57 protein-coding genes (1 of these 57 cut by a window edge) are annotated in these 57,671 nt (G+C 41.9%); 16 read left to right on the top strand and 41 right to left on the bottom strand.

Translation table 11 applies throughout. The features are described from left to right. Nucleotides 1–62: 62 nt before the first annotated feature. The 7 genes from FCN25_RS08135 to FCN25_RS08105 all read left to right on the top strand — a co-directional run bounded on the left by FCN25_RS08135 (nucleotide 63) and on the right by FCN25_RS08105 (nucleotide 6,787). Nucleotides 63–674 carry a tRNA-uridine aminocarboxypropyltransferase gene (locus tag FCN25_RS08135; RefSeq protein WP_137223654.1) on the top strand — a complete coding sequence of 204 codons (612 nt, stop codon included), beginning with the start codon at nucleotides 63–65 and terminating at the stop codon, nucleotides 672–674. A 5-nt stretch (nucleotides 675–679) separates the two neighbouring features. Further along, nucleotides 680–1,066 carry a hypothetical protein gene (locus FCN25_RS08130; protein ID WP_137223652.1) on the top strand — a complete coding sequence of 129 codons (387 nt, stop codon included), beginning with the start codon at nucleotides 680–682 and terminating at the stop codon, nucleotides 1,064–1,066. 47 nt (nucleotides 1,067–1,113) lie between these two features. After that, complete coding sequence (locus FCN25_RS08125) at nucleotides 1,114–1,782, top strand: class I SAM-dependent methyltransferase (protein ID WP_137223650.1); 669 nt, start codon at nucleotides 1,114–1,116, stop codon at nucleotides 1,780–1,782. A 193-nt stretch (nucleotides 1,783–1,975) separates the two neighbouring features. Further along, nucleotides 1,976–3,283, top strand: coding sequence for an amidohydrolase (locus tag FCN25_RS08120; RefSeq protein WP_137223648.1), 1,308 nt, complete (start codon nucleotides 1,976–1,978; stop codon nucleotides 3,281–3,283). A 72-nt stretch (nucleotides 3,284–3,355) separates the two neighbouring features. Further along, nucleotides 3,356–4,684: a pitrilysin family protein gene (locus FCN25_RS08115; RefSeq protein ID WP_137223646.1), complete on the top strand. Its 1,329-nt coding sequence runs from the start codon at nucleotides 3,356–3,358 to the stop codon at nucleotides 4,682–4,684. Continuing rightward, on the top strand, nucleotides 4,681–6,129 hold the full coding sequence (locus tag FCN25_RS08110; RefSeq protein ID WP_137223644.1) for a pitrilysin family protein: 1,449 nt from the start codon (nucleotides 4,681–4,683) through the stop codon (nucleotides 6,127–6,129). The genes FCN25_RS08115 and FCN25_RS08110 overlap by 4 nt, the downstream gene beginning before the upstream one ends. A 91-nt stretch (nucleotides 6,130–6,220) precedes the next feature. After that, nucleotides 6,221–6,787 carry a hypothetical protein gene (locus tag FCN25_RS08105; RefSeq protein WP_240778424.1) on the top strand — a complete coding sequence of 189 codons (567 nt, stop codon included), beginning with the start codon at nucleotides 6,221–6,223 and terminating at the stop codon, nucleotides 6,785–6,787. A 43-nt stretch (nucleotides 6,788–6,830) separates the two neighbouring features. On the opposite strand, the gene FCN25_RS08100 is transcribed toward FCN25_RS08105, so the two are convergent. The 3 genes from FCN25_RS08100 to FCN25_RS08090 all read right to left on the bottom strand — a co-directional run bounded on the left by FCN25_RS08100 (nucleotide 6,831) and on the right by FCN25_RS08090 (nucleotide 9,263). Then, a complete protein-coding gene (locus FCN25_RS08100) occupies nucleotides 6,831–7,169 on the bottom strand; it encodes a DUF2956 domain-containing protein (protein WP_137223642.1) in 339 nt (112 codons plus the stop codon). Further along, on the bottom strand, nucleotides 7,169–7,633 hold the full coding sequence (trmL, locus tag FCN25_RS08095) for a tRNA (uridine(34)/cytosine(34)/5-carboxymethylaminomethyluridine(34)-2'-O)-methyltransferase TrmL (RefSeq protein WP_137223640.1): 465 nt from the start codon (nucleotides 7,631–7,633) through the stop codon (nucleotides 7,169–7,171). The genes FCN25_RS08100 and trmL overlap by 1 nt, the downstream gene beginning before the upstream one ends. Before the next feature lie 250 nt (nucleotides 7,634–7,883). Continuing rightward, nucleotides 7,884–9,263: a mechanosensitive ion channel family protein gene (locus FCN25_RS08090; RefSeq protein ID WP_137223638.1), complete on the bottom strand. Its 1,380-nt coding sequence runs from the start codon at nucleotides 9,261–9,263 to the stop codon at nucleotides 7,884–7,886. Nucleotides 9,264–9,578: 315 nt separating this feature from the next. On the opposite strand from FCN25_RS08090, the gene FCN25_RS08085 reads away from it, so the two are divergent. Beyond that, nucleotides 9,579–9,737: a YqaE/Pmp3 family membrane protein gene (locus FCN25_RS08085; RefSeq protein ID WP_011635799.1), complete on the top strand. Its 159-nt coding sequence runs from the start codon at nucleotides 9,579–9,581 to the stop codon at nucleotides 9,735–9,737. Between the two features lie 275 nt (nucleotides 9,738–10,012). Here the strand turns inward: FCN25_RS08085 and FCN25_RS08080 are convergent, their stop codons facing one another. The 3 genes from FCN25_RS08080 to FCN25_RS08070 all read right to left on the bottom strand — a co-directional run bounded on the left by FCN25_RS08080 (nucleotide 10,013) and on the right by FCN25_RS08070 (nucleotide 13,646). Further along, a complete protein-coding gene (locus FCN25_RS08080; RefSeq protein ID WP_137223636.1) occupies nucleotides 10,013–11,416 on the bottom strand; it encodes an ATP-binding protein in 1,404 nt (467 codons plus the stop codon). Next, complete coding sequence (locus FCN25_RS08075) at nucleotides 11,416–12,102, bottom strand: response regulator (RefSeq protein ID WP_137223634.1); 687 nt, start codon at nucleotides 12,100–12,102, stop codon at nucleotides 11,416–11,418. Before FCN25_RS08075 ends, FCN25_RS08080 begins: the two co-directional genes overlap by 1 nt. 116 nt (nucleotides 12,103–12,218) lie before the next feature. After that, nucleotides 12,219–13,646, bottom strand: a complete 1,428-nt coding sequence (locus FCN25_RS08070; protein WP_137223632.1) for a cytochrome C biosynthesis protein — start codon at nucleotides 13,644–13,646, stop codon at nucleotides 12,219–12,221. A 276-nt stretch (nucleotides 13,647–13,922) separates the two neighbouring features. Between FCN25_RS08070 and FCN25_RS08065 the strand changes: the two genes are divergently transcribed. Next, nucleotides 13,923–14,423, top strand: coding sequence for a Spy/CpxP family protein refolding chaperone (locus FCN25_RS08065; protein ID WP_137223630.1), 501 nt, complete (start codon nucleotides 13,923–13,925; stop codon nucleotides 14,421–14,423). A 199-nt stretch (nucleotides 14,424–14,622) separates the two neighbouring features. Continuing rightward, on the top strand, nucleotides 14,623–15,492 hold the full coding sequence (locus FCN25_RS08060) for a cation diffusion facilitator family transporter (RefSeq protein WP_137223628.1): 870 nt from the start codon (nucleotides 14,623–14,625) through the stop codon (nucleotides 15,490–15,492). Nucleotides 15,493–15,747: 255 nt separating this feature from the next. Here FCN25_RS08060 and glnG read toward each other — a convergent pair whose 3' ends face one another. From glnG to typA, 5 genes are all read right to left on the bottom strand, one after another. After that, nucleotides 15,748–17,160: a nitrogen regulation protein NR(I) gene (gene glnG, locus FCN25_RS08055; protein WP_137223626.1), complete on the bottom strand. Its 1,413-nt coding sequence runs from the start codon at nucleotides 17,158–17,160 to the stop codon at nucleotides 15,748–15,750. A 36-nt stretch (nucleotides 17,161–17,196) separates the two neighbouring features. After that, nucleotides 17,197–18,234, bottom strand: coding sequence for a nitrogen regulation protein NR(II) (gene glnL, locus FCN25_RS08050; protein ID WP_137223624.1), 1,038 nt, complete (start codon nucleotides 18,232–18,234; stop codon nucleotides 17,197–17,199). A 139-nt stretch (nucleotides 18,235–18,373) separates the two neighbouring features. Further along, entirely contained in the window at nucleotides 18,374–18,898 is a 525-nt protein-coding gene (locus tag FCN25_RS08045) for a DUF4124 domain-containing protein (protein ID WP_137223622.1), read from the bottom strand. Nucleotides 18,899–19,005: 107 nt separating this feature from the next. Further along, nucleotides 19,006–19,317, bottom strand: coding sequence for a pyrimidine/purine nucleoside phosphorylase (locus FCN25_RS08040; RefSeq protein WP_137223620.1), 312 nt, complete (start codon nucleotides 19,315–19,317; stop codon nucleotides 19,006–19,008). 217 nt (nucleotides 19,318–19,534) lie between these two features. Next, nucleotides 19,535–21,346, bottom strand: a complete 1,812-nt coding sequence (typA, locus tag FCN25_RS08035) for a translational GTPase TypA (protein WP_137223618.1) — start codon at nucleotides 21,344–21,346, stop codon at nucleotides 19,535–19,537. 477 nt (nucleotides 21,347–21,823) lie between these two features. On the opposite strand from typA, the gene glnA reads away from it, so the two are divergent. Continuing rightward, nucleotides 21,824–23,233: a glutamate--ammonia ligase gene (glnA, locus tag FCN25_RS08030; RefSeq protein WP_137223616.1), complete on the top strand. Its 1,410-nt coding sequence runs from the start codon at nucleotides 21,824–21,826 to the stop codon at nucleotides 23,231–23,233. 375 nt (nucleotides 23,234–23,608) lie between these two features. After that, on the top strand, nucleotides 23,609–24,079 hold the full coding sequence (locus FCN25_RS08025; protein WP_137223614.1) for an Lrp/AsnC family transcriptional regulator: 471 nt from the start codon (nucleotides 23,609–23,611) through the stop codon (nucleotides 24,077–24,079). A 151-nt stretch (nucleotides 24,080–24,230) separates the two neighbouring features. On the opposite strand, the gene FCN25_RS08020 is transcribed toward FCN25_RS08025, so the two are convergent. Together FCN25_RS08020 and FCN25_RS08015 are read right to left on the bottom strand one after the other, a co-directional pair. Then, the gene (locus FCN25_RS08020; RefSeq protein ID WP_137223612.1) at nucleotides 24,231–24,878 is read right to left on the bottom strand and encodes a DUF2959 domain-containing protein; all 648 of its coding nucleotides are present in this window, start codon (nucleotides 24,876–24,878) and stop codon (nucleotides 24,231–24,233) included. A 48-nt stretch (nucleotides 24,879–24,926) separates the two neighbouring features. Then, entirely contained in the window at nucleotides 24,927–25,151 is a 225-nt protein-coding gene (locus tag FCN25_RS08015) for a hypothetical protein (RefSeq protein ID WP_137223610.1), read from the bottom strand. A gap of 105 nt (nucleotides 25,152–25,256) precedes the next feature. On the opposite strand from FCN25_RS08015, the gene FCN25_RS08010 reads away from it, so the two are divergent. From FCN25_RS08010 to FCN25_RS07995, 4 genes are all read left to right on the top strand, one after another. Continuing rightward, on the top strand, nucleotides 25,257–26,228 hold the full coding sequence (locus tag FCN25_RS08010) for a virulence factor BrkB family protein (RefSeq protein WP_137223608.1): 972 nt from the start codon (nucleotides 25,257–25,259) through the stop codon (nucleotides 26,226–26,228). 139 nt (nucleotides 26,229–26,367) lie between these two features. Then, a complete protein-coding gene (gene dtd, locus FCN25_RS08005; RefSeq protein ID WP_137223606.1) occupies nucleotides 26,368–26,805 on the top strand; it encodes a D-aminoacyl-tRNA deacylase in 438 nt (145 codons plus the stop codon). Nucleotides 26,806–26,874: 69 nt separating this feature from the next. Then, a complete protein-coding gene (locus FCN25_RS08000) occupies nucleotides 26,875–27,369 on the top strand; it encodes a thioesterase domain-containing protein (RefSeq protein ID WP_137223604.1) in 495 nt (164 codons plus the stop codon). 136 nt (nucleotides 27,370–27,505) lie between these two features. Then, nucleotides 27,506–28,099 carry an FMN-dependent NADH-azoreductase gene (locus tag FCN25_RS07995; protein ID WP_137223602.1) on the top strand — a complete coding sequence of 198 codons (594 nt, stop codon included), beginning with the start codon at nucleotides 27,506–27,508 and terminating at the stop codon, nucleotides 28,097–28,099. A 140-nt stretch (nucleotides 28,100–28,239) separates the two neighbouring features. Here FCN25_RS07995 and FCN25_RS07990 read toward each other — a convergent pair whose 3' ends face one another. The 28 genes from FCN25_RS07990 to spoT form a co-directional block, all read right to left on the bottom strand. After that, nucleotides 28,240–29,466, bottom strand: a complete 1,227-nt coding sequence (locus FCN25_RS07990) for a beta-ketoacyl-ACP synthase (RefSeq protein ID WP_137223600.1) — start codon at nucleotides 29,464–29,466, stop codon at nucleotides 28,240–28,242. Beyond that, nucleotides 29,463–30,188, bottom strand: coding sequence for a 3-ketoacyl-ACP reductase FabG2 (locus FCN25_RS07985; protein ID WP_137223598.1), 726 nt, complete (start codon nucleotides 30,186–30,188; stop codon nucleotides 29,463–29,465). Before FCN25_RS07985 ends, FCN25_RS07990 begins: the two co-directional genes overlap by 4 nt. 64 nt (nucleotides 30,189–30,252) lie before the next feature. Continuing rightward, nucleotides 30,253–30,744 carry a hotdog family protein gene (locus FCN25_RS07980; RefSeq protein ID WP_137223596.1) on the bottom strand — a complete coding sequence of 164 codons (492 nt, stop codon included), beginning with the start codon at nucleotides 30,742–30,744 and terminating at the stop codon, nucleotides 30,253–30,255. A 4-nt stretch (nucleotides 30,745–30,748) separates the two neighbouring features. After that, nucleotides 30,749–31,951 (bottom strand): beta-ketoacyl-[acyl-carrier-protein] synthase family protein, encoded by a 1,203-nt coding sequence (locus tag FCN25_RS07975; RefSeq protein WP_137223594.1) that lies wholly within the window; start codon nucleotides 31,949–31,951, stop codon nucleotides 30,749–30,751. A gap of 78 nt (nucleotides 31,952–32,029) precedes the next feature. Next, complete coding sequence (locus tag FCN25_RS07970) at nucleotides 32,030–32,650, bottom strand: DUF3261 domain-containing protein (RefSeq protein WP_137223592.1); 621 nt, start codon at nucleotides 32,648–32,650, stop codon at nucleotides 32,030–32,032. Continuing rightward, nucleotides 32,640–33,908, bottom strand: a complete 1,269-nt coding sequence (locus FCN25_RS07965) for an NAD(P)/FAD-dependent oxidoreductase (RefSeq protein WP_137223590.1) — start codon at nucleotides 33,906–33,908, stop codon at nucleotides 32,640–32,642. Before FCN25_RS07965 ends, FCN25_RS07970 begins: the two co-directional genes overlap by 11 nt. After that, complete coding sequence (locus FCN25_RS07960) at nucleotides 33,909–36,308, bottom strand: MMPL family transporter (protein ID WP_137223588.1); 2,400 nt, start codon at nucleotides 36,306–36,308, stop codon at nucleotides 33,909–33,911. It abuts the gene before it with no gap. Continuing rightward, the gene (locus FCN25_RS07955; protein WP_137223587.1) at nucleotides 36,308–37,099 is read right to left on the bottom strand and encodes an outer membrane lipoprotein carrier protein LolA; all 792 of its coding nucleotides are present in this window, start codon (nucleotides 37,097–37,099) and stop codon (nucleotides 36,308–36,310) included. The genes FCN25_RS07960 and FCN25_RS07955 overlap by 1 nt, the downstream gene beginning before the upstream one ends. A gap of 23 nt (nucleotides 37,100–37,122) precedes the next feature. Next, a complete protein-coding gene (locus tag FCN25_RS07950; protein ID WP_137223585.1) occupies nucleotides 37,123–37,554 on the bottom strand; it encodes a thioesterase family protein in 432 nt (143 codons plus the stop codon). Further along, a complete protein-coding gene (gene hutH, locus FCN25_RS07945) occupies nucleotides 37,555–39,117 on the bottom strand; it encodes a histidine ammonia-lyase (RefSeq protein ID WP_137223583.1) in 1,563 nt (520 codons plus the stop codon). A 4-nt stretch (nucleotides 39,118–39,121) separates the two neighbouring features. Next, nucleotides 39,122–40,942 (bottom strand): glycosyltransferase, encoded by a 1,821-nt coding sequence (locus FCN25_RS07940; RefSeq protein WP_137223581.1) that lies wholly within the window; start codon nucleotides 40,940–40,942, stop codon nucleotides 39,122–39,124. Further along, complete coding sequence (locus FCN25_RS07935) at nucleotides 40,939–41,331, bottom strand: thioester dehydrase (RefSeq protein ID WP_137223579.1); 393 nt, start codon at nucleotides 41,329–41,331, stop codon at nucleotides 40,939–40,941. Before FCN25_RS07935 ends, FCN25_RS07940 begins: the two co-directional genes overlap by 4 nt. After that, nucleotides 41,324–42,691 (bottom strand): AMP-binding protein, encoded by a 1,368-nt coding sequence (locus tag FCN25_RS07930; RefSeq protein ID WP_137223577.1) that lies wholly within the window; start codon nucleotides 42,689–42,691, stop codon nucleotides 41,324–41,326. The genes FCN25_RS07935 and FCN25_RS07930 overlap by 8 nt, the downstream gene beginning before the upstream one ends. Continuing rightward, complete coding sequence (locus FCN25_RS07925; protein WP_137223575.1) at nucleotides 42,684–43,235, bottom strand: hypothetical protein; 552 nt, start codon at nucleotides 43,233–43,235, stop codon at nucleotides 42,684–42,686. The genes FCN25_RS07930 and FCN25_RS07925 overlap by 8 nt, the downstream gene beginning before the upstream one ends. Then, nucleotides 43,235–43,483, bottom strand: coding sequence for an acyl carrier protein (locus FCN25_RS07920; RefSeq protein ID WP_137223573.1), 249 nt, complete (start codon nucleotides 43,481–43,483; stop codon nucleotides 43,235–43,237). Before FCN25_RS07920 ends, FCN25_RS07925 begins: the two co-directional genes overlap by 1 nt. Nucleotides 43,484–43,491: 8 nt before the next feature. Beyond that, a complete protein-coding gene (locus FCN25_RS07915) occupies nucleotides 43,492–43,746 on the bottom strand; it encodes a phosphopantetheine-binding protein (protein WP_011635842.1) in 255 nt (84 codons plus the stop codon). 27 nt (nucleotides 43,747–43,773) lie between these two features. Further along, nucleotides 43,774–44,628: a 1-acyl-sn-glycerol-3-phosphate acyltransferase gene (locus tag FCN25_RS07910; protein ID WP_254693737.1), complete on the bottom strand. Its 855-nt coding sequence runs from the start codon at nucleotides 44,626–44,628 to the stop codon at nucleotides 43,774–43,776. Continuing rightward, entirely contained in the window at nucleotides 44,621–45,436 is an 816-nt protein-coding gene (locus tag FCN25_RS07905; RefSeq protein WP_137223571.1) for a beta-ketoacyl synthase chain length factor, read from the bottom strand. The genes FCN25_RS07910 and FCN25_RS07905 overlap by 8 nt, the downstream gene beginning before the upstream one ends. A gap of 256 nt (nucleotides 45,437–45,692) precedes the next feature. Next, nucleotides 45,693–46,574, bottom strand: coding sequence for a DUF3014 domain-containing protein (locus FCN25_RS07900; protein ID WP_137223569.1), 882 nt, complete (start codon nucleotides 46,572–46,574; stop codon nucleotides 45,693–45,695). Between the two features lie 400 nt (nucleotides 46,575–46,974). Next, nucleotides 46,975–49,050 (bottom strand): ATP-dependent DNA helicase RecG, encoded by a 2,076-nt coding sequence (recG, locus tag FCN25_RS07895; RefSeq protein WP_137223567.1) that lies wholly within the window; start codon nucleotides 49,048–49,050, stop codon nucleotides 46,975–46,977. A 126-nt stretch (nucleotides 49,051–49,176) separates the two neighbouring features. Further along, the gene (locus tag FCN25_RS07890; RefSeq protein ID WP_137222035.1) at nucleotides 49,177–50,133 is read right to left on the bottom strand and encodes an IS1595 family transposase; all 957 of its coding nucleotides are present in this window, start codon (nucleotides 50,131–50,133) and stop codon (nucleotides 49,177–49,179) included. A 106-nt stretch (nucleotides 50,134–50,239) separates the two neighbouring features. Further along, nucleotides 50,240–50,848 (bottom strand): DNA-binding response regulator, encoded by a 609-nt coding sequence (locus FCN25_RS07885; protein ID WP_137223565.1) that lies wholly within the window; start codon nucleotides 50,846–50,848, stop codon nucleotides 50,240–50,242. After that, nucleotides 50,845–51,936, bottom strand: coding sequence for a histidine kinase (locus tag FCN25_RS07880; RefSeq protein ID WP_137223563.1), 1,092 nt, complete (start codon nucleotides 51,934–51,936; stop codon nucleotides 50,845–50,847). The genes FCN25_RS07885 and FCN25_RS07880 overlap by 4 nt, the downstream gene beginning before the upstream one ends. Before the next feature lie 65 nt (nucleotides 51,937–52,001). Beyond that, complete coding sequence (locus FCN25_RS07875; protein WP_137223561.1) at nucleotides 52,002–52,682, bottom strand: tetratricopeptide repeat protein; 681 nt, start codon at nucleotides 52,680–52,682, stop codon at nucleotides 52,002–52,004. A 181-nt stretch (nucleotides 52,683–52,863) separates the two neighbouring features. Next, nucleotides 52,864–53,793 (bottom strand): calcium/sodium antiporter, encoded by a 930-nt coding sequence (locus tag FCN25_RS07870; RefSeq protein WP_137223559.1) that lies wholly within the window; start codon nucleotides 53,791–53,793, stop codon nucleotides 52,864–52,866. A 139-nt stretch (nucleotides 53,794–53,932) separates the two neighbouring features. Continuing rightward, nucleotides 53,933–55,588 carry an AMP-binding protein gene (locus FCN25_RS07865; RefSeq protein WP_137223557.1) on the bottom strand — a complete coding sequence of 552 codons (1,656 nt, stop codon included), beginning with the start codon at nucleotides 55,586–55,588 and terminating at the stop codon, nucleotides 53,933–53,935. Between the two features lie 229 nt (nucleotides 55,589–55,817). Next, nucleotides 55,818–56,201, bottom strand: coding sequence for a RidA family protein (locus tag FCN25_RS07860; protein ID WP_137223555.1), 384 nt, complete (start codon nucleotides 56,199–56,201; stop codon nucleotides 55,818–55,820). A gap of 28 nt (nucleotides 56,202–56,229) precedes the next feature. Beyond that, a protein-coding gene (spoT, locus tag FCN25_RS07855; RefSeq protein WP_137223553.1) for a bifunctional GTP diphosphokinase/guanosine-3',5'-bis pyrophosphate 3'-pyrophosphohydrolase crosses the window boundary here: on the bottom strand, nucleotides 56,230–57,671 show its 3' portion. Its footprint extends 667 nt past the window's final position; only the last 1,442 of its 2,109 coding nucleotides appear in the window; its start codon lies off the right edge, out of view — the gene reads right to left on this strand; it ends in the stop codon at nucleotides 56,230–56,232.

The raw sequence follows: 57,671 nt of genomic DNA, 5'->3' as shown, positions 1-57,671 counted from the left end.
TATAATGAACTCAACTTTACATATTTGCAACAACAGATTTGCAACAAAATTTAAGACAAAAAATGAGCAGAAGTTATTGTATCCATTGCCAATACCCAGAGTCAGCCTGTGTTTGCTATGCGCTAAAACGCGTATCATCTCAAACTGAAGTGATGATAATGCAACACCCGTCAGAAGTGGGTCATGCTAAGAATACTGTTAGGTTATTGAAACTGGCGATGCCGCAAACCCGGATTTATGTGGGTGAGGTGGCGGAGGACTTTGTTGAGCTGCAACATTATTTAGCGGCGCAAACCAAGCCAATTTATGTGGTTTATCCAAATGAGCACAGCCAAACAGTGGCCGAGGCGGGCGCGAGTGAGGCTGCCATTATTATTTTAGTCGATGGTACTTGGCGTAAGGCGTACCGAATGTTACAGCTTAATCCGTGGTTAGGTGATTATCCGTCGCTTCACCTTGAGGTCGAGGATGAGTCGCAATATATCATTCGTAAAGCGAAACGCAGTGACAGTTTATCAACTTTGGAAGCGGCTGCTCACACGCTGATTGCATTAAATCCAAATGTGGATGTTACACCAATATTTGCAGTGTTTAACGCAATGGTGCAACATAAGTTAACAGCTATGCCTGCTCAGGTGCGTGCGCGGTATAACGTCGATAACATCAAAGGATAGATAGCATGAAAAATCGGCTGATAAGCTTATTAGTTATACTGGTAACCGCAAGTTCATTCGCATTTGTTACCACTGCGGCTGACAAACCACATAAAAAAATGACCTTGGCTGAAAAAGGTGAGCAAGCGCGAATTGAGTCGATTGAACTTGAACAAACACAGTTACAAAAAGCCCGTGATGCCGCCAAAGCGACCAAGTTGCGTGAGCAAGAAGTGTTAGCAAAGCATCAAGGTAATGACTGGGAAGCGAAGCAACTCGAAAAAGCCCGAGCCCAATCTGATGAGCGCTTAACTCGTCAGCAAAAGTATTTACAACAGGCGCAAGATGCGGCTAAGCAAACCCACAAAATCCCCAAAGATCCCAAAACGGTAGAACCCGTTTTATCAGAATAGACTCAGTATTTATATCACTTTTTAACTCGCCTATGTCGGAGTCTCATTTGTCATCTTGTCCTTTATGTCATTATGAAACAGTTGCTTTTCATCAAGATAAAAAACGTCCTTATGTTCGCTGTCCGCAGTGTTTGCTAGTGTCAGTCCCATCAGCATTTTATTTAGATAAAATAGCTGAAAAAGCCCATTATGATTGCCACAATAATGATGTTGCCGATGCTGGTTATCAACATTTTTTATCTCGCACGTTAACCCCGTTATTAGCTCAGCTTACCCCTAACGCAAAAGGATTAGATTTTGGTTGTGGCGAAGGTGCAGTGCTAAGCCAAATGGCGGCTAAGCAAGGGATTAGCGTAGCCAATTATGATTTGTTTTATCACTTAACTCCTCAGGTACTCACCCAACAATATGATTTTGTCTGTTTAACCGAGGTGATAGAGCATATTGCCGATGCGCAGTCGTTAGTGGAGCAATTAAGCCAATTATTGTTACCTGGTGGCATATTGGCGGTGATGACCAAAAGAGTACCTTGCGTAGATACATTTACAAATTGGTCTTATAAAATTGACCCCACTCACATCAATTTTTATGCGATAGAAACCTTTGAATGGATTGCATTACAACAAGGTTGGCAGCTTGAGGTTATCGGCAGTGACGTGGTGTTTTTTCATGTCCCACTCTTGAGTGAAGAACTGAGTGAATCGCCGAGTAAATAACTGAGTAAATAACGGTGTAAATAGCCAAGTGAAAAGTTGAGTTAATGCTTGATCAATTAGCTGCTAGTTCAATCTACATGTCGTGTGTTAATAAATAGATACAATTGACTTGTTATCAAATCATTAAAATATTTAACAATCGCATCATTTCAAGGTAGTTTTGTTGTACTGATAACAATAAACCGGATTCATCATGCGTCTAACCTCTCTTGCTTTGCTGCTTACAAGCGTCTTTGCATCTAGCGTTTACAGCACATCCACCGTGGCTAGCGTGCCCAATGCTGCAGAGCTAACCGCTCAAGTCGAAAATAAAGTGATTGCATGGCGTCGAGATTTGCATCAGCATCCCGAGTTATCTAATCGAGAGTTTCGCACCAGTAAAGTGATTGAAAAGCACCTCAAATCACTAGGGCTCGAAGTGCAAACAGGTATTGCCCATACAGGTGTTGTGGCAATACTTAAAGGTGGTAAGCCTGGGCCATTAATTGGTTTACGTGCCGACATGGATGCACTACCAGTCACGGAAGTGGTTGATTTACCTTTTGCCTCTAAAGCCACTGATACTTATCGAAATCAAACTGTAGGAGTCATGCATGCCTGCGGTCATGACACTCATGTGGCCATGTTGATGGGGGTTGCCGAAAACTTAGTAAAAGTAAAAGACAGCTTGGCAGGTGACGTGATGTTTATTTTCCAACCTGCCGAAGAAGGAGCTCCAGCAGGCGAAGAAGGCGGCGCAGAGTTAATGCTTAAGCAGGGCTTGTTTGCTAAGCGTAAGCCTGATCAAGTGTTTGGTATGCATGTCACATCAAGCATGCCATCGGGTATGATTGGTTTACGTTCAGGCCCCGCTATGGCGAGTGAAGATTCATTTACCATTAAAGTGCTAGGCAGACAAACCCATGGCTCACGTCCTTGGGGCGGAGTTGATCCTATTGTGGCATCAGCGCAAATTATCAACAGTGTACAAACTATTATTAGCCGCCAAGTAGATATTACCAAAGCGCCTGCAGTGGTCAGTTTTGGGGCTATTAATGGCGGTATTCGTTCGAACATTATTCCTGACGAAGTGGAGTTAATCGGTACTATCCGTACATTTGATCAAGATATGCGCGCAGAAATCAAAGTCAAATTGGCTGAAATTGCCACCAATGCGGCTAAAACGCTTGGTGCCACAGCGACAACAGAGATCCAACCTGGTTATCCTGTCACGGTTAATAATCCTCAGTTAGTCAGTAAAATGCGTCCTGTTATTGCTTCTGTGGTGGGTGATAACATGTTAATTGAACCTGGACTTATCACTGGCGCAGAAGACTTCTCTTACTATGCACTTGAAACGCCAGGGATGTTCTTTTTCTTAGGCGTGACGCCAGCAGACCAAGATCCAAGTCAGGTTGCCAGTAATCATTCACCGGCATTTTATGTAGACGAAAGTGCGCTAAAAGTGGGTGTGCAAACCATGACACAAGTTGCCTTAACCGCATTAAGTGCAGCACAATAACCCTATTTTAATAACCCATTTTTTATAAACCATTTTTATAAACCATAGTACAAGAGCTCAAAGGAGCTAGATATGACACGCAAGATAATAGCGTTGTTGATGACCATAGGCCTATTAAATGCGCCTACGGTATCAGCGACACAAGCTGAAGACATTAATAGTTTTACCTTGGATAATGGCATGAAGATTATGGTATTGGAGGATAGCTCTATTCCTAATGCCAATATGTATATTTTTTGGAAAGTCGGTTCGCGAAATGAAGTGCCTGGAATTACGGGGATTTCACACTTTTTTGAACACATGATGTTCAATGGTTCTAAAAAGTTTGGTCCGAAAATGTTTGACCGGACGATGGAGGCCGCTGGTGGCGCCAACAATGCTTATACTACTGAAGATATGACAGTGTATACCGATTGGTTTCCAGCAAATGGCTTAGAAACGATTTTCGATTTAGAAGCCGATCGTATCGCCAATTTAGACATCAATCCTGTGATGGTTGAAAGCGAACGTGGCGTGGTGCAGTCAGAACGTACCACAGGGCTTGAAAACTCTAACTGGCGCACTATTCAAGAAGCGCTTAAAAGTGTTGCCTTTGCAGCACATCCATACAGCTGGTCTGTGATTGGCTATGAGTCGGATATTGCGGCTTGGACCTTAGAAGATTTACAGCAATATCATAAAACCTATTATGCCCCTAACAATGCGCTAGTGGTGATTACCGGTGATGTGAAGTTAGCAGAAGTGAAAGCGCTAGCTAACCAGTATTTTGCACCTATTCCTGCTCAAGCTCCTCCAAAAGCGGTACGTACGATAGAACCAGAGCAAAAAGGTGAACGCCGGGTATTTGTTAAAAAAGAGTCGGTGAGCACACCTAATATTATGCTGGCTTACCATGTGCCTGCAACGAGTCACGCTGACTACTATGCATTGGATTTATTGGCGTCGATGTTAAGTGAAGGCAATAGCTCGCGTTTTTATCAGGCGTTAGTCGACAAGCAATTAGCTGTTGCGGCTGAAACCTATATGCCGATGTCGTTCGACCCTAATTTGTTTTATATTTTAGGTGTGGCGAATGCTGGTGTGAATGCAGAAACCTTAGAACAAGCCTTAATTGAACAAATCAATCTTATTGCTACTCAAGGTGTCACTCAGCAAGAACTTGAAAAAGTGAAAAATATTAAGCTAATGGATTTTTATAGAACCATGGAAACCATTAACGGTAAAGCCAATACCTTAGGGACTTATGAGCTGTATTTTGGCGACTATACAAAACTCTTCAATGCCCCTGAAGCCTATAACCAAGTCACACCGTCTGATATTCAACGTGTGGCACAAACCTACTTAATAAAAGCGAATCGGACTGTCGGTGTGCTCGCTGCTACTGAGGAGTCTGACAAATGAAAACCATAACTCACAGACGTATTAAAATATCATTATCGGCTATCGCATTGGCATGTAGTTTAAGCTTAAGTGGTTGTGCGAATACGCAGAAAACTTCAGTTGATGATGTTGTTGCTAGCCCTAGCTTTGCGATGCCGAGTTATCAATCGGTTACGTTAGACAATGGTCTAAACGTTAAGTTGATGGTGCAAAAAGAAGTGCCATTAGTGACCATTGATGCAGTGGTTAGAGCCGGAGCCGTGAATGATGTAACTTCGGGTATGGCTTATATCACCTCACAAAGTTTAATGTTAGGTGCAGCGGGTCAAGCTAAAGCCGACATTGAGCAACAGTTAGACTTTATCGGTGCCAGCATAGATACTAATGCCGATTTAGAAGGCAGTTATATTCGTGCCAATATGATGAGCAAAGATGTTGATATTGTGCTCGATATCTTTAGTCATGTATTGCGTCAACCTGACTTTGATAGCGCTGAGTTTGATAAGTTAAAGCAGCGTGAAATTGTCGGTTTGTCACAACAAAAAGAAAGCCCTCGAGCTGTAATTGGCCGCTACTTTAATAAGTTAGTGTTTGGTGAGCATCCTTATGCTAATCCGGTATCGGGTAATAGCGATACCATCGCTAAGCTTACAGTGGCCGAGTTACGTGCTTTTCATAAAGGCTATTATCAACCAAGCAATATGACCATTAACGTAGTGGGTGATTTTGATGTTGCCGACATGACCGTTAAGCTTAATAAAGCCTTTGGTGATTGGCAGGCAACAGAAACAGTGATTCAGCCAGATCTAAGCCAAAACTTACCAACATTAACCAAGCCGCGTGTATTGTTGGTCGACAAGCCTGATGCGATTGAAACCACCTTCTTAATTGGTGGTTTAGGTATTCGTTATGACAACCCTGATTATGTTGGTTTAACCGTTGTTAACACTATTTTAGGTGGTCGTTTTACCTCATGGTTAAATGATGAATTGCGCGTTAATGCCGGCTTAACTTACGGTGCCCGTTCTGGTTTTGACCCTTATGCACAATCTGGGGTATTTAAAATCAGTACATTTACTAAGTTATCGACAACCAAAGAAGCGATTGATTTAGCCTTAAAAACTTATGCGCGTTTATGGGAAAAAGGTATTGATCAGGCCACTTTAGATTCTGCAAAAGCCTATGTTAAAGGACAATTTCCACCTAAGTACGAGACAAGTGGTCAGTTAGCTGGTTTGTTGTCAGACATGTATTTGTATGGCTTTAATGATGATTTTATTAATCAATTTCAAGCCAAGGTTGACGGATTGACGCTAGCAGAGACTCAACGTTTGATTAAGCAATATTTCCCACAACAAAATTTACAGTTTGTATTAATTGGTAATGCGGACAAAATTGCTGAAGTTGCGGCGCAATATGGTGAAGTCACTAAAGTTGATATTACGGCAACAGGATTCGGTCAGTAAGTGTTAACTGATTAGTAGCTTGGTGGTATCGTATAATGGCTCACATTAGTGGGCCATTTTTATAGATAAGGATTTTTGCAGGAGGAGACGCTTGGTTAGCCAAAAAAGTTATTCAATATTATTGGTCACGACCAGCTTGTTACTTATGTACTCAGCATCTGCTTATGCAGGGAAAGTGACTTTAGATAGGTTTTGTAGCCAATTAGATGGTGAATGGCAAGGCAGCGCCGCCAATCCGAATGCGATGCCGAAAAAGGTCAGTACTTCGGTCATGTGCTCGGCAGATAAACAAAATTTATTCATTAGTGTTAGTCGTGGTAGCCGTTTTTCAAATAGCGAAACATGGTGGTTTAGACAACAACACGATCATATTTTATTACTGTATGCCAATGGCGTTAGTGATGACGTATCCCAAGCGTTGACACTCTATGAGCAAGCGGGCAGTTATTCATTTTTAGGTAAAGGTGAAATAAATCAGCGCCCAGCATTAGTGCAGTTGCAGTTTGATCCCATTACCGAAGGTGCCGATGCGTTAACTCAAGGGTGGCAATGGCAACAAAGCGCTCATTATTTAGATGACGACAGTGAAAATTATCAAGTCATTAGAGCCATTAGCTTACTTAAACAGTCAGTAGAGGCCAGTCAACCGACTGAATAAACTCTTTATCGCGAGTGATAAAGCTGATTCGCTGTAAGACAGATTAGCGGTAAAAAAAGTAAGCGATAAATAAGGCCCAGCTTAACAGTAATAATCCCATTAGTGACCACGTTAGCGAGTTGAATCTACTTTCTGATTCTGTATAAGACGTATCGGAATCGTCATCATTGCTGACTGACATATTTTTGTTTTTTTGCTGTTGTTTGCGTGCTTTGTCTCGATCGCGAGCTTTGGCTTTTTCACGTTTTTTGTATTCCGCAATACCTTTTTCAATCCCCGCCGCAATCAGCTTGGTTTGTTCTTTTGCTTGCCCAGGTTTTTGAGTTGCTTTGGCAATGGCTAAAGCATCTTGCTGGGTTTCGGGTGATAACGTTTTTTTCATTACTCAGCGCCTACAAAACCTAGTTGACGCCATGCTTCATAACTAATAATGGCGACTGAATTTGATAAATTTAAACTGCGACTATTGGCGGTCATTGGAATACGTAATCGCTGTGCAAGTGGCGTCGCATCAATAATATCCATGGGTAGTCCACGGGTTTCGGGGCCAAATAACAACACATCATTTTCTTGAAAAGCTATCTGAGTGTGAGGACGGCTGCCTTTAGTGGTACAGACTATAATCCGTTTACCTGCCATGGCCTCTAAAAACTCTGCATAGTTTTTATGGCGAGTCACTGTGGTTAGATCGGAATAGTCTAGGCCCGCGCGGCGAAGTTTCTTTTCTTCGAGATCAAAACCTAACGGTTCAATCAAATGTAACTGTGAGCCATTGTTGGCGCATAGACGAATGATGTTTCCGGTATTTGGAGCGATTTCGGGTTCATAAAGGGCAATATGAAACATAGCAACCTTATAGTGCGAAGCAAAAAAAGAGTGACAAATTATACCTTAAGCAAGGTATAACTGCGAGACGTTATCAATGCTGACGTTATCAAAATGAACGATACAGTGCGGATGATAATTGCTAATAGAGACTTGCATATAGGCTGTAACAGTTGCATAAAACACTGGTGATTTTATAGACGCCTTAGCGGTATAGCTAGCATATGGAGAAGTAAAAGTTCCATGACTATTCCTCTACCAACATCAGAGCTTAGATAATATTGGCACCACTTTCAGGGTCTCGTGATTGTGCAGCTTGTTGACGTATATCATCGGTATCGCTGCTTATGTCATCGCTAACCTCATTATGGGTATCTTCTAATGACTCTTGAGTTTTCTCAGTGTTGTGTTCAGTACTTTGTGTAGTATTCAGAGGTGTTTCATCTTGTTGATGTCCGTTGGTTACCAATTGCATCCCTTGAGGGAAAATGCGTTCGCGAGCATCGTCAGGCAGGCTGATCTGATTCACTTCATAAGCGCGCACCAGTAAGCGCATTAGAATTGAAGCCACTTTTGGAACACTGTGAGTTTCAGCATTGACCCAAAAATACACTTGCAGATTAATCGTTGATGAACCAAGGTTTTTTATCAGCACCTGTGGCTCTGGATCTGCGAGTACGCCGTGATGATCGCTCATAATCTCCATAGCGATATCCTGAGCCTTGCGGATACTTGCATCATAGCCAATGCCAATCACAAAATGGCCACGCATTCTCGGGTTGGCGGTAAGATTTTTAATTACGTTTTTATAGATAGTGGAATTGGGAATTTGGATATGATTTCCGTCGTAGTCGACTAACGTGGTAGCCCTTGCTGTGACTTGCTTTACTACCCCCAAATTCCCCTCAACGGATATTACATCACCTAATTTGAATGGACGCTGTACACTGAGTAGTAAGCTGGAAATAAAGTTTTCGGCGATGTCTTTAAAGGCAAAACCTAAAATCAGGCCAATGACACCAGTGCTGCTAATAATCGCAACTGCAAACTGAGTTAAGCCCGCAAGACGCAAGAATATATATAGCCCCAACAATATAATCAATACACTGATGCTGCGCTGCATCACTAAACGAATCAACTCACTTTTTGTTACCCAAGCTAAGGGGCTAATGAATAAGCGAGCTAAAGGGTGTGAAAGCCAAAATAGGAATAAGAATATCGACAGCCCTAAAGCCAAGCGCGGTAAATATAGTAAGGCTTTGTCCCAAAATTGCTCAGCATCATGTTGCAGGGGAGTCAAAGATAAGGGCTTGATAGGTTGCAAGTGAATGTTATCGACAACCTGAGTCACATCAGGTAAAGCGGCTATGGTTTGCAGTATACGCTCTTTACTCGCTTGCTCCGTGGCAGAGCCGCTTAGATTGACCACAGAGCCTTGTATTTCAATGTCTATTGCGCTGTTTGGATCAGTAATCTGTATGAGTTGTTTAACGGTGTCAGGCGAGGGCGTTGCCTGAGCATCTGTAGATACAAAGCAGGTAAGGCAAACAACAGTAGTGACTAAACCCCATAGTAGAATCCATCGACTTAATCTTGAGAATGCACTTTGATAACAGTGAGAAAAACTGTGTGAAAAAAAATTACAAATCATAAGATTATCCGAAAGGTATAGGCCTGTCATAATTTATACTAGCAAATAACCTTCAAAGGCACCAAAGGTTGTGAGAGTTATCTCCTAATGTTTTTGGATTATATTAAAAAGGCTTTTTCTCTGCTAAAAGCATACTAATAAGCCAATATATGAGATTTTGTTGTTGCTTAAAATCCTATCCTCATTAAGAGAAATAACAACAATACTTGAAATAGTGGTCTGGTAATTGCTACTTACTTTATGCCAATAAATACAAGTCAGCTAATCTACGTTGGGGTAACCGTTAACCTCGGCACATTAAAAATGGAGGAGATTATGGATTTATTACGTATTTTAATCGCAATTTTACTGCCACCACTTGGGGTTTTTCTGCAAGTTGGGCTAAGCAAGACCTTATTATTAAACATAATTCTAACTTTGTTAGGCTACATTCCAGGAATTGTGCACGCGGTATGGGTTATTGCCAAACGATAGTGGCAGCCAAAATAATTAGGCCTGATGGTGAAGCGGCTCAGGCCGCTTGCCTTAATCGGAAAATATTGCCAGTTAGGAGTAACTTTTACCTAGCAATGACATGCTTAATACTTAAATGTTTATCGTGTCAATGCTTTCAATGTTGATACAGCCGTGTGGTCTTATGAAGGTGAGCTTGCTGTTACCGATTCCCTGCGTGTTCAGAGGGAGTTGAATAACACCTTTACAGAGACTATTAGAATTACATTGCTTAAGTTTCGTCTTTTTGGGTTCGGCTAGCTTACTGGTAAACTGATATTGAGCTTAAGGCCTTGGCGCTGACCTGTTGGGCTGATAAGGTTTTCTGCCACTATACTGCCTTGGTGTAATGTAATGGCGGCTTGAGTGATTGCCAGCCCTAAACCCCAACCGCCGCTTTGCCTGTCTCTGGCAGTGTCGGGGCGATAGAAAGGTTTAAAAATAGCTTCAAGCTCTTTTGGGTCTATACCTGGACCGTCATCTTTTACTGTAATCAATATGTACTTGCCCACTAGGGCTGCGTTTATGGTTATCTGGCTATTGGCATAGTAAATAGCATTACGTAGCAAATTTTCTATGGCGCGGGAGAGAGTCTTCGGGTGTTGAGGAAGTTTCAGCGCCTCTGGTATATCAATCTGTAAATTTTTTCCTTGCTGCTCGGCTTCAAATTCGGCGTCATCTAATACTTGGCTTAAAGATTCCGCTAATTCCAACATCAATTTGTTTTCATGGCTGGCTAAGCTTACTCGAGAGAGGGTTAGCAATTCGCTTATTAGCGCTTCAAGTTGTAAGGCTTCATAGCCGATACGATCTAGCTCTTTACTTTGCTGCCCTTTTTTACGGCCTAAGGCCAAGGCTAATTGCAGCCTAGTAAGTGGAGTGCGCAGTTCATGGGATATATCGCCCATTAATCTTTGTTGATTGTTAATCATGGTTTGTACGGCATCAGCCATGCCGTTAAAAGCCTGTGCTAATTGGCCCATTTCATCACCACGATTTACGGTAGCTACATCGACTCGGCTAGATAAATCTCCTTTGGCAAGGGCATTGGCACTCTGTCTTAAAGACCGTAATGGCTTACTTAAATACCATGCGAGCAGACCGCATAATAGGCCCGATAATAAAGTGGCTAGAGCTGCTGTGAGTAGCTTATTGTCGGAAAAGAAGAAAAACCACGGTTGTGGATGGTTATCGGGAAAACGGCCAAATAATTGATAAGCTTTGCCGTTGACCTCAAATGAATAGGGGCCAAAAATAAGTTCGTCTCTAAATTGGTGACTAATTGGTTGCTCTGCTTCCTCTGCCATGAGTTGAAAACGTCTAAATCCTCGTGAGATCCGTTTAGTATTTAATACTTGGCCTTCGGCATCGGCTAAATATAAACGTAAAGGACCGCCTTCATGCTTATTACGGGGCTCATCTTGATTTCGTCGAGGAAACAGGCGTTGTAAGTTTCTATTTTCAAGTAATTGAGGCTCCTCTTGTATCTGCTCGGCGACATTTTTCAGGATGCGCTCAAGACTAGGAGGTAAAGGCGAACGGTCATGACTTTGCTGTAATAGCGGCAATAATGACACTAAGGCAATAATCAAGGAGCTGCATAGCCAAAATCCCAATAATAATTTAAAAAACAGTCTGTTAAATGGGTTGTTTTTTAGCATTATGGTATCCAAATATAACCTTTTCCGCGTAGGGTTTTAACTCGTGGGCGGCCATCTTGACGCTCTGGTAGTTTTTTGCGTAGGTTAGATAAATGCATATCTAAGCTGCGGTCAAATGGCATTAACTTTTTGCCTAATACGTTTTCGCTTAATGATTCTTTGGTGACCAGTTCGCCGGTTTTCTCGATTAAATTAAATAATAGAGAAAATTCGGTGCCAGTTAGAATGATCAGTTGCTCATTACAATAGGTTTCTTGGCGGGTAGGATCGAGGCGTAAATCACCAAACAGTAGCATTTCATTAGCTTGGCTGTCTTGTTGGGTGGTGTTTGCTCTGCGTAAGATGGCTCTAATTCGAGCCACTAATTCGCGGTCATTAAAGGGTTTTGGCAAGTAATCATCAGCACCGATTTCAAGACCCACAACACGGTCAATTTCATCGCCGCGAGCGGTTAGCATTAATACCGGCGTTTGTTTTCTCTGGCGCAAAGCTCGCAATACTTCAAAACCATTAAGTTTAGGCAACATAACGTCAAGTAAGATTAAATCAAAGTCTTGCTGTTGCGCCATCATAAGCCCTTGCTCACCATCATAAGCTTGGGTCAAGGCAAAACCTTCCAGCTCGAGTAATTGGCTAAGTAGGTCTGATAGACCAATATCATCGTCGATAAGTAGAATGCGATTCATAACTGTCCTCTGGCACAAAGAAAATCTGTATGTTGACGTTAACATACAGATTTTTTGATCAATTAAGCTTATAGCATGCCAAGATTAAATCATATCAACATTGCATTGTTTTACATTTAGCCAGCTTTATTTCTCAATAGATAACGTTTGATTCTGGCGATGATAAAGGTAAGAACAATAGATCCGAGGATCAGGCCTACCGAAAAGACTGCATTTTGCAATGAGCTAGGGTTAAAGACGAGCATACTGCCTAACCCTAACATCATAATGCCTGACATCAGTTTAAGCACTTCACCTTCTTTTTCGGTAAGTTTACGTTTACCTAGCGTCATAGAGAATACAATCACAATGGCAGCAAGTGGGATAACGTAAACCACGTTATAAGCAATGAGGTATAAGTAACGTTGCATAGTGTCGATATCTGATAATGATAACACTGAGGTGTAAATCATCGGGAAACCAGCAGTACACAGCAGCTCATAGGTGTTAGCTAAAATAGCCAAAATGGTTGAGCCTAAAAGCATCGCAGGTAGCGAGCTGGCTTTTGACAATTTACCCATTCGCTTGATAAGCGAGCCACGATTTTCAACGGACATTGATAGGCTAACGTCGCCACGACCATAAAAGTAATCTTTTATATTCACCAGCGCTGCGATTAATGCCAATACACCGGCACAAGTAATAATTATTCCACCGTCACCACCGCCAAGTACTTGGAATAAGTTAAGCCAAGCGCTCATAAATATAAAATAGATAAAGCCTGAGAAAAATACAAAAATCCCGCCCACTAATAGCATACGTTTGCGGCTGCCAGCATTAACCATAATGCTCAGTAAAAACAGTAGTACGAAAAAGGCGCAAGGATTAAAGGCATCGACACCCGCTAATACTACGGTGAGTACAGGTAATGACATTTCTTCAGGGTGTACGGCACCAATTAATGGAATGTCGACAGGTTGAACGCTTGGTTCAGGGACAATATCACTGGCCTGTTCAAACGACATGCCGCATGAACCTTCGGCTTGTGGGTTGTCACTATTGTCGCTACAGGTTTCAAATAAAGGGGGGGTTACGGTTTGAGTTGCGCCGAGAAAATCATCGAGTTTATCACCAACGTCTGCTTTACCACCTTGGCGTTGGTAGCAGTTAACTAAGCGCTCTAATATGTAGCGCCCAGTGACATCATGACTGTTATAGCCAACCACCGCCTCACCACAAATGGCGAAGTAGGGCACTGATTTAGGTTCAACACCCGTTTTTTTACCCATTTCCATGAGTTTATCGACGTTGCCGGGTTCGTTAATGGCATAATCGTGTAACTCTATCCAATCAAAACGTTCGTCTAAAGCATCAATAAAAGGGTGCGCTTCACGACAATGTGGACAAGTTTTAGACCAAAAGAAATGCAGTTTAACTATTGGCTGTTGGTTTTGCTGGCTATACCAAAGTGAGTCATCTGTTGATGCTGTGGTACTGGCTATTGAGCTTGGAGCCACGACAAGAACACAAAGAAGTAACAGTAATTGGCCAATCAATCTATTCATAACTTATTCCATAAAAGCGCTAATAAAGTGATTTTATGCCCTAATATGATTGCTGTAAGGATCAAGTATGAATAACGTTAACTAGCTCTCATTACAAGGATTCTTATCGTACAATATGCAAGATCGATCATGTCATAATAGTGCTAAAGTGTTAAGAAAAATACTCTTTACATAGGTTTACTCTGTCTTAACCCTCATTGACATTGCATTCGGTAAACTGAGTATCAAATCTGCTAAGGCAGAAATCGAATCCCATTTAAACCGAGGAACTTAACAATGAAAACATCATCAATCATCAAAACGAGTTTAGTTGCCTTAGTGGCAAGTTCGGCATTATTAGCTGGTCAGTTATATGCCGCAGATACTTCAGACAACACTGTAAAAACTGAACGCTGTGCTAATAAAGGTGACAGACATCATGGTCCTAAAGACGGTATGCATAAAATGCTCCGCAAGCTGGATTTAACGGATGAACAAAAAGCGAAAGTTGAAGCGATATTCGACAAATATCAGGCCAAACGTCCAGAGCGCCCAACTAAAGAGCAGCGTTCTGAACACCGTGCAGAAATGCTAGCCTTAATTACTAGCACTAGTATTGACGAAGCTAAAGCAACTAAGATGGCCGAAGCGCAGCAGCAACAACGTCTACAGGGCATGCTAACGCATTTGAAAATGCAAAACGAAATTTACCAATTATTAACGCCTGAACAGCAACAAACGTTTAAAGATAAGTTTCAGTTTGGTAAAGGTGACAAAGGCCATAAGTCTCGTGATTAATCGCTAGCGCATGGTTATAAAGTATAATCGTTTAAAGCCGTTACCTTGTGGTAACGGCTTTTTTGTTTATGCAAGTTTGCTAATGGTCACATATTGCATATAACTAACGCTTACTTTAGTAAACTTTATCCTCATGAAGCAATGAACTTGCTATAGTAAAGGCTGTTTATTACCAAGCTAAAGAGTTGATAACTTCACTATGTCTACAACCTCTGAATATGACTTTTGGGTCAAGTTAGCCAGTCGAGCATCAATCGCTACGGCACTGTGCCTTATTGTCATTAAGTTAATCGCTTGGCTTTATTCAGGTTCGGCCAGTATGCTGGGGTCGTTAACAGATTCATTTGCTGATGCGTTGGCGTCGATTGTGAATTTTATCGCGATTCGTTATGCCATTGTGCCAGCAGATAAAGATCATCGCTATGGCCATGGTAAAGCTGAGCCGTTAGCATCGTTGGCCCAAGCTGCATTCATTTTAGGCTCTGCGTCATTACTTTTGCTTTATGGCGGTGAAAAGTTAATTAACCCTGTTCCGGTAACCAATCCAATGAGTGGCATAGTGGTGTCTATTATTGCGATAGTACTGACATTTGCCTTAGTGTTACTGCAACGTCACGCTTTGGTGAAAACCAACAGTTCTGTGGTTGAAGCTGATTCATTACATTATAAATCTGATTTGTTACTAAATGCGGCGGTTTTATTAGCTTTGGTATTAGCGCAATATGGTTGGTGGTGGGCTGATGGTCTATTTGCTGTATTTATCGCGTTGTTTATTGGCAATCAAGCCATTGGTTTGAGTTATCGTTCCATTCAAAGCTTACTTGATCGGGAACTCGATGATGATACTCGCAATAAGATTAAAGCATTAGCTAAACAAGATCCTCGGGTTCAAGGTGTCCATGATTTGCGTACTCGTCAAGCGGGTAAAACAACGTTTATTCAATTACACATGGAATTAGCGGGTGACCTATCACTTCATGATGCTCATGAAATAGCAGAAAAAGCAGAGTTTACGATTAAAGCGGCATTTGATGATGCTGAAGTGATTATTCACCAAGATCCGGTTTAATCAATGATGAATAGAGATCGATGCTTTTTATTAACCTTTATCGCGGGGTTAATTGATTATTTGGCGGTTGTTTGGATACAGATTTGTGGGATGACAACTAACTGATTGGATGATCATCCAACATAGTCTCGTGAAAATGGCTGTTTGAGATACAAGGTTTATTCTGCACTGGATTAAGGTTTGTTAAGTGAGTCAAACTTAACAAACCTTAAAGCAACACAGGCATTACTGCGATTATGATGGCAATACTTGTGCTTAATCCATCGACAGTTCTTTCAATTTACGCGTTAGGGTATTGCGACCCCACCCCAGGCGTTTAGCGGCTTCTTGCTTATGGCCTTGAGTATGTCTAAGTGCAGTTTCAAGTAAAATACGTTCAAATTCAGGTTGAACTTCAGTGAGTAAATCACTTTCACCTGCAGCCAGCTTTTCATCAATCCAATCAGTTAATGCGGTTTGCCAATCACTTGATCCAGTTTGTTTTTGCTGGTTTGCTACTGGGTCTTTGAGCAATTCTGGTGGTAAATCTTGCGGTAAAATTTCTTGTCCGGACGCCATCACCGTTAACCAACGACAAGTATTTTCAAGTTGGCGAACATTGCCCGGCCAAGGTAAGTTAGCCAGTTTTACGGCCGTTTCTTTGGTGAGTATTTTAGGTTCAACACCGATCTCTTTAGCTGCCGTGCTTAAAAAATGATTGGCGAGTTGGGCAATGTCTTCACGGCGTTGTGATAATGGTGGTAAATGCACTCTGATCACATTAAGGCGATGAAACAAATCTTCGCGGAAGGTGCCTTTTTGCACCTGCACTTCGAGGTTTTGATGTGTTGCGGCAATAATTCGTACATCAACTTGCACCGCTTGATGACCACCAACACGATAAAACTGACCATCAGCAAGCACACGTAATAATCGAGTTTGGACATCGATTGGCATATCACCAATTTCATCTAAAAACAGGGTGCCACCATTAGCTTGTTCAAAACGTCCTTGGCGCACGTTGGCTGCACCAGTAAAGGCGCCTTTTTCATGACCGAAAAGTTCTGACTCAATCAAATCTTTTGGAATCGCTGCCATATTTAATGCAATAAACGGTTTGTCTTTGCGAGGACTATGTTTGTGTAATGCGCCTGCAACTAACTCTTTACCCGTACCTGATTGGCCATTAATGAGGACACTAATCGATGAACGAGATAAGCGACCAATGGCACGAAATACTTCCTGCATTGCAGGGGCTTCACCAATAATTTCTGGTGTTTTTATCGTCGTATCAATAACAGGTTGTGGTATTTGCTCTGTTGCATGAGTGAGTGCGCGCTCGACCAAATTAATGGCTTCATCGATATCGAATGGTTTTGGCAAGTATTCAAATGCACCGGCTTGATATGCACTCACGGCACTGTCTAAGTCTGAGTGCGCTGTCATGATGATGACTGGAATATGTGGATAATGTAGTTGTAAGCGATCAAGCAAGGTTAACCCATCAGTGCCAGGCATACGGATATCAGAAACAATGACTTGTGGTTGCGATGCTTCTAGAGCTTGCCATAAGGATTCAGCAGCTGCAAAACTGGCTGTTGACAGTGATGCACCTTGAAGTGCTTTTTCGAGTACCCAACGGATTGAGCTATCATCATCGAGGATCCAAACTTGTTCACTAATGTTCATGTTACTACCTCATTCTGCCTACAAAGGGCATGCTAGTTATTGTAATGGCAGGTTAATAATAAATTCGGTATGACCTGGTGCCGAGACACAATCGATGCGACCGCCATGTAATCGAGCAATGTTATGTGCAATGGATAAACCTAATCCTGAACCTTCGTCACGACCCGTGACCATCGGATAAAAAAGTGTGTCGATTAATTCTGCAGGAATACCGGGGCCGTTATCGATAATGGATAAGGCGAGTACTACTTTATAGTGCTTTGTTCCAATAGTGACTTGATGTTGGGTACGCGTTCGAATGACGATATCACCGCCACAATGCTCCAAAGCCTGAATGGCATTTTGCACAATATTCAATATTGCTTGCTGCATTTGCTCTGGGTCCATTTGAATATCGGGTATCGACGGATCATAATCGCGCGTTAAGTTAATATTACTAGGCAGTGCCATCTGAACGAGTTTCAATACTTTTTGTATTACTTGATGGATGTTGTGCTCAGCATGCTGGGTTGGACGTTGTGGCCCAAGCAAGCGATCGACTAAATTACGCAATCTATCAGCCTGTTCGATAATTAAACTGGTAAATTCTTTTAGATCGGGTGAAGTTAATTCGCGTGATAATAACTGCGCTGCGCCACGAAGCCCCCCGAGTGGGTTTTTTATTTCATGGGCGAGATTACGCACTAAAAATTGTGCCGCTTGTTGTTGAGCGTCCATATTAAGTTGCTGATGGATACGACGCTGCTGATCAACTTGGCGTAACTCCAAAATGCTTAAATTGGTGTCATTTTCAATGGGCATTAAGGTGATATCAATAGTGTGGTGTTGACCCTCTAGGGTAATTAACGCTGCAGTATTAACGGTAAGACTTTGGCCTGCATTAATGGCATTACGCAGTAATTGTGGTTCAACCCCCATTAATTGATATAACTCAGGTAAAGTTTGTTCAAGTATTTTGTGGTTACCGACTCCCAATAATTGTGCAGCTGCCGCATTGGCATAGCACGGCTTGAGCTCGGTATTGATTACCAGCACTGCTGTGACTAAATGATTTAGTAGATTATTTGTGTCCATTAGTCGTCCTAGTATAGGGTTGCACTATTATAATGCACCGATTTGGTGCGACGCACAACCCGGAACACACAAGCTCTTCCTAAGATAAATAGTCACGCATAAATTTATAAATCAATGAATAAGCTAGATTTTATCTTAATCACTTAGGCTTTTTTGCCGGCCCAAATACAGATGCTTGGTGAAGGAATATCTTTCTAGGAGAGCTTGATGCAAGGACTTTGCCGCTTTGTGTTACAGCGTTAACAACAATAGAATGTTGACCACGATTGATGCCCGTTAATTGAAACTCATTGGATACCTGAGGTGATGCCGTAGTCACTCCATCAACAAGTAAAGTAAATAATACTCCGCGAGGTAACTGAGGTGAGGCGCTAACTGACACCGTAAACGCACCGTTATTATCACGAATTGTGGTATCTTCTCGAGGTGAGACAATCGATATTTTGTAGTTAATTTTGGTTTCTGTTGTTGGTGTTGTATTGATTTTTGTAGGCGTGTTAATTGTCATGTTATTTTGGGTGTTTTCATTTAGATCAACAACTTCAGCATTATTTTTCGGTTCATCTGAGTAATGAACTTTACCAGTGTCATCTACCCAACGGTAAACAGTAGCAAGGCTTTGGCTACTCAATAATAGCAAACCAATAAGTATGATAAGGCGCATGATCCACTCCATAAAACAATCGTTTCAATAGAGTAGACGTTTTTATAGAAAAAATCAGCTTAAACTGCTTAAGCTGAAGTGGGTAATGAGATGAGCACTCAATATGATTAGATATATTGACAGCAGTATTCTGAAATTTGCTCTGTTCGGATACTAAAGCTCACATTTGGTGCAAGTTGAAACTGGCTACCAGTAGCGTAAGCTACCCATTCTGTTTGGCCTGGTAATAATACGTCAAATTCACCTGAAATGACTTGCATTATTTCACCTTGAGCTGTTGAAAACTCATATTCACCAGGCATTACTACGCCAAAAGTTTGTTTACTGCCATCGGCTAACACTACACTTCTACTGACGACTTTACCGTTAAAATAAACATTGGCCAGTTTCGCGACACTCACTTGATGCAACATACTTATATAATCCCCTTCAATTGATATGATTCTATTCTCGTTAATTATATAACCAGATAATGAGTAAATTTGATATTACGTGAATTTATCTAGGTTTGGGTAAAATATCTAGTTAAATGTTTTCATGTTGATTCCAAATCACCGCTAACAAAAAGCCCAGATGCAACAGGCATCTGGGCTTTTTAGGTTTCAAGTGTGACAAATATAATTTGCCACTCATTGATTAACCGCGGTTATTACGCTTACGCTCATTTTCAGTTAAGAATCTCTTACGAACACGAATGTTCTTAGGAGTTACTTCAACTAATTCATCATCATCGATGAACTCAAGCGCTTGTTCAAGTGTCAATGTGATAGGAGTCGTCAATACTTGTGCTTCATCAGTACCTGATGCGCGCATGTTAGTTAGCTGCTTACCTTTAAGACAGTTTACTGTCAAATCGTTAGAGCGAGCGTGTATACCCACAACTTGACCTTCATACACTTCGGCAGCGTGACCAATAAACATACGACCACGGTCTTGTAATGCAAAAAGAGCGAAAGTTAGCGCTTTACCTGTTGCGTTTGAAATCAATACGCCGTTAGCGCGTTGACCAATATCGCCACCTTTGTGTGGACCGTAGTGATCAAATGAATGATAAATTAGACCCGTACCAGATGTTGCAGTTAAGAACTCGGTTTGGAAACCAATTAAGCCACGGCTAGGAATGATGAAGTCGATACGTACACGACCTTTACCATCAAGCTGCATGTCTTTCATTTCACCTTTACGAACACCTAATTTTTCAATTACGGTACCTTGATGTTCTTCTTCAACGTCAACGGTTACTGTTTCGTATGGTTCACATAACTCATCATCAATTGTTTTAAGAATAACTTCAGGACGCGATACTGCTAATTCATAGCCTTCACGACGCATGTTTTCAATTAAAATCGATAAGTGTAATTCACCACGTCCTGAAACGCGGAAACGGTCTGGACTTTCTGTTTCTTCAACGCGAAGTGCAACGTTGTGAACTAATTCAGTTTGTAAACGCTCAAGTATGTTACGTGAAGTCACATACTTACCTTCTTTACCCGCGAACGGAGAAGTGTTTACTTGGAATGTCATTGTTAATGTTGGTTCATCAACAGTTAACGGTGGCATTGCTTCTACTGCATTCACTGCACAGATAGTGTCAGAGATTTTAAGTTCACCTAAACCTGTAATTGCAACGATGTCGCCTGCATTTGCAATTGGCACTTCAGTACGGTCAAGACCCATGTAACCTAATACTTGGCCCATTTTACCGTTACGAGTCTTACCATCAGCGCCAATAATAGTCACTTGTTGGTTAGTCTTAACGCTACCACGGGTAATACGGCCAATACCGATAACACCCACGTATGAGTTATAATCGATTTGAGAAATTTGCATTTGGAATGGCGCTTCCGCATCAGCGTCAGGGAAAGATACTTTCTCAACGATAGTTTGGAATAGAGGCGTCATATCATCGCTTGCTACATCAGGATCTAATGTTGCAAAACCATTTAATGCCGAAGCATAAACGATTGGGAAGTCTAATTGTTCGTCAGTGGCACCTAAGTTAACGAATAAATCGAATACTTGGTCAATAACCCAATCTGGACGAGCACTTGGACGGTCAATTTTGTTGATAACAACAATCGGCTTAAGGCCTTGAGCGAATGCTTTCTTGGTTACAAAGCGAGTTTGTGGCATTGGGCCATCAACTGCGTCAACCAATAGTAATACTGAATCGACCATAGATAAAACACGTTCTACTTCACCACCGAAATCGGCATGGCCAGGAGTATCAACGATATTAATACGGTAGTCGTTCCACTGGATGGCAGTATTCTTTGCCAGAATGGTGATCCCACGTTCTTTTTCAAGATCGTTAGAATCCATAACCCGCTCAGTAGCTTCTCCACGAGATGCAAGGGTTCCTGACTGCGCCAACATTTTGTCAACCAGGGTTGTTTTGCCATGGTCAACGTGGGCAATAATGGCGATGTTACGTAAATTCTCTAACACAGATAAACCTCTAAACCAGCAAATAAAAAAAAGGATCTAACAAAAGCTATCTATTATAGCCAATGTAAAAAAGCGTGCCATTCTACTTCACAGCGGCTTTTGTAGATAGGATTATTTTTGAACACCTGTAAATATATTGCTTTCTAAGCCTAAAAAAAACAATATGAAACGTTTATATATTAAACATAACAAAGGTGTGATACTAAAATGTGACAGAGCTAAAACACCAAGATAATTACGACGCACTATTATGGACTATTGCACCATAAGTAAACTCGCTGCGCACTGTATTGGTGCAATTGGTATGTTCGGAGTGTGAAGTGTATTTCTCATTTGCGTAAAATCAATTACTTAGCGATGTGGCATGAATATCGCTTTACTGCAGATAATTATGCAAAATTCGTTTTCCAGATGCATTATCTGGCGAATAACAAAATTATATTAAGGGACAACCCTTTACCCTAACGGAGGCTTAGAATGTCAGTTGAATCAGTTTTAAAGCAACTTGAAGAGTTAGAAGTTAAGTTTGTAGACTTACGCTTTACCGACACTAAAGGTAAGGAACAGCATGTTTCTATTCCGTCTCATCAAGTAGATGAAGATTTCTTTGAAGATGGCAAAATGTTTGACGGTTCTTCAATTACAGGCTGGAAAGGCATTAATGAATCTGACATGGTGCTAATGCCAGACGCAACAACTTTTCTATTAGACCCTTTCACAGAAGAAACCACAGCACTTATCCGTTGTGATATTTTAGAGCCAGGTACGATGACGGGTTATGATCGTGACCCTCGCTCTATTGCAAAAAAAGCCGAACAGTATCTAATTTCTACTGGCATCGCTGATACCGTATTAATTGGTCCAGAGCCTGAATTCTTTATATTTGACGATGTCCGTTTTGGTACGGATATGTCAGGTTGTTTCGTTAAGATTGATGCTAAAGAAGCATCATGGAACTCTGCTAAGAGCTATGAAGAAGGCAATACTGGTCACCGTCCAATGGTGAAAGGTGGTTATTTCCCTGTAGCACCAGTTGATTCTTCACAAGACCTACGTTCTGCAATGTGTTTAGTACTTGAAGAAATGGGTCAAGTTGTTGAAGCGCATCACCACGAAGTGGCAACTGCGGGTCAAAACGAAATTGCAACACGTTTCAATACATTGACTAAGAAAGCTGATGAAATCCAAATTCTAAAATACGTTGTTCATAACATGGCTCATGCTTATGGTAAAACAGCGACATTTATGCCAAAACCAATTGTAGGTGACAACGGTAGTGGTATGCATGTGCATCAGTCTTTAGCTAAAGACGGCGTTAACTTATTTGCTGGTGATAAATATGCTGGCCTAAGTGACATCGCGCTTTACTATATTGGCGGTATCATTAAGCATGCTCGTGCATTGAATGCATTTACTAACCCAAGTACAAACTCTTACAAGCGTTTAGTACCGCATTTTGAAGCGCCAGTTATGCTTGCATATTCTGCACGTAACCGTTCAGCCTCAATCCGTATTCCAGTGGTACCAAGCCCTAAAGGCCGTCGTATCGAAGCGCGTTTCCCTGATCCACATGCAAATCCATATTTAGGTTTTTCTGCATTGCTAATGGCTGGTCTTGACGGTATTCAAAACAAGATCCACCCAGGTGAAGCAATGGACAAAGATTTGTATGACTTACCTGCTGAAGAAGCGGCTGAGATCCCACAGGTTGCTACGTCATTAGAAAACGCACTGGAAAATCTACAGGCGGATCATGAGTTTTTGACTAAAGGCGGCGTGTTCAGCGAAGACTTTATTCAGTCTTATATTCAGCTTAAAACAGCAGAGTGTGAGCGTGTCTCACGTACGACTCATCCACTTGAGTTTGAAATGTATTACAGCTTGTAATTCTTAAGCTTAGTAGTGCCCTAGTTTATACAGGGCAAGTAAATAAAAAAACCCGATAAGTCTTTATCGGGTTTTTTATTTGATGATTAAAAGTATATTTGGCTATTACTGGGATAGGTTTATTTTCAATTAATACAATATTTTATTTATCTTATGAATATGTAGAGGTCATGATTTACATGCCATTTAAGCATTCCATTTTTTATTGCGTAGTCTTCTAAGGCTTCAACCATTGACAGCTTTATTGCAATTAGTGAGAGGGCATCTCATTGAATAAATTAATAGTATGATAAGTTTGTAGAGGAATTCACTCATAAATATGATATTTATATGCTTAATCACTCATTTGTCTTTCACTAAAAAGCGATATGTTCAATGGATAAGAAAGATCTCAAACTATTAGATATTTTACAACGTCATGGTCGAATTGCTATTTCTGAGTTAGCCGACAAGGTTAATATGTCAGATACTCCTTGTTTACGCAGGGTAAAAAAACTTGAACAAGATAAAGTGATTTTGGGCTATGGTGCGCAAGTTGATCCGCTTAAAGTCGGGTTGAATGTTGTAGTTTATACATCGGTACGCTTAACTGAACACACAGATCAGTCGACAGCATTGTTTGAGTCAACAATGGCGCAACTCCCTCAAGTGATGGAATGTGCTGTGGTCACTGGGGCTTATGATTATTTATTAAAAATAGTCTCTAAAGACTTAGTTTCTTATCAACACTTTATCAAAAAATCACTCGGTAACCTCAAGTTTGTCGCCAGTATTGAAACCACTGTGGTATTAAGGCAAGTTTTTAGCCGTACGGCTTTGCCCATGGACGAATCACCAATCGACTAATTTTAGGTTTATTGTATCTCGGTCTATTATATATCGAGATAACGGATATCTGACGATTTTTAATTACCCCAAAGCAGCACCTAGATCGTTTTAGTGTAACGATTTTTTAGGTTACCACTTTAGGGCATTGAGTCGATATTTGCGGTAATGGCTAACCTTGCTCCATTGACTCGATAAATTTATTCGATTCGGCAATCGATTTATTCATTTCTTTAATCAGACTAGAGATATCTGTCTGTAAACTGGCAAATTCACCCTTAATAGCACCAATTGCCTGAGCGTTTAGATTATGTTTTAAATACAACATATTGTCTTTCATCGCGGTTAATATGGGTGGCATTTTGGCTTCAGCTCGACGCATACTTTTAACTAGCTTGCTATATGATCGCTTAGTTTCATTAAGTTTATTGGTGCTGTTGCGGCGTAAACTGGCTTTGCTTATTTCTTCTATTTCGGCCTGCCATTCGTCAAATAATGCCTCTGCAACATCTTCTACTTTGCCAATGCGGTCGGTGACTTCATCTGCTGCTGATTGCGCCGATTCATATTCATCTTTTGCTTTATTGTAGGCATCTTCTAAATCACCGCCATCAAATGCCAATAAAGCCTGCATTTCTTCTAAAGCTGAGCTAAATTGTTCCTGCGCTTCTTCTTGGGATTCTTTGGCACTTTGAACGCGATCGACCATTATGTCGCGCTTGTGGTAGCCAACTTTTTCCATTGCACCGTAATAGGCACTTTGGCAGCCACTCAACAGTAAACTGCTACTTAGTAGCGCAAGTGATATCCATTTTCTCATAAATGTGTCTCTTTTATTGTTTGAGGCGTAAAATTACCTCGTTAAGGACTAACTATCTGATTTAAATCTTGCTGCATCAATGATGCTCCAAAGATGGAAAAGTGCGCCAATAATGAATGGAAAAACCAGTACTGAGAAGAAATAGCAGAAGACGGTTATACAGAAAAATAACAAAGCTGCTAAAATACGACCTTGTAAAAGTTGACCCAAGCCGGGGAAAAATAAACTGGCTACTGCTGCGAGTACATTACCCGCTGAACCTTGTTGTGACATCAATTCTCTCCATTCTTTTATCACTAATATGTTATAACATTGTACGAAGTTAGCGTGTGAATACAATTATTATCTCCAATAACGCGCTATTAAATAAGGATTATTATGCCCAAAAAGTTTGATTACAGCCCTATTGTGGCTTTTTTTAGTGGGATTTGGCAGTTTCTATTGCACCTCAAACAACGGTTAGCTGAAGACCAAATTAATATCCGTGCAGGGCATTTGGCGTATGTTACCTTGTTATCATTGGTGCCTATGTTAGCCGTGACTATGTCGATGTTATCGGCGTTCCCAGTATTTAAAGGTATTCGCGGTAATATTGAAGGGTTTATTTATAACAACTTTATACCTGCAGCGGGTGATACGGTACAAGTGCATATTAACGAATTTGTCGCTAATGCGTCTAAAGGTACCTTTGTGGGTATTATCGCGTTAGTGTTTGTCGCCATTATGCTCATTTCAGCTATCGATAAAGCATTAAATAATATTTGGCGGATTACTGAAAAACGCTCATATGTGGTGTCATTTTCGATGTATTGGATGGTCTTAACGCTTGGTCCTGTACTCATTGGTGCTAGTTTGGTGGCTACCTCGTATGTGGTCTCATTAGAGGTGGTGACGGGGAGTGATCTATCTGGATTAGTACCTTGGATTATTGAACGTTTGCCATTGCTGTTTTCAGTCGCATCAATATTACTGCTATACATGGTAGTACCTAATAAGAAAATCCATTTTTCACATGCGTTGTTAGGGGCTGTTGTTGCTGCGGTATTGTTTGAAGCAGGCAAAAAGGGTTTTGCGTTTTATGTCACCCAGTTTCCGAGTTATGAAGCAATATACGGTGCGCTGGCAGTGATCCCGATTTTGTTTGTATGGGTGTACTTATCGTGGATGATTGTGTTGTTAGGTGCAGAGATTACAGCGGCATTACCAGAATATTTAGAAAGTTTAGCGGTTATCGCGGATGATCTCAAAGCTGAAATATTTACAGAGACTGAGACTAAAAGCCAGAATCACAATAATGTGCATGATCCTCTCGTGGCTGATAAGTCCAGTCCGTCTTCTGAAAAATCTTAATATTATATGTGAACATATTCAGTAACCGCTAATTTTGATGAGCTCTGGGAAACAAGTACCTGTTGTTCAGTATGTCCTTTATGACGGCCTTGTTTTATCTTATTCAATAATAATCCCAAAATAGTATTTTAAGGCAGTTATGATTGCATTAATTCAACGAGTTAAACGCGCTTCAGTCACAGTCGAAGGTACGATTGTCGGCAAAATTGACCAAGGTTTGTTAGTCTTATTAGGTGTAGAACGCGAAGATAATAGTGAGAAAATGGTTAAGTTAGCTAAAAAAGTCATTAATTATCGAGTGTTTAATGATGAAAGTGGCAAGATGAATCTTAATCTGACTCAAGTCGGAGGGCAATTGTTGGTGGTATCGCAATTTACTTTAGTTGCTGATACCGGCAGAGGCTTAAGGCCTAGCTTTTCCAGTGCGGCAACCCCTGAGCAAGCCGATAGTCTTTATCTCGCTTTTGTAGAATATTGTCGGCAACAAGGAGTTGTTACTGAAACTGGGAAATTTGGTGCAGATATGCAGGTTGAATTGGTTAATGATGGTCCAGTGACCTTTAATCTGCAAGTATAACGTCTTGGTTTATAGCTGTTTATTATCCCAAGTTGAGATTAGCTAGTCATCAATCGGAAGGATGTCGCTATGCTTGATATTTCGTTCACTGAATCGCAATCGGATACCAAGGTCTCTGCCTTGCTACAGACTTTGTGTGAAACTTGGCATAATACTATTCCTGTCAGTAAATTTATGGATATTACTCCTGTGTTGTTCAACGGAGATAGCTTACAGGTTACAGCACCTATTGAACCTAACATTAATTTACATCACACCATGTTTGCAGGCAGCATCTATACTTTAATGACGTTGACTGGTTGGGGGATGGTGTGGTTACAGCAACAATTGTCACAAGCACATGGTGACATTGTATTAGCTGATGCGAAGGTAAGGTATTTAAAACCCATTTCTAAACAGGCCTATGCCAAAGTTATTTGGCCTTATACTGATTTAACCCCATTAACTCGAGGTCGCCGAGTGAAGATTACCTTAGAAGTCGCATTGTATTGCGATGACATTATGTGCGCCACTTTTACCGGCCAATATGTATCTTTTCCTCCTAGAGTTGTTAATGCAGACTAGGTTATAACCTTTCGTTTTTATCGAATATAATTGCGGATTTATTGCGCTTTTATTCTTTTTTATAGATCAATATACTTATTTCATTGGTCAGGCACACAGCCATATGACCCAACATACATATGGGTGAGACTTTACAATGACAAAAGTATTAATTTTAAAATCAAGCATTCTAGGCGGTTATTCACAATCTTCAGCATTAGTTGATTATTTACATCAGCAATGGAACAGCAAAGGTGCGCAAATTACAGTGCGTGATTTAGGTGAAAATGTACTACCAATGTTAGACGGCGAACTTGCTTCAGGTTTACGCGGTGGCGATAATCTTTCGGAGCGTCAGTTATCTGCGCTCGCATTATCTGATAAATTAGTGGCTGAAATAAAAGCTCATGACACCATTGTGATCGCCGCGCCTATGTACAATTTTACAATTCCGACAACACTAAAAAATTGGATTGATTTTATTGCCCGTGCAGGTGTGACGTTTACTTACACCGATACCGGAGCTGTTGGTTTAATCGAAGGTAAGCGCGCCATTATTGTGACCACTCGTGGTGGAGTACATAAAGGTGGCCCTACAGACCATGTGGTGCCTTACTTAACGACTTTGTTGGGCTTTATCGGGATTAATAATGTTGAAACTATTTATGCTGAAGCATTAAATATGGGCCCAGATGCTGCTGAAGCTGGCATTAGCCAAGCTAAACTTGCTATTGATGCTATGACACTTTAATCAATTTATTCATAGGCTTATATAAAGCCACTGATTCGAATAATTAACGCTTAATGAGACTTTGACATTTAAAGGATCATTAAGCGTTTTTTACTTTATGATTTTGTTGATCAAAAAAGGGTTTGTGCTCCTTTATGCAATTAACGCCAACGTTTAAAAATCAATGAAGTATTAATGCCACCAAAGGCAAAGTTGTTACTCATAATGTAGTTGGTGTCGATATGTCGAATATCGTCTTTGATGTAATCAAGTTGGGCGCATTCTGAGTCAATATCAGTCAAATTGAGTGTTGGCGAAAACCAACCTTCATTCATCATTTCAATACTGGTCCACGCTTCCAACGAACCACAAGCGCCTAGAGTATGACCGGTATAACTCTTTAATGAAGAGATGGGCGTTTCTGCACCAAAGACTGCGTGAGTCGCGGCAGTTTCTGCTATATCACCGCGATCTGTTGCGGTGCCATGAGCACTGATATAACCAATGTCTTGAGCCGATAATTGGGCATCCTTTAAGGCTAAACGAATAGCCACTTCCATGGTGTTAGCATTGGGTTGAGTGACATGTTGGCCATCTGAGTTGGTACCAAAACCAATTAGCTCTGCATAAATTTTAGCACCACGGGCTTGAGCATGTTCAAGCTCTTCTAATATCAAGGTACAAGCACCTTCACCAATAACCAACCCATCGCGGTTCTGGTCAAATGGTCGTGGCGTTAGCTCTGGAGTATCATTTTGGGTGCTGGTGGCATATAAAGTATCAAATACCACGGCCTCGGTAGGGCAAAGCTCTTCACCACCACCCGCGAGCATAATGGTTTGCATGCCATATTTAATCGCTTCATAAGCATAGCCAATGCCTTGACTGGCAGAGGTACACGCACTGCTGGTGGTGTGAATACGGCCTTGCAGGCCAAAGAACACCCCAATATTAACCGCGGTAGTGTGGGCCATCATGCGGATATAACTGGTGGCGGTTAACCCCGACATTTCGCCGGTTTTTAACATGTCACCAAAGCCCATAATTGGATCGGTACTACCAGTTGATGAGCCGTAAGCAACTCCAACTTGACCGGAATTAAGGATGGGATCGTTCAACAAGCCTGCATCTTCAAGCGCTAATTCACTGGCACGTGTTGCCATCATGGATACTCGCCCCATAGAGCGGATCTTTTTACGTGAATAATGGGCTGGGAGAGTAAAATCAGTCACTGGTGCCGCCAGACGAGTATTTAAACCTGGGTAGCGATCCCATTCATCCATCCGAATAACGCAGTTATGTTTGGCTAGTAGGCTGGCTTTAATTTGTTGCCAGTTTTGGCCTAATGCGGAAATACCGCCCACTCCGGTAACGACTACACGCTTCATATCATGCCTCCGTTAACTGAGATAACTTGGCGAGTTATGTAGGCGGCATCGTCTGATAATAAAAAGTTAGCAAGGCCGGCAATTTCACTGGGTTTGCCCATGCGTTTCATCGGTACTATTTGGTTGACAATATCGGTTGAGATATCTGTGACCATATCGGTTTCAATTAACCCCGGTGCGATACAATTGACGGTAATTTTTCGCTTAGCTAACTCAAGCGACAAGGCTTTAGTTGCGCCAATAATTCCCGCTTTTGATGCGCTGTAGTTCACTTGACCACGATTACCTGCAATGCCTGACACAGAGGCTAGGGTGATAATACGTCCACCTTTACGTGCTTGTACCATTGGCATAACCGTAGGGTGGATAACATTATAAAATCCATCAAGATTAGTGTGGATCACACTGTCCCATTCATCTTCTGTCATCGCTGGGAAAGCGGTGTCGCGATTAATACCCGCATTAAGAATAACGCCATAATAGGCACCATTTTCGGCAATGTCTGTTTCGATTGCCAGCTTGACCGCTTGACGGTCGGCAATATCAAATTGCAGTAAACTAACCTGAACACCAAGATCTAATAAGGTTTTTTGCACTTGCGCTGCGGCAGCATGATTGCTGTGAAAGTGCAGCGCAATATCAAAACCACTCTCGGCTAATTTAATCGCGATGGCTTTACCTATTCCTCGGCTGGAACCAGTAACTAATACTCTGTTATTCAAAATGTCTCTCCGTGATTGATTCGAGGAACTCCAATAGGGGTGTCAAAAGGGTTGTTGATCATGCTTACTCGTCGACTTGGCTTTCATCAATATAAGCCTGGGTGTCTTGTGGTTGGAATACATTGACATTGGCCTCCGCCACTAACGTTTGGTGATGATAAATTTGGCATTCAAAAACCGCTAATCCAGACTCTTCTTGGTATAGCCGAGTGACCTGAGTGCGATATGACTCACCTAAGGTAAATGTGTCGATATGCATTTGCAGTTTGCGGGTGCCGAGTAAAAAACCGACTCGGATACCATCGTCGCGCAGTAAGGCTTCAACACCCGCTAACGCAGCAATACTTTGGGCCATATACTCAATACCAACATAATTTGGCACGCCATTGAGTTGGGCGTCGAAATAGGCACACTTGGAGCTAATATGGGTTTCAGTGATTAAGCAGTCTGGGAGATGTTCTAAGATATTATCAATTAAGATCATCGGTGCCCGATGTGGAATAAACGTACTTATCTCTTGCGCTAACATCGCCGGAGTTGCAGTGGCTATTGACATGAAACTAGGCATCCTTTCGACAAAAAATCAGGCTGGCATTACTGCCGCCAAAGGCAAATGAATTGCTCATAATAAAATTGAGTTGGCTAAGACCAGTATTGTTGTTGGCGCTAACGAGAGCGATTTTAGGGTCATTAGCATCTTGCTGCCCATCCCAGATGTGCGGCGGCAAACGCTTATCATGGTTAAGTGGGCTTAATAATAAATAGCAAAAGGCAGCTTCAATCGCGCCAGCAGCACCTAAAGTATGACCTGTGAGTGGTTTGGTTGAGCTGCAAGCTGGCAGTGAATGTCTAAACACTGCAGTGACAGCACGCGATTCCATGGCGTCATTTTTGGGTGTAGCGGTGCCGTGGAGGTTGAGGTAATCAATTTGTTCAGCAGTAATGTTGGCTTCTACTAGGGCTTGTTGCATGGCGGCAATAGCGCCTAATCCTTGCGGATGTGGTGCTGAAATATGATGTGCATCGGCAGATTCGCCTATCCCTGCAAGCATGACGTCACTTTGGCCACGTTCTAAGATAAATAAGGCTGCCCCTTCACCAATATTAATGCCATCACGATGGCGACTAAACGGATTACAATGGCCTTTGGATACTGATTCTAATGCGGCAAAACCATTAACGGTTAACTGACACAAACTGTCTACACCACCTACAATTACCATATCGCACATATTCGCATTGAGTAATCTCTGGGCACTGGCAAACACTTTTGCACTTGATGAACACGCTGTAGACACAGTATAACAAGGGCCTGATAGTTCAAATAACTGTTTTAAATAGTCACTGGTGCTACCGAGTTCTTGTTGTGAGTAATGATAACTCGGAGGAAAATGACCATGCTCAAGCTGATATTTTATCGCTGCTTCGCCTTTAGAAATACCTGAAGTGCTTGTGCCTAATACCACCCCGATGCGATCCGCTCCAAAACGCTGTTTAGCTTGTTCTATTGCCGGAGCAAGTTGCTGGGCGGCAGTGTTTAATAAACGATTATTACGACAAGCGAATAAACTGAGATGATCGGCTATCTCTATTAATCTTTTATCATCGACGCAACCGACTAATGTTGGTGCATCGAACAATAAATTATCGCGCCACTGCATGGCACTAATATCACCATTGATGAGGCGCGGCAGTACCTCTTCTGGCGAGTTGCCCAGAGGAGTACACAATCCGATGTGAGTTATTGCAATGCGACTCTTCATGTTTAGTTTGATTGCCTATTTATCTCGGTTTATTGGGTTATGCTGGTGCACTTGTTTATCAATCAGTTAATCAATTAGTTAATTAATAGGGTTTATTTGCATATGAATATCGGCGGCGTCGATGTCTACATTCACTTGCGCTAACCACGGGTCGATATCGCTATAGGTTATCGTTATTAACACACCACTGGCATCATTAAGTTGCTTACATAACGGCATATCACACGGCATAGTGACTAATTGACCGCCGGTTAAATGTTGATTAACTTGCTCCGTTGACCAGTAAATCAACTGCATTATGGCCATTAAATACTCTGCTTTAAATTGCTCACCTAATAACAGACTTTGCTGACTTTGCAGGGTCTGCCCATCGTATACTAACGTGAACAATGCTTGTCCAAGTGGCGCTAATCCCACTAACGTCATCTGTTGTGAATTAAGCTCCAGCTGGGTTAATAACTCGTGATTTTCTTGTCCATGAGTAAAGCTCACCATTTGACTTAAGCTGATGTCTTGCTGCGGTGACGTTGCTAACACCGCAGAGGCTGAGCTTAAGCAATATTGTGCTTCACTGGCGAGTGGGACACAAGTTTGCCGCTCGATTTGCTGACTACAAGCACTTAATAGGCTTAACAGTAACAGCGCAACAAGGCGAGGCAATATTATCTCCGCAGAATGCCACAGCCGATTAAGCAACATCGGTTTCTCGCTCCTGACATAATTCAACAATGGTATTGAGGCGTCGTTCGGATTCTTTTACAAACGGGTTACTCATGTCCCAAGCGTAGCCAGCTAAAATTGAGCAAATCATTTGTTTAATCTTGTTGTCAGCTTGTTGATAGAAAATGACATCTTGAAAGCGTCCGTCATACCAAGCTTGGACATAGGTTCTAAAGGTGTTAACCCCTTGCATTAATGGTGCAGAGTATTCGCTATCCCAATCGACTGTTTGACCATTCAATTGCTTATGTAAACAGGTGACAGCCATTGATGCTGACTGCATTGCAATTGTCACCCCTGATGAAAATACTGGGTCAAGGAACTCGCCAGCATTACCCAGTAAAGCAAACTTATTGGTTGCTAAGGTGGTGACATTGGCCGAATAACCTTTGAGTGTCGCACAAGGTTGAACAATATTGGCATTACTCAGTAACTTCTGTAGCTCAGGCTCTTCATTAATTACCGCTAACAATTGTTGTTCAAGGCTACCGGATAAATGCTCGAGTAAATGCGGCTCAGCTACCACGCCTATTGAGCAACGGTTATTGCTAAAAGGGATTAACCAGTACCAGATATCCTTATGTTGAGGATGAACACTGATTAAGATTTTATTACGATCAAAATGGGGATCGCTAATGTTGTCTTCAATATGGGTAAAAATGGCGCTGCGTGGCGCTAAATTTGATGGTTGTTCTAAGTTCAGTAATCGCGGTAATACTCGGCCAAAGCCGCTGGCATCAAGCACAAACTTAGCATTAACTTGATATTGTGCCCCATGGTCATTTGTTACTGTTAAACGAGGATTATTAGTTAAATCAATCGCATCAACTTGATGACCAAAACGGATCTCAACCCCTTGACTGATAGCGGTGTCGGCTAGGAGTTTATCAAAATCTGCCCGTTGAACTTGAAATGTAGTACCTGGGCCTGGGGTAAATTTATCGGTAAAGTCGAAGGTGGTGTAGCGTCTTTGGTGCTGAAATGCTGCGCCATTTTTAAATTGAAATCCAGCCTGCTTAACGGCGTCTAGCATGCCTGCTTGTTCGAGAAACTGCATACAACAAGGCAGTAAACTTTCGCCAATGGAAAAACGTGGAAAATGCTGTTTTTCAATAACAACAACCTGATGGCCTTGTTGACGTAAAAGACTTGCGGCAATGGCACCAGAAGGGCCTGCACCAATGATGGCAACGTCAACGTCCATGTTGCTGACTGTATGTGAATGACTGCTTGGCATTTACAGTGTTTTCCTAGTAATAAATGAAATAAACGGTGCCAGTAAAAATGAAAAACTGATCCCAAAAAGAAGCGTTAAACCAAAAAAGTGAATGGCATGGGTTTGACTCAGTGCCAGTAAACCAAAAGCTAATAGTGTTGAACAGGCTGACATAAAGATTGCCATCATGACTCCGCGACTGGTTTGCTTGGCCTCGGCAAAAAATAGGCTGTAATCGATACCAATGCCTAACACTAAAATAAGCGCTAAAGCGTGAAACAAACTGATGCTTGAACCGACAAGGCCTAAACAGGCTAGCGTGAGCAGTACTGATAAAGCAGGGACTGTGACGATAGCGAATGCCAACTTAATGCCATATTTAATGCTAAACAGTAGGCTGGCTAGGGCAAATACCCATATTAAGAGTTGCAATGTTAGTTGGCGATACTTGCCCATTAAATGGGATATATCGCCGACTTTATCGATTAACTGAACTTGGCCCAAAGGCCATTTATGTTCAGTCAGTCGTTGCTCAAGAGTGGCTAACGAATGTATGCCACCGAGTAACACTATGGCGCCAAATAGCTGGGTTTGATCGGTTGTCTGAATCGCGCCAATCCATAAGGTTTGTAAATCATCATTGGCTTGGGCTAGTACCATGGTTGGGGTTAACCATTGTGATCCGGCGTGATTAAGTTGCGCCATCAGACTAGTGCTTATATTGTCATCGAGGCCCATTTCACTGATGATCTCGTCTAAATGTTGCTCATAAAGCTGCTGCTGTAACTGATAGTTTTGTTGTTGTTTGGCAATGCTGGGTATAAAGCGGCTGAGACTGATTGCTTGGTCTAACTCACCATCAGTGACTGCTTTATCCAGTACTGGTGTCAATTGCTCTAACGTTTGCAATAAAGTTTGTTCATTGGGACCGCTGACTAAAATAAATTGGTTGTCGGTGCCGCCGCTGAGGAGTTGCCGTAGCTGATTCTCTTCGGTGGTGATGGCTTCAGGGCTTTGCTGTAGCTGACGAATATCATCGTTAGAATCCGTTTGTGACAAACCGAAAAACAATATTGTTGCCAAACCAATGAGCAAAGCCGCTATAGCTATTTTTTGCCACAATTGATTTGGGGTAAAAATACGTTGTAATAGCGCCAAATAACCTTGGGCAAGGGTTAATCCAGGCGTCGGTTTAAGCGCATGGTTACCCAGTAATGGAAACACCAATAACAACGTTAGGTATGCACCAACTAACCCAGCAGCACAAAATACTGCCACTTGTTGCATACCCGGGAATGGCGTAAAGCCAATGGCGATAAAGGCACTGGCACTAGTAGCTAGGGCGAGAGTGAGCGCCGGAAAAATCTGCTTTAAGGTGTCTGTTGCGTTGTTATTGGGATGAGCTTGTTTTTCGCAATAAAAGTGAAAGCTGTAATCAATGGCGACACCAATTAAGCTGGTACCAAACACTAGTGTCAGTAAGTGCAACTCACCGAAAATACTTAAGGTGGCGACAAACGCAAATACCACACCAGTCGTTAACGTCAGTAGTGCGGCAAATAACGGCATAATTGACCGAAAGGCCAACCAGACTAATAAGATGATCCCCAACATGGAAATTAAGCCAATTCGGCTAATTTCTTGTTTGGCAGATTCGGTGGCGGCAATCGCATGAAAAAGTGCACCAGCTTTAAGGAAACTGACATCTGGGTAGTGTTGCGTCACTTGGCTAAACGCAGACTCTAATGCTTGTATTTGCTGTTGCTGAGCGGTCGGGCTAAAAGCACTATCTCTGCCTTTGGCCATGACTATTGCAGCCACACCCTCGGTGGTATTGGTCAGTAAAATGCCTTGTTGGCTACGTAGCGTATTATTAGGTGATAACGCCAGTAAGTTGGCTGGAAACATCAGTAACGGATCATTGCTGAGCAGCTGGCTGTTGGCAAAACCAAATGCGCTATAAAGTTGATTTTGGGCCGCGTTAAGTAGTTGGCGCCAATTATCTGTTTCAATATCTTTAGCTTGCTCGGCGGTGAGTAGGGTAAAGCGATGTTCGAAATACACTTTAGCCAAGTCTTGCAGATGATCATCCGCGCCGCTACGCATGTGAATAAAGGGCTGTTGTGGCTGTTTATCTAGCACATCCATCAGTTGCTGTGCGGCACTGATAGCTTGGTTGTCATTATCGGCTTTTACTGCAATATACACTTGGTTTGCGAGTTGCTGTTCAACTCTGTTTAATGCTGTTTCAGTGAGTTTGTCTTGCTGTAAATGTGGCAACATCGCCAAAATATCAGTTTGAATATGCGCGCCCTGTTGCCATTGTATTAAGCCAGTGGCTAACATTGTCAGTAGCAATAATACCCATAAGACAAAACGCCCAATGGGAGATAACAACGTGGTTAGCGATATGGGCTTCATTATTTAGCGGACTCATTGCCAAGACTAAAAAGTGCCAGCTCAGTTTCACTCAGCGGCCCTTGTTGGGTCAGGGTAAATTGAATTTGAGTATAGTCGCTAATATCCGCTTGGTTACTGGTCATGATTAATGAACGTATAAGGGTATCGCCGCTGAGGGTAATGTTACCCATAGACGATTGCACTTGTGGGTCTTTAGCTTGTAAGCCCAGTTGCCATGACCTATTTTCAGGCTTAGTTGCAGGCTGAATTACGGATTGAGCAGCAGGCATAAATAAGTTGAAATCGGCACTTAAGGCATCAATATCGCCCGCCATAATGGCTTGTAATAAACGCGGTAATTGCTGTGCAATCGAGTTGCCATTAGCCCCAGCATTAAAGTGTTGAATTTTGCCTTGGCTGTTTTGTTGGATCAACTGCTGATCTTTAAGCATCATCAAGGTATTGAATGGACGCTGCTGCTGCCATACCAACCCTTGGGTTGGACTAAATATAAACTGTCCTTGGCTGAGTAAGGGCTTTTTAAGCACCTGTAAATGGCGTAGTTGAACAAACTTCCCACGAGTATCTAGTTGTAGATTCAGTTGCTGCGCTAGCGCGCTGAGGTCCTCTGTGGTGGCTGGTTGAGTATACAGCGCCTGAATATCTGCCAGTTGCGTTTGAGTAAGAGGTTCATTATTGCCTGCTGGTGGATGTTCGCTCGCCGAGGAGGCTGCAATACACAGACAACACAGCATAATGATGCTGCTTACTCGCGCCAATACACTAATAAATATGCTAGTAAATAGGCTCACAAATACTCTGCTGCGGGCACTCATTACACTTGGCTCGCATCGAGTAATGGGTGAATTTTTTGCTGAAATATATCTGGGGTAACAAAGCATAATTCTTGGGTAGCAATCTCAACTGCAGCTTGAATGGTATAGCCCTTGGTGATGCGTGCGTTGGTGTCGGCATCAACAATTTGATAGTTAATGCGTAAACGGTTTTCCCATTCAACAATGGCAGCGATAACCTTGATTTTTTGGTCAAAGGTGCTGCTTTTAACGTACTTAATTTGCACATCTACAATTGGCCAAGCGTAGCCAGATTCGAGCATAGTGCGATAGTTGTAACCGAGCTTATCCAGTAATTGGCAACGCACAACCTCAAAGTAGCGTAAGTAATTACCGTGCCAAGTAATGCCCATTGAGTCGACATCGTGAAACGGGATCACCATTTCCATTTCTGTGAGTAATAAACCTTTCATTTAACATACCTCCCACAGGCCCAGTTGAATTTTTTCTACGGTTTGGCGCAGCACGGCTTCTAATGGACGGTCTTCGGTAAGCAGTTCAAAATTTTCACTGACTTGGGCCAAAGTATTGGCAAGTGATGGTGTTAGTGAATTGGGGTCTAACTCTTTCTGTATAACGCGTAGTTGAATGCCTTGGCTCATGGCCAATAATGCGGCGGCAGCGACTTGTTCTGTCAGTTGTAAAATCCGCATGCAATCGCGGGCGGCAATGGTGCCCATGCTCACTTTGTCTTGATTGTGACATTCTGTTGAGCGAGAAAACACACTGGCAGGCATGGTGTTTTTTAATGCTTCTGCAGTCCAAGCCGAAACACCGATTTGTACCGCTTTAAAGCCATGGTTAATGGCGCGACGTTGGCCTTCTGCGGCAGATAAATTAGCCGGTAAACCATTGTTAAATTTAGGGTCCATGACTAAGGCCATTTGACGATCAATTAAGTCGGCGATATTGGCCACCGCATTTTTCATCGCATCCATGGCAAAGGCAATGTGGCCGCCATAAAAGTGACCGCCATGGAGGATATGTTCACCTTCGGCATCGACAATCGGATTGTCGTTCGCACTATTGAGTTCGGTTTCAATAAACTGACGCATAAAGGGCAAAGCATCTTGCAGTACGCCAATGATGTGCGGTGCACAGCGTATAGAATAGCGGTCTTGTAAACGGTCAGAATTACGTGGATGCGCATGATGGTTTAGGTCTTCACGGATCCAACTGGCAATCTGGTTTTGTCCTGGGTGAGGTTTGGCGGCAAACAAAATTTCATCAAAATGGTTTGCATTGCCTTTAAGGGTTAACGATGCCATGGCTGTAATACGGCTTGATAAGCGAGTTAAGTACTGCGATCTGTCATAGGCTAAACAGGCCAGTGCGGTCATCACCGCGGTACCATTCATTAACGCAAGGCCTTCTTTAGGACGCAGTGTTAATGGCATCATGCCGAATTTCAGATAAACATCTTTGGTCGCTTGGCGTTTACCTTGGTATATCACCTCACGTTCGCCAACTAATACAGCTGCAAGATAAGATAGAGGGGTTAAATCGCCGCTGGCGCCAACCGAACCTTCTTGAGGAATAACAGGGGTAATATCATTATTGAGTAGCCATTCAATGCGCTGTAGCAGCAGATAGCTGACACCTGACTTACCCACAGCCAATGAGTTTAAGCGGCAAGCCATAATCGCGCGGGCTTGCATTGGGCTAAATACATCACCTAAACCACAACCATGAAAACGGGTTAAATGCAGCGGTAATTCATGGACTAAGTCTAAGCTGACATTGACGGTACAAGAGTCACCGTAACCTGTGGTGACGCCATATACCACGCCTTCTTCATGCAGCAAACTGTCGATGAAACGGGCGCCTTTTTGAATATATTCAACATAGTCAGAAGAGTCTGCTAGCTTGACCGTTGCGCCCTTGGCGACAGCGACCACTTGTTCAAGACTCAGGTAGCTCTGGCCTAAATGCACAATGTTTTCGGCAGATGATGGCGATGAAGAAGTGTTGCTCATTGAATTAGTTATCCTGACTAGTTGAAGTGGTGTTGTTAGTGGGTGCCATATTTGTATTTGACGCAGCACCTGTATTAAGTGCTCTTCCGGTATTAAGTGCACTACCAGTATTAGGTGCTGTACCTGTATTAAAAGCAGTAGCGGGGAGTGAAAGCGGACGATCAATCAATTCGTCTTTATGCCAAAAATCGTAAAAATTAAACCACTGCAATGGTGCCTGTTTGGCAAAATACTCTAAGCGCTGACTGTACAATTTCATTGCATCAGTTAAGCGTTCAATGCGCCCTGCTCGCGGACCTTTTAAACTATCGCTTAAGTGTTCGACATGTACTTTATAGCGGCCTTGTTGGCGAATGCAGAACATGGTGTAAACCGGACAATTTAACAAGCTAGCAAGAATAAATGGTCCTTGTGGAAACGGAGCATCATGACCGAGAAAGGGTAGATAAACTACCCTACCTTGGCTATTTGATGAGGTACGGTCTGCTGCAATAACCACTATTTCGCCCATATCAATTTTTTGCTGTAACAGCATGGCGGTGCTGGGATCAAGCTCATTGATATGAATAAGGTTAAGGCTACTTTGTGGGTTCAACTGTTGTAATACTTTGTTAAAGTTTTCGGCGTGTTGAGTCAACACCATAACGTTGACTTTCACTTTCTGCTGGTGGATTGAAATCGCACGGCATAACTCTAAATTACCTAAATGCGACACAATCAGCACGGCTCCTCGACCAGAAGCCACTTGGTTTGCCAGAATATGACGATCGTTAAAATCGATTTGATTGAGTTTGATACGGTCGCACCAAGCATCAATTCTATCTAGAGCAGCATTACCAAAAGTAATAAAGTGATTTAAGCTGTCGCGCCAATGGGTGGGTTGATGTAAATCTGGATGCTCAGGAACTTGTTGCTGCACTCGGGCTAGAAAATTCATCGACGCTTGACGAGCGGAAGCACCAGTTAGAAAAAAGTAACCAATCACCGGATACATAATGGCTCGGCAAAGCCAGTGGCCGCCTAATCGATAGCTTTCTGCTAGTAACTTTATGCCCCAATAACTGCCACGCTCTCCCATCGATGACCAATGTTGATGCGGACTGTTTTTATTCAGAATTTGTGGCAAACGAGTCAACATACCAAAAAATAATTTAGTGTGCATCCAGCTAATGCGCACATTATCTTGCAAGCCTTGGAAGTGACTAATACCGTCATCAGGGTAGATTACTTTGGTCGGCACATGAACCACTGGAGTTCCTTGCCAGTGCAGTTTGACCATGATTTCAATATCAAAGTCCATCCGTTCACCCAATGCTTGCTGGCTTAATAACTGCTCAGTAGCCTCTAATGGATAAACCCGAAAACCACACATAGAATCTTGAATGTCGAGACTTAAGGTTTCAACCCATACCCAAAAATGGGTGATGTAACGCCCGTATAAACGCCCTTTAGGCACAGAGTCATCATAAATGGGTTGGCCAGATATTAATGCCTGAGGCTGTTGTTCTGCAGTTGATATCATTAACGGGATATCGTCTAAATTATGTTGTCCATCAGCATCAACCTGTAATACATGGCTAAAACCATCACGGTAAGCCTGACGCAGCCCGCTGATCACAGCCGCACCTTTACCGCGATTAAAAGGATGGTTAATGAGCGTTACCCAAGTAAACTTTTCCGCCATGGCTTGCAAAATATAACGGGTTTCATCTTGGCTACCATCATCAACCAAATAACATGGCAGATTAAATTTTGCCAAGTCAGTTAAGGTTTGTTCAATGGCAATATGATGATTGTAATTGGGGATCACTAAGGCTAGCTTCATGAGGCGGTCTCATTGACGGTCGGCGCAGTAGTGACTACAGCAGGCTTAAGCGCAATGCGGCCTGAGGCAAACCGTTTATCTTGATCACGATAACTAAAAATCATTTTTGCTTTTTGGGGCTGATGTTCTATAACCAAATCAACATAGGTGTTTGGCAAAATGAGTTGCTGAAACTTAAGCACTTCTAATGTGGCAACTTGGGCTGAATAACCAAATGCCTCACAGCCAAGTTTGACCGCCCAATCCAATTGGGTGACACCAGGTAACACCGGTTGCTGAGGGAAATGGCCATCAAAGAAGGCCAAATCTGCACTGACAAATAAACGCCATTGGTAGAGATTATTATCGCCTTCATGGCTAACAATATGCGGTAATTCTGACTTAATCATGACTGAATAAGGCTACAATTTCTGATTGGGTGCGCTTGCCCTGACTATTGAGTGGCAAGTGTGCAGGATAACGCCAGCGTCGTGGTAGGGTAATACGTTCAAACTGACTTAATAAATGATTTTTTAAGGCATTATTAACCGCTAATTTTCCTTCAGCTTTGAGTGTTTTCAGGCCTAATTCACTTAAACAGACTGCAGCACCTAGCATAGTGCGCGGTTGTTCTAAAACCGTGACGGCCGCTTCGCTGACAAAAGGATGAGTTTGCAGTAAATGCTCCACTTGCGCTAACGACAAGCGTTTTTCTTCAATTTTGACAATGCGATCAAGGCGATGCAATAAGCGGAACTGGCCATCAGTTAACAGTTCAATTTTGTCATCACATTTTAACCATTGAGTTGAATTGTCTAAATAAACAGACTGCAGCATCAGAGCACCATCTTGGGGATCCATATCAACATTAACTTGGGTAAATGCTTGCCATGGTTGCATGGGTTGCTGTTGGCGTCGATATCCAATACCGCCGGTTTCAGTGCTGCCAAATATTTCAATGGGTAATTGATTAAAGCATTGTTTAACTGCTTGGGCCGCATCAAAATTTAACGGACCACCAGAGCTGAAAATTAAGCTTGGGATACGTTGTTGTTTTTGATTTTCTAGAGCATCAGGCAAGCGGGTCAATTGAGCGGGACTACTGATTAAACATAAATTAGGCATGATGGCCAAGTAGTAGCTTAAGGTTTCGGGAAAGTCGATTTGTTCACTTAAGAATGCTCGGCTCGCGGCTAAAGGCCACAGAATTTTAAACAATAAACCATAGATATGTTGATGTGAAACTGTCGATACCACTGAACAGTGAGGCAAATGTTCAGCAAATGTTTGTTCAAGAATACTGACTTCGGCATCTAATTGTTGCAGTGTTTTTTTGATTGCCTTGGGTTGACCGCTACTGCCAGAGGTGAATAGTACTAATTCACCTAATGACTTTGTTTTGGGCCAAATTGCTGCGGGTAAACTTAATTCTTTTTTTAGCTCAATATACTCACGCACTTCACATAAGGGAGCGTCGGCAATAATGGCATCAAATTCATGGTTGAGCTGACTCAAAGTGCCATCTTGGGTGTTGGCAGGTAATATCACTTGCTTACCAGCTAACAAGGCTGCGCATAAACCTGCGGCAAATAAGTCACTGTGCTTGGCAGCAAGCAACCAACGCTGAGCGTCACTTTGAATCAGCTGAGCATGTATGTGGGCCACTTGCGCACAAAACAACGATCCCGTCATGATGTCATGATGGTCAAAGCTGATTAGCTGCTGCGAGGCAGGGCCTGTTGATAACCAATTGAGTAAAAGTTTATTCATGTTTTTTCAACCAAAAGCGACGATAAATCCATTCACTACTGAGCAGCATACCCATAAGCAGATAAGCTATCAATCCGTTGTAAAGCGTCCATATTTCAATGCTTGTTGCTATGGCGGTATAGGCTGCCACACCACCATTTACAATAAATAACCCACACCAAAGTTTAGTGATGGTTTGTAAGTAGGGTATTGCTGAGTCTGGTAAATCAGGCTCTTTTAAGCGCGCTAAGCGCTCAATCATACTTGGGCCATTAATCAGTGAATAACCGAATAACCCCAACATGCTCAAGTTTATCACCACCGGATAGAACAGTAACCAGTCGTTACGTTGAGTAATGAAACTGGCCGCCGTTAACCCTATGCCCACCACTATTGGCAGTGTCATGGATTTTACTTGCTGCTTTGTGACCACAAACCTAATCAATAATAACAAACATAGCAGCAAAGCGATGGTGCCTGGTGGTAAATACTGCAAACCAAAATATACCGCTATAGGGTAAGCAATAATCACTAAGGTCGTAATAATCTGCAGAGTTAACCGCATTAGCTTTTAATTAAGCCTTCAATAGCATTAACGACATCGCTCACTGAACGTACGGTTTTAAATGCTTCTGGCTGAATTTTTTTACCCGTCAGCTGTTGCAATTTAATCACCAAATCTACCGCATCAATACTGTCTAAATCTAGATCTTCATACAAAGAAGCTTCTAGAGTGATATCTGTCGCTTCTATTTCAAACTCTTCAACTAAAATACCACTAAGCATCTCAAGGATTTGTTCACGATTTTGCATGCTGGCTCCTAAACACGTTGAGATTCAATAAAGCTAGCTAAGCTAGCAACACTGAAAAAGTGTGCTTTAGTCGCATCAGAATTGGCTTCAATTTTGACATCAAACTCTTTCTTTATCGCCAAGCCTAATTCAAGCGCATCGATTGAATCTAAACCCAGACCATCGCCAAATAAGGCCGCATCAGTTTCGATATCATCGACTGTAACATCTTCTAGATCTAAGCAATCAATGATCAGTTGTTTAATTTGATTGTGTAAGTTCATTATTTGTCTTTCTTATAAGTATGGCTATCAATATGATTTGATAGGCTGTTTAAGTGTATCAAGATAGTGCTGCTGCAAATCGCGCGTCAGCTGTCGAGCCATTTTGGCTTCATTACCTTGTTGAGCATCATACAATAGGTATGACATGCTTGTGCCAATTTCTACTGACATATTTATGGTTTGCCGTGGAATTTGGTACCAAGGTTGTTGTTTGGTTAATCCGGCAACATCGGTACGCAATACTACAGGTAAAATATCAGTTTGGGTGCGTAGTGCTATATTGGCGGCACCACGAGCAAAAGAATTAACGACATTACCCGTTAATGTTCTGGTACCCTCGGGGAAAATAATTAAATTAGTATCGGTATGCAATACTTGTCGACAGTCATGTAGTAACCAATCGGCGCCACGATTAGGGATATAACCTGCGCTGGCAAGCACACCGCGAATAAACGGGTTACGCCATAAGCCTTGTTTTACAATACAACCCGCATTAGGCATAAGGCTAATTAATACCACAACATCCACCAGCGTTGGGTGATTGGCGATGATAATTTGTCCCTTCGTTTGCTGTAGTGCTTCAATATTCTTGGTGCTGACAGCAATAACTCCAGCAAAACTAAGCATGGCGACAAAAGCTCTAAACATCCTGCTTACTGCTTTTTGTACCCGTGCTACTCGTACCGTTTTTTTACCGGGCCAAAATCGTAATATTGGTAAAATAGTCAATGAACTTAACAGACCACCTAAACCAAAAGCAATATAACAAAGCACACCACCAATCCAGCGGGGAATATAACGTAATCCGCTGAGTTTTGGGGATATGGCATTTTTTTGCTCAATAGCATCAACTGGTTGTGCTGTTTGTTGTTGATTAGTCATGATGTTCGAGTGACCAATACCAATGGCACAATTTACCTTGGATATTTGTTTTGTTGGCAATATGGTGGATCAATTCGCTCAAGCTGATGTCATTTTGGCCATTATGGCTTTTTTGATTTTGTTGGTTGTCGAGGTGACTGAGATTGAGTGGATGATCAGATATGCTAAGGGTCGTCTTTTGATGGTTAATTTGTTGGTATTCGGTTTCAGTGGTCTGCTTGTCTACTTGATCGCTGACGTTATTGAGCGGTGCAAGGTATAAACCCAATGCTAGAGGGAGTTCGACTTCGTGAGTAAATTCACTGTATACCGGTGGAACCGGATCGTCACCAAACACAACTAATACCGGTTGTGGTGATTGTGCTAATTGAGCGTAGGCTTCAACAAGTGCTTGAATAAGAGTTTGTTCTCCTGCAGCCACCGATGTTGAAGCTGCAGTATTATTATTTACAATACCAAAAATACCACTGGCCGTATTGTGCACTGACTGACTAAAAGCCGTTGGCGATAAAGCTTGTTGCTGGGCTATGTCCTTAAGTATTCCTAAGGTTCTAGTGAGTTCACCGTGACGAGATGAAAAAATACTCCGGCAATGGTTATCTGGTTGGCATTGATGTGCGGCAGTGAGCATCATTTTAGTTAAGCGACTAAAACGACGACGTTGCATAGCAGGAATGTGCTTTAATGCTGGTGAGTCAGGCTTAGGCGACAGGTTGCTATTAGGCTGCTGCCATTGCTGCCAACTTTCAGCTGTTTGAAAGTCAGGTGACCATGCGCCCCATGATAAAAGATCAAATACTAAATGCACTACATTCCCTCTATAACTGCCTAGCTATCCTTATCTAAGAGTTAACAATCATTATGTTAATGATTAAAATTCGTTAACCTTACTAATTGTACACCTAAGTTAATACTGATAAGAAGTCATGCAGACGAAAAAGGCTTATAGTTGGGGGTTAAATGAACAAAAAAGGTTTTTAGATAAAAAGCGCGACGATAATCGTCGCGCTGATAGCTGGTAGCTGGTAGTTAAATAAAATAACAATGTTGTTTGCTATACAAGCTTATTTATTTGGAAAGCTTTTTTGTAACTTCTTTACCGCTGCTTTGATCTTACGAGTGTTTTCTGGTCCCATACGAATCAACAGTTTTTGCGCATTGGGTAATGCTTCAAGGTTAGGGTTAACATATTTATAGTTAACACTGATAGATGATAGCTCAATAGGATCTTCAATTATGGGTGCGTTAATAATCATGCTAAAAGCCTGTTGCATGCGCTTATCAAAATCAACATCATTGTAGCCAAGTTCAGTAAATGCTTCGGAAAATAACGGTTTTAATTCAGTGTAAGTCGATAATAAATCTTTTTCGCTTAAGTCTGCGATAAAATTCGCATACACGTCATATCGATGATAACCATCTGGATTAAGATAAGTTTTGTTGGTTATTTCACTCACGGAGAATTGAGTATCAGGGCCTTTTAACGGGCTAGCTTTACGCACTAAATCGCCTTGGGCTAAGTTGTCGACGAATACGACAAATTGGCGTGCGATGTCTTTTTTCAAAATAATCGGTGCGATTTTCATACCATTGGCAATTGCTAAGGTTTTTGCTTCAACAAAATCATCAGAATCACTTAAGGCCGGTAGTGGTTCAACCATGGCAGTCGTTTCTGGCTCTCCAATAGGAACTACATCATCAGTAGTAGTAGCAATATTTTGAGGTTCTTCAATAGGTGTTTGTTCTATTGGTGTCTCTGGCACTGATTCTGGTAGTTCAACGGGAGTGATAACGAGTGGTTCAAATTCTTCAGTGTCATCACTGGTAAAATAAAAATAACTGCTTGCACCTAATAGCGCAATAACCGCAATAGCGATTAACAGTATGTTAGACCCTGGCTTTTCAGAGGCTTGTGGAGTAATTCGGTCTTCTTCATTAACTTGCATTTCAATTCCTTGGTGTTATTGCTAATCGATATAAATATCTAGGTGGAGTCGAAAAATTCTGCATGATACCAATCACAACAGTTATCTGAACAGTTCTGAGTATCACAAGCTTTTCAATTCAAGGCGTATTAATGTAGGAATGGTTGTTCCCTTTTAAGTTAATGCAACGCAGTACTTGAATGCTTGAAACGCTTCAGAAGAACGGGTTTCAAATTACTTGACTCTGCGTTGAAGCCTTTAACGTAAAACGGCTATGCTTTCAAACCTTCGCTTTGATTACAGTAATTTTAATTTCCGCAGCATGATCAGATAACGAATACGATTGGTATACCATTTTGCAATATTCAGCAGACTTGTCTAGTGATAACTGCTGATAATGAATAATATATTATAAACAGTATTATGCTTGGACATATTGTTGTCTATCACCTATCCAGCGTTGAATGATAGCATCTACGTTTTGAGGCACTTGCTGGTTAACGTGGGATGCCAATTTTTGTGTTGGTGCAATTAAATGTTGATCACGTATAAGATCTGCAATTTTAAGATCAGCCAAACCGGTTTGTTTGGTGCCCAGAACTTCACCTGGCCCTCTTATTTCTAAGTCTTTTTGTGCAATAACAAAACCATCGTTACTGTTTCGCAGCACCCCTAAGCGTTTAGTGGCGGTTTGTGACAGTGGCGCTTTATAAAGTAATACACAATGGCTGGCGACAGCACCTCGGCCGACTCGACCTCTTAACTGATGTAATTGAGCAAGGCCTAATCGTTCAGGGTTTTCAATAATCATTAAACTTGCGTTAGGCACATCAACGCCCACTTCTATGACGGTTGTGGCAACCAATAAGTTCAATTCACCTGATTTAAATTGCGCCATAATCGCCTGTTTTTCAGCGCTTTTCATTCGGCCATGAATCAAGCCTATTTTTAGTTCTGGTAGTGCAATAGTGAGTTCAGCTGCTGTATCTTCTGCAGCTTGGCATTCAAGAACCTCAGATTCTTCAATTAACGTACATACCCAATAAGCTTGACGGTTATCATGCAGTGCAGCTTGTTTCACTCGTTCAATCACTTGTTCACGACGGCTATCAGCAATAGCAACGGTTGTGACCGGTGTACGTCCTGGAGGAAGCTCGTCAATAATTGAAGTGTCTAAATCTGCATAAGCTGTCATGGCTAAAGTTCGTGGAATGGGTGTGGCAGTCATAATCAACTGGTGTGGATGAAAGCCTTGGTTAACGCCTTTTTCTCGTAACCCTAAGCGTTGATGAACACCAAAACGATGTTGCTCATCAATAATAATTAACGCCAGCTTATTAAATACCACCGCCTGTTGAAAAATCGCATGAGTACCGATGACCATTTGAGCGGCGCCAGAAGCGATATCTTCGAGTGATTGAACTCGCGCTTTGCCTTTAAGTTTACCTGCCAACCAGCCGACTTTTAGCCCAAGTGGTTCAAACCAAGCTGCAAAGTTAGCAGCATGTTGTTCAGCCAATAATTCAGTCGGTGCCATCATGGCCACTTGGTATCCGTTTTCAATTGCTTGTAATGCAGCAAGTGCCGCCACCAAAGTTTTCCCAGAACCTACATCACCTTGAACTAAACGCATCATGGGCGTTGGATGCTGAATATCTTGGCTGATTTCGGCTACAACTCGTTGTTGTGCTCCTGTTGGCTTAAAAGGCAGTTGTGCTAAAAATGGGGTTAACAATTGCCCTGTAGCAGCCATTGGCACTGCGGCGTCTTGTTTACTGCGCTGACGTAGTTGCAACATGCTCAGATTATGAGCCAGTAATTCTTCTTGGATTAATCTTTGCTGTGCTGGATGTTGACCTTGTTCTAATTCAAAAGGGGACACCGAGCTATGGGGACGGTGCAAAATATGCAGCGCATCATGCAGACTAATATTGTTTGGTTGTAATGCACTTGGCAGCAACTCAGGTAATCCACCTTGGTCTAGCATCGCCAAGGCTTGCTCTGTCAATTTTATCCAACTGGCTTGCTTAACGCCTTCAGTTGTTGGGTAAATAGGGGTTAATGTATCGCTTAATGTAATTGATTCTCCAGGATGAATAATTTGATATTCTGGATGAACAATTTCTTTATGATGATTGCCTCGGCGTATTTCACCATACGCCCGAATGCTGGCGCCATTTTCCATGGCGTTACGCTGTGACATAGAGAAATTAAAAAATCGCAGGCTTATCATTCCGCTGTGATCGCGGACATTGCACACTAACATACGCCGCCGACCTTGCATTATTTGAGTCGACTGAATTTCTGCTTCAATAGTGCCATAACTGCCGGGAGGTAGTGCGGCAATAGGATGTATTTGCGTACGGTCTTCATAACGCAGCGGTAAATGAAACAGTACATCTTGTACGGTTTTAATACCTAACTTAGCCAGTTTTTCCGCAACCTTTTTAGCAACGCCTTTAAGGTCGGTGATCGGAACAAGATCCAGTCGTAGCAAATTGTACTCACCCAAATTGATTATCAAAGATGTAAAAAACCATAGTGATTTCAAACTGTCAGTTTTAAATCACTGTAATTATATAAGGGCTATCCACTTAGCACAACCAACCACTATATGTTGTGGTTATCGATTTTTAATTGATTGGTACGTTATCGGCTTAGAACGCACTGCTTGTTCAAGCAACCTGTAGAATAATAATCCCCGAGAATCTGACTTTCTTCTATTGAAGCGAAATGTAAACTCATCTAAATAATAATCAAGTTGCTTAGCCTTTACCGCGCCTTGATATGTACCTAAAAGCCATCTTTTACATAATGATGAGACTCGATGTACCCCAGCCATTGTTTCATGTGCAGGTACAGATGAACCTAAATGCACTATTCGGTTATGCTTATATCCTTTCTTGTCTATTTGTTTGTATGCTTGAGAGCCATCACTACAAATTGTACTACCAGGTTCAATTACATCTTGAATGAATTGATGGATATGTTCTTTGGTTGCACTTTCCACTAGCCTTAAACGTATCCGGCCAAATCCAGAGGGTGATAGCAGCTCAACAGCGACCAAAACTACAGCCTTACGCTTACCCTGTTGATTTTTAATAGATGATTGGGGAACGACGCCACCTATTAGTGTTTCGTCAACCTCTACGATGCCGGACAGTTTATCCCTTTCAGGATCAACCATGGCATGCCTTAACTTGTGCATTAATGACCAAGCGGTTTGATAACTCCCAAGACCTAATAACCTATGAACTCCAAGAGCGCTGACCCCATTTTTTTGATTTGTAATAAACCAGACGGCAGCAAACCAACTTTTCATGGGGGTTCTTGTTTTGTCAAAAAGTGTACTTGATGTTACTGAACACTGAGAACGGCAAGCATGACATTTTAACTTGCCATTACTTAACTGATAAGGTGATTGATGGCTTGAACAGCTTGGGCATATGAATCCGTTTGGCCAACGAAGTTTGTAAAGGTAGCTAATGCAGGATTGTTCATCATGAAACCAATCAACAAATTCGCCCCAACTTGTAGGGTAATCTACACCCGCTTTTAATAAATACGATGAAGTTTTCATCACTACATATTGACACTGGTGGCGCTAAATGGATAGCCCTTAATTATATACAGATGTTTAAGGTATCTTAGCAGACTTTGAATACAAGGCAATATTAAGCAACTAATTACAACCAACCCTTTTGCTTAGCTATTCTGGCCGCATCGATTCGGTTGCTGGCATTGAGTTTGTTAATTGCTTCTGATAAATAGTTTCGCACTGTGCCTTCTGCGATAAATAGCTGGCTGGCAATGTCTGCCGTAGATAAACCTTCACTGGCCAGTCGCAATGCCCGTCGCTCTTTGTCATTGAGCGGATCAATTTCACCTATGGCATTAAAGGCTAGTTCAGGATCGATAACCCGTTTGCCCGCCATCACTAACTTTATGGCGTTGATGAGGTCATCTGAAGGCGCATCTTTTAATAAAAAACCACCGACACCGTATTCTAGTGCTCGTTTGATATAGCCAGCTCGACCGAAGGTGGTGAGAATAATCACTTTAGTCGAACTGGCTTGTTGTTGCAGCCATTGGCTTAGTTCTAATCCTGATTTTCCAGGCATTTCGATGTCGGTTAAGAGTAAATCAAAATGCTGTGATTTCAGCATTGTCATGGCTTTATCACCATCTTCTACTTCGGTGATGCTAATGCCATTTAAGTCATCGGCTGCCAATGTTAATAATGCAGCTAATGCTCCGCGCACCATGGCTTGATCTTCTGCTAATAAAATTTTCATGTTGACTCAATTAATGGCAAAGTGATGCTGACGACAAACTGTGGACTTAATTGGAATTGCACATCGCCATTCAATAGTGCAGCGCGCTCTTTTATCCCTTTTAGTCCGTTACCTTCTGTTAGGACTTTTACAGCTCGATTCTCCATGTATTGAAGCAACACCTTGTCTGTTGTTGTTTGGGTTAAAATAGTGCAATGGTCAGCTTGGCTATGTTTAATGGTGTTGTTTACTAACTCAGTTAACATCAGGCACAGTTGTGATTCTGTTAATTCATTAAGCTTAGGCCATTGACCCTCTATCGTGACTGCAATGGATTTATCACGCAAAGTTTGCGTTAGCGTTTTTAACGTTTGGCTTAATCCTTGGTGTTTATAATCGCTGACTGTTTGACGGATTTGACTCAAGCAGTCGCGTGTTATTTGACTAACTTGGCTAATTTGTTGCTGTGCTTGTTCGGTTTTACCCGCACTAATGAGTTTATCTGCCAGTTCGGCTTTTAATGCTATCGAGGCTAAATGATGTCCCATCACATCATGAAGATCACGGGCGATACGTTCGCGTTCAAGAGCCGTAGCAAGGTGGGTTACTTCATCTTTAGACTGTTGCTGCTGACGCTTTATTTGTTGGCGGTTTTGTTCAATAACCCCAAATACACCAACACCTAAACAGATCCCCATGCCGTAAAATGTAAAAAAGTAACCAGGGTAACCGACCCAAAGATCAATGGCTAAAAGTAGAAGGCTAATGCCTATAAAACTCAATATAGCGGTTCGAAGCGAGTAAAAAAATCCAATAAAAAAACAACAAAAACTGAATAATGAAATTGCGCCGCTGGTTAAAAATCCAGAGACAATAGCGATAATTAACATGAGCAGAATGGGTTTAAATGCTTGTTCTGTTGAGTTGTTATATGCCCAAAAATAGCCAATGACAAACGGGATCAGCAACAAGATAGCCAAGGTTATTGTTAACCATTGGTCACCCATGAAATATAGCGGAATAAAGTAAAAACCTAAGTTTATGAGGTAAACCCAAGCGGTTTTTTGCTCATAACTTTTTTCATTATTAGATGATAAACAAATTGTCATTGTGCCTCCCAGCGCAGTTAATCATAGAGTAACTGCGCGTTAACTCAAGAAAAAAGCAATTGGCATTACTGTTTAACAGCCTGTTGGTTTAATAGAAAATTTGCCCAACCGTATTGCGGGTCAATATCCAATGCCGCTTGCCAGTCTTGCATTGCACCGCTTAAGTCACCTTGTTCTTGTTTAGCTAAACCTCTCCATGTGTAAGCTTCAGCGTGTCCCCAGCAAATAGTGTCACAGGGTAGGTCATACTGAGTAATAGCTTGGCTTGCTAATGTTTGTGCTTTATCCAGCCCACCACCAAATGTACTTGGGGTATAAAATGCATTAATGGCTTTAACAAGATTGACGCGAGGGTTGTTGGGCTCAAGTTCACTGGCTTGTTGTAATAGCTGAGCTGTTTTCATGCCATATTCCGCCCCCTTAGTATTATCGAAGGCGATTTGCATACCATATACTGCCGCTAACAAAGCTTGCGAGTCAGCTGAAGTGTGTTGGTTCAAGATGTTTTCGAGAGTTTGCTGAGCATTGTTTAATGAATCTGCAGCAAGTTGACGTTGACCCATTATGTTGGTTGTAATGGCGAGACGATAATCAGCATAAGCTTTTTCATAATCGTTGCTGTTTTCGCTATATTGGCTTAGTTCGGTAATGTTCATGGTGTTAGCCGCAGCATCAATGTCGCTGATATCTGCAAAGCTACTATGGCTGACTAAGGTTAAGCTGGTGATCAATAGTAAGGTCTTCATGGCTATCTCCGGGTAAGTTAGCCCAACAAGTTGTTGGGATAGGCTTAGTATGGAGAAACACATGATTGATTATCAGACACAAAGGTCATCAAAATAGGGTGACAAATGTCATGTACTTTGCAAATAAGACCGAATTTACATTCGGTCTTATTTATCAAAAATGGGTCGTGTGACGAATAGACTAAACCACTTGCATCACTAAGTAGCTGGTATATCCAAGGTAACCTGCGAGTAACACAGCACCTTCACGGCGACCAATTCGAAATCCACTCCACGCGAATGGAAGCACCATAATGGCAAAGATAACCATGGCAATAAAGTCAATTTCATTAAAGCCTTCAGCTGATACTGGATGAATTAGCGCTGTAGCGCCCAAAATACCCAGTACGTTGAAAATATTGGAACCCACAACGTTACCAATTGCAATGTCACTTTGACCTTTAAGTGCGGCCATAACCGAGGTCACAAGCTCAGGCATACTGGTCCCTATTGCTACAATCGTTAAGCCGATAATCACTTCGCTTATGCCAAATTGTTTGGCTAAATCAACCGCGCCATTAACAAACAAAATCCCCCCTCCGACTAACATGGTGATACCGACGGCAATGAGGGCAATTGAAAATAGCGGGTTTTGTGGTTTTGTGTCTATGTCTACTTCTTCAGGATTATTTTTAGAGCTAATATAACTAAATACAAGATAGCCAATAAGTAAGCTGAATAATATTGTTCCATCAATAAAGCTGACATCGCCATCAAGCAATAAAAACCATACAAAAATTGAAGCGGAAATCATGATTGGAATATCGCGTTTGACCATTTGAGAGTGCACAGTGATAGGGCGTATTAGTGCAGTAACTGCTAAAATCAATCCAATGTTAACAATGTTTGAACCTACAACGTTACCTAAAGCAATGCCTGGATTACCCGCAAGTGCAGATTTTACACTGACAGCCAATTCGGGGGCACTGGTACCAAATGCGACAATGGTTAAGCCTATTATAAGTGGTGCAATACCTAAGCGAAGCGCAATTGCACTTGCCCCGCGGACTAAAGCTTCTGCGCCAAAGGTTAAAATAATAAAACCACCAATGATGGATAACGCAATTAACATGACCGTATCTGCCTTGTGATGTATACCGCACTCAAGCAGCGCGGTTTTTAAATTTCGCGTATATTGACAGAATATGTCAAAAAAATACACGCAATTAGCGTGTATTTTTTTGAACGTAAAACCAAATAAAAATAGCTTGTTATAATTCGTCTTCCCAACGCACTTTGGCACCGCGAATACCGTCTACTTTAGCGCTAAAGGCTTTTTCAAGCACGTGACGTTTAATTTTTAAGGTTGGGGTTAACACATCATTCTCAATGGTCCATTCGTCGTTGACAACGATAATGGCATCAACATGTTCGTGCGATTCTAAATGTGGATTAACACCATCCAGAGTTTCTTTTAATGATGTTCTGACTTCTTCGCGAGGTTGTAGTTTTGAACCTTCTGAAAGCTGTACCAAAGCCACTGGGTGCGGTAAACCTGACCCAATAACACAAATTAAATCAACATGTGAATCTTGAGCCAGTTTACGTTCAATCGGTACTGGTGCAACATACTTACCTTTTGAGGTTTTAAAGTTGTCTTTAACGCGACCGGTAATATCGATATAACCGTCTTCGTCGATTTCACACAAATCACCTGTGTGGAAAAAACCATCTTCAGTAAAGGCTGCAGCGGTGGCTTCATCTTGTAAGTAATAACCACTCATTAAGCCAGGACTTTTAACTAACAACTCACCTTCTTCAGTTTGGCGCACTAAACAGCCTTCAACGGGACGACCAACAGTACCAATTTTCTTGGCATTGAATGGATAGTTGATAATTGAGTAAGCACTGTTTTCGGTCATACCCCATGCTTCACAAATATCAATGCCAATGTTGTTATACCATTGAATCAAAGATGGTGGGATTGGAGCCGAGCCTGAGCCGTTTAAGCGCGATTGATCGAGTCCTAAACCGCTCTTAATTTTACGTTTAACAATACTGCTAATGATAGGTAACTTGAGTAAGGTTTTGAGTTTTTTCTCGCCAATTTTGTTGATAATGTTTAATTGGAATACAGTCCATAAACGCGGGACCGAGAAAAATACCGTTGGGCGACAGCGTTGAATGTCATCAACAAATGAGTCGAGGCCTTCAACAAAAAAAATAGTTGCACCGGAATAAAATGACGAACCTTCAATCGCAACGCGTTCAGTAATATGTGCTAGTGGTAAATAGGATAAAAGTCGGTCAGTGGTATTAACTTGTAAGTCACGAATCACTGCTTCACACGCCCAACCATAACTGGTAAAGGTTTGTATTGCGCCTTTAGGTTTACCGGTTGAACCTGAAGTATATATGAGGGTCATGACCTGATCGGCTGTTGGTAGAGGTTCATCAACAAGCGGTTGACCAAGTTTTAACAGTTGCTGCCAATGGTATTGCGCAGGCATGGTGTCATAAGGCATGGCCAAACGAAGAATATCACCGCCAACAGCGGCTTCTTGTTCTGCCCAATGATCGAGTTTACCGGTAAAAATAGCTTTAACACCGCTGTGTTCAACAACATAGCGAATGGTTTCAGCATTAGCTGTTGGGTAAATAGGTACACTAATGTAGCCACCGTACATTAACGCTAAATCGACAATAAACCACTCGGCGCAGTTTTTAGATAGTACGGCAATTTTGTCTCCGCGCTCAAGACCCAAATGACGCAGCGAACCTGCAATTTGGTGCATTTTTTGTTGAACTTCACGCCATGTGAAATCCACATATTTACCATCAATCGGTTGGCGAAGGTAAACTTTGTCACCTTGTGTATCAACCCAATGAGACAACATCTCAACAGGAGTTTTAATTAAGTTTTCCATCGAAGCTTCCATGTTCATTATTGTTATTGTGGGTATTTATAAACTTATTATGGCCATTTTTGTGCGCTGGCGCAAACAATTGCACAATATGTGTGCAAGGTAACACTGTAACCAAGTTAGCAGAATGGGTTGAATAAACAATAGGTATTGAGTAAATACTCTACAAAAGGCAGTTTGCTGATAATAAAAAAGGCGCCCTAGGCGCCTTTGACATATTGAAGTGTCACTATTAGATTTCCATTATTCCGTCCATTTCAACCAATGACCCTTTTGGTAACTCTTTGACGCCAATAGCTGCACGAGCAGGGTAAGGTTGCTGGAAATAACGACTCATAATTTCGTTCACGGTCGCAAAATGGGATAGATCGGTTAGGAATATATTCAACTTAACGATATCACTCATGTTTCCGCCAGCGGCTTCACATACAGCCGTTAAATTTTCGAACACTTGTACGACTTGTTCAGAAAAATCATCGCTCACCATAGTCATTGTTTTTGGATCAAGTGGAATTTGACCTGAAAGATAAACCGTACTGCCAACCTTAACAGCTTGAGAATAAGTCCCAATTGCTTGTGGGGCTTTGTCTGTTGTGATGATAATTTTTTCAGCCATATTGTGCTCTCTTTATTGTTGTTAGGAATTAGCGGTTACGCGAGGTACGTAATACTTCAGGTAACACACGGATCCGGCGCATAACGTTGGCCAGATGAACACGATCTTTAACTGAAATACGTAAATTAATCAAATACACTCGGCCATCACGTTCTTCGGTGCTGAGATTGTGAATATTTGATCCCGCAGAAGCAATAATTGAGGTGATTTTAGCTAGCGCACCTTGATGGTTAACAATTTCAACGCGTAAGTTTGCTTGATATTCTGCGCCTTCTACATTATCCCAATGTACTGAAATGTATTTATCCGGCTCACCTTGATAACCGCGAATATTGGCACAATTTTCCATGTGCAGCACTAAGCCTTTGCCTGGACTCACATGGGCTATGACTGCATCACCAGGTATAGGGCGACAACAATTAGCATAAGTAACCAACATTCCTTCTGCACCACGAATAGCCATTTGCGACGTTTCATTATTTTGATCTTGAGCGTCTAACTGCTGACCTAATAAACGTTGGGCAATCACGATACTCATGGCGTTACCTAAACCAATGTCAGCGAGTAAAGAGTCTAAAGAACTATGTTTGGTTTCTTTGATGACTTTTTCAAGTAATTCGACAGGTATCGTTTCTAGCTTAGTATCACCTAATGCATGATTAAGTAGTCGTCTGCCGAGTGCAATTGCATTATCACCTTTTAAACTCTTCAGGACCTGACGAATTTTACCGCGGGCTTTACCTGTTACAACAAAGTTGAGCCATGCGGCATTAGGTCGAGCACCTTTAGCCGTAATAATTTCAATAGTTTGCCCAGAAATTAGCGGCTGACTCAAAGGATAAGCCTGGCGGTTAACTTTAGCTCCCACACAGGTATTACCAACATCAGTATGCACTTCGTAGGCAAAGTCCACCGCTGTAGCATTAACAGGTAATTCTAAAATGCGCCCTTCAGGGGTAAACACATAAATTTCTTCAGGGAACAGTTCTGTTTTAACGTTTTCAACAAATTCAAATGAGCTGCTTGCACTCTGCTGCAATTCAAGCAAGCTTTGCATCCATTTGTTAGCCCGAACTTGGGTGGTATTTTGCTGAGGTGCATCGGCATTGTTTTTATACATCCAGTGTGCAGCAACACCTTTATCCGCCATTTGGTCCATTTCTTCGGTGCGAATTTGCACTTCAACAGGAACAGCATGAGGGCCAAATAATGAGGTGTGTAGCGATTGATAACCGTTGGCCTTGGGAATGGCTATGTAATCTTTAAAACGGCCCGGACGTGGTTTATATAAACCGTGCATTGCACCTAAGACGCGATAACAAGTATCGATAGAGTCTACTATTACGCGAAACGCATAGATGTCCATGACCTCTTGAAATTGCAATTCTTTACTGCGCATTTTTCGATAAATCGAATAGAGATTTTTTTCTCGACCTTTCACTGTCGCGGGCACACCTACATCTTCTAGGC

The organism is Shewanella sp. MEBiC00475, from assembly GCF_005234075.1.
Lineage (GTDB): Bacteria > Pseudomonadota > Gammaproteobacteria > Enterobacterales > Shewanellaceae > Shewanella > Shewanella polaris.
This window is presented reverse-complemented; position numbering and strand designations above follow the sequence as displayed.

Coding starts and splice junctions, on each gene's coding strand:
- FCN25_RS07970 (WP_137223592.1), bottom strand. CDS start 32,650: ATGTTGCTTAATCGGCTGTGGCATTCTGCGGAGATAATATTGCCTCGC.
- FCN25_RS07875 (WP_137223561.1), bottom strand. CDS start 52,682: ATGAAGACCTTACTATTGATCACCAGCTTAACCTTAGTCAGCCATAGT.
- FCN25_RS07980 (WP_137223596.1), bottom strand. CDS start 30,744: ATGTCAATAGCCACTGCAACTCCGGCGATGTTAGCGCAAGAGATAAGT.
- FCN25_RS07930 (WP_137223577.1), bottom strand. CDS start 42,691: ATGAATAAACTTTTACTCAATTGGTTATCAACAGGCCCTGCCTCGCAG.
- FCN25_RS07935 (WP_137223579.1), bottom strand. CDS start 41,331: ATGATTAAGTCAGAATTACCGCATATTGTTAGCCATGAAGGCGATAAT.
- FCN25_RS07915 (WP_011635842.1), bottom strand. CDS start 43,746: ATGAACTTACACAATCAAATTAAACAACTGATCATTGATTGCTTAGAT.
- FCN25_RS08135 (WP_137223654.1), top strand. CDS start 63: ATGAGCAGAAGTTATTGTATCCATTGCCAATACCCAGAGTCAGCCTGT.
- FCN25_RS08085 (WP_011635799.1), top strand. CDS start 9,579: ATGGATTTATTACGTATTTTAATCGCAATTTTACTGCCACCACTTGGG.
- FCN25_RS08070 (WP_137223632.1), bottom strand. CDS start 13,646: ATGAATAGATTGATTGGCCAATTACTGTTACTTCTTTGTGTTCTTGTC.
- FCN25_RS08115 (WP_137223646.1), top strand. CDS start 3,356: ATGACACGCAAGATAATAGCGTTGTTGATGACCATAGGCCTATTAAAT.
- glnL (WP_137223624.1), bottom strand. CDS start 18,234: ATGGACACAAATAATCTACTAAATCATTTAGTCACAGCAGTGCTGGTA.
- FCN25_RS08090 (WP_137223638.1), bottom strand. CDS start 9,263: ATGATTTGTAATTTTTTTTCACACAGTTTTTCTCACTGTTATCAAAGT.
- FCN25_RS08015 (WP_137223610.1), bottom strand. CDS start 25,151: ATGTCACAACAAGGTTCAGCGGGTAATGTACTCGCAGCAGTAGCCAGT.
- FCN25_RS08075 (WP_137223634.1), bottom strand. CDS start 12,102: ATGAATCGCATTCTACTTATCGACGATGATATTGGTCTATCAGACCTA.
- FCN25_RS07885 (WP_137223565.1), bottom strand. CDS start 50,848: ATGAAAATTTTATTAGCAGAAGATCAAGCCATGGTGCGCGGAGCATTA.
- FCN25_RS07860 (WP_137223555.1), bottom strand. CDS start 56,201: ATGGCTGAAAAAATTATCATCACAACAGACAAAGCCCCACAAGCAATT.
- FCN25_RS07910 (WP_254693737.1), bottom strand. CDS start 44,628: ATGACTAATCAACAACAAACAGCACAACCAGTTGATGCTATTGAGCAA.
- FCN25_RS07865 (WP_137223557.1), bottom strand. CDS start 55,588: ATGGAAAACTTAATTAAAACTCCTGTTGAGATGTTGTCTCATTGGGTT.
- FCN25_RS07960 (WP_137223588.1), bottom strand. CDS start 36,308: ATGAAGCCCATATCGCTAACCACGTTGTTATCTCCCATTGGGCGTTTT.
- FCN25_RS07920 (WP_137223573.1), bottom strand. CDS start 43,483: ATGCAAAATCGTGAACAAATCCTTGAGATGCTTAGTGGTATTTTAGTT.
- FCN25_RS08045 (WP_137223622.1), bottom strand. CDS start 18,898: ATGCGCCTTATCATACTTATTGGTTTGCTATTATTGAGTAGCCAAAGC.
- FCN25_RS07880 (WP_137223563.1), bottom strand. CDS start 51,936: ATGACAATTTGTTTATCATCTAATAATGAAAAAAGTTATGAGCAAAAA.
- FCN25_RS08060 (WP_137223628.1), top strand. CDS start 14,623: ATGTCTACAACCTCTGAATATGACTTTTGGGTCAAGTTAGCCAGTCGA.
- FCN25_RS08020 (WP_137223612.1), bottom strand. CDS start 24,878: ATGAGAAAATGGATATCACTTGCGCTACTAAGTAGCAGTTTACTGTTG.
- FCN25_RS08100 (WP_137223642.1), bottom strand. CDS start 7,169: ATGAAAAAAACGTTATCACCCGAAACCCAGCAAGATGCTTTAGCCATT.
- FCN25_RS08080 (WP_137223636.1), bottom strand. CDS start 11,416: ATGCTAAAAAACAACCCATTTAACAGACTGTTTTTTAAATTATTATTG.
- trmL (WP_137223640.1), bottom strand. CDS start 7,633: ATGTTTCATATTGCCCTTTATGAACCCGAAATCGCTCCAAATACCGGA.
- FCN25_RS07940 (WP_137223581.1), bottom strand. CDS start 40,942: ATGAAGCTAGCCTTAGTGATCCCCAATTACAATCATCATATTGCCATT.
- FCN25_RS08130 (WP_137223652.1), top strand. CDS start 680: ATGAAAAATCGGCTGATAAGCTTATTAGTTATACTGGTAACCGCAAGT.
- FCN25_RS07965 (WP_137223590.1), bottom strand. CDS start 33,908: ATGCCAAGCAGTCATTCACATACAGTCAGCAACATGGACGTTGACGTT.
- FCN25_RS07900 (WP_137223569.1), bottom strand. CDS start 46,574: ATGCAAGTTAATGAAGAAGACCGAATTACTCCACAAGCCTCTGAAAAG.
- FCN25_RS08025 (WP_137223614.1), top strand. CDS start 23,609: ATGGATAAGAAAGATCTCAAACTATTAGATATTTTACAACGTCATGGT.
- FCN25_RS07975 (WP_137223594.1), bottom strand. CDS start 31,951: ATGAAGAGTCGCATTGCAATAACTCACATCGGATTGTGTACTCCTCTG.
- FCN25_RS07995 (WP_137223602.1), top strand. CDS start 27,506: ATGACAAAAGTATTAATTTTAAAATCAAGCATTCTAGGCGGTTATTCA.
- FCN25_RS07925 (WP_137223575.1), bottom strand. CDS start 43,235: ATGCGGTTAACTCTGCAGATTATTACGACCTTAGTGATTATTGCTTAC.
- FCN25_RS07890 (WP_137222035.1), bottom strand. CDS start 50,133: ATGAAAACTTCATCGTATTTATTAAAAGCGGGTGTAGATTACCCTACA.
- glnA (WP_137223616.1), top strand. CDS start 21,824: ATGTCAGTTGAATCAGTTTTAAAGCAACTTGAAGAGTTAGAAGTTAAG.
- hutH (WP_137223583.1), bottom strand. CDS start 39,117: ATGAGCAACACTTCTTCATCGCCATCATCTGCCGAAAACATTGTGCAT.
- FCN25_RS07950 (WP_137223585.1), bottom strand. CDS start 37,554: ATGAAAGGTTTATTACTCACAGAAATGGAAATGGTGATCCCGTTTCAC.
- FCN25_RS08110 (WP_137223644.1), top strand. CDS start 4,681: ATGAAAACCATAACTCACAGACGTATTAAAATATCATTATCGGCTATC.
- glnG (WP_137223626.1), bottom strand. CDS start 17,160: ATGAACATTAGTGAACAAGTTTGGATCCTCGATGATGATAGCTCAATC.
- FCN25_RS08010 (WP_137223608.1), top strand. CDS start 25,257: ATGCCCAAAAAGTTTGATTACAGCCCTATTGTGGCTTTTTTTAGTGGG.
- FCN25_RS08065 (WP_137223630.1), top strand. CDS start 13,923: ATGAAAACATCATCAATCATCAAAACGAGTTTAGTTGCCTTAGTGGCA.
- FCN25_RS08000 (WP_137223604.1), top strand. CDS start 26,875: ATGCTTGATATTTCGTTCACTGAATCGCAATCGGATACCAAGGTCTCT.
- FCN25_RS07870 (WP_137223559.1), bottom strand. CDS start 53,793: ATGTTAATTGCGTTATCCATCATTGGTGGTTTTATTATTTTAACCTTT.
- dtd (WP_137223606.1), top strand. CDS start 26,368: ATGATTGCATTAATTCAACGAGTTAAACGCGCTTCAGTCACAGTCGAA.
- FCN25_RS08120 (WP_137223648.1), top strand. CDS start 1,976: ATGCGTCTAACCTCTCTTGCTTTGCTGCTTACAAGCGTCTTTGCATCT.
- FCN25_RS07990 (WP_137223600.1), bottom strand. CDS start 29,466: ATGAAGCGTGTAGTCGTTACCGGAGTGGGCGGTATTTCCGCATTAGGC.